The following is a 52,999-nucleotide window of genomic DNA, read 5'->3' on the forward strand; positions in this document are numbered from 1 at the left end:
GAAGCTGAGCTCGTCGAGCACTACGGAGTGTCCCGGATGACCGTCCGGAACTCCTTCTCCATCCTCCAGGGCGAGGGGCTCGTGCATGCCGAGCACGGGAAGGGTGTCTTCGTGCGACCGCGCCCGCCCGTGCGACGGCTCGCCTCCGACCGGTTCGCCCGGCGCCATCGCGAGCAGGGGAAGTCCGCGTTCATTGTCGAGGCCGACGCTGCTGGAAGTCACCCGCAGGTGGACAGTCTGGAAGTGAAGGAGGAGAAGGCCAGCCAGGACATCTCCACCCGGCTCGGGTCTGTACGGCGTGTGCTCGCTCGCCGGCGCCGGTATCTGCTCGACGGGCGTCCGGTCGAGTTCGCCACCTCGTACCTCCCGCTCGATATCGCCCGGGACACCCCGATCGCTGAGCCCAATCCCGGCCCCGGAGGCATCTATGCCCGTCTTGAGGAGCTCGGCCACCGCCTCGACCACTTCGAGGAGGAGATCCGGGCCCGGATGCCCTCGCCGTCCGAGGTCAAGACGCTCCGGCTGGCTTCCGGTGTGCCTGTGATCCACCTGATCCGCACCGCGTACGACACCGAGGGGCGGGCCGTGGAGGTCTGCGACACGGTCATGGCGGCGGACGCGTACGTCCTGTCGTACCAGCTCCCGGCGACGTGACCAGTGTGAGCGGGTGATCCGCGGTGGTGCGCGAGGCCGCTTCCCGGAACTCGTACACGCCAACAGGCATACTCGTATAGACGAGTGAGCAAGTTGTGTGGCAGGGTGGTCGTCGTTCCCGGAGATCGGGTTCGACGGCTGCATCTTGTATAGACGAGTAGATAGGAAGAGCTCTTGCGCACCATCCGTGTGGAGACCTCGGCCGCGACGATCCTGCTGACCGAGGCGCCCGAGCCCAAGGTCCGCGACCGCCAGACCGGCGAGATCGCCAAGGACATCAACACCGGTGAGGCCCTGATGACGATCGGCGTCGTCTACATCGAGGAAGGGGAGTCGTCCCTGATCAAGGTCACGGTTCCGGAGAGCGGTGTCTCTGAGGGGCTCGTGCTCGGTGCTCCGGTCTCGCTGCCGGGGCTCGTGGCCCGGCCGTGGGAGAGCGTGTTCAACGGGCAGCAGCGGCACGGCATCGCCTACCGCTCCGCCGCCGTCACTCCGGCCGCGTTCCCGGCCGCCATGGGGGCCACGGCCTGATGACCGATCTGGCAACGCTTCTGGAGGTGGGTGGTCCTGTCGCCGCGCTCGGCGGCGGGGCTGCCTACGCCCGGGGCCGATACCCCGGCGTCTACTGGTCTGCGGTCGGTCTGCCGATATCCACGGCCCGGCTGCTCAGCTCGTACAGCTCCGTCATGGAGGCCTGCGGCCTGACCGTCGCTCCGTCGCGGCTGCGGGTCCTGGCGGTCAAGACCACCACCCGACGCGAGATCCGCCCCGTTCCGCCGCGTCGGGGCATCATCCGTCCTACGTCCACCGGGCTGCGGCTACGTCTGCGGCTCGCCCCCGGGCAGGAACCCGCGGATGTCGCCGCCTCGGCCGAACGGCTGCGGCATGCCTGGGGAGTGCACGCCGTGTATGTCACGACCGTCAAGCCCGGTGTCGTTGAACTGCGGCTTGTCGGCTTCGACGTGCTGCGGCGGGTCCGGATGCCGCGCAAGGCCGATGCCGGGCCCCTCAAGGTGCCCGTGGCCCTGTGGGAGGACGCCACCCCGTTCGTACGGGACTACCGGACCGTTCCTCATCAACTGACCCTTGGCGCAACGCTGTCGGGCAAGTCCATGTACCTGCGGCATCTCGTCGCCGGACTCGCCCCGCAACCCGTCGCCCTGGTCGGCATCGACTGCAAGCGCGGTGTGGAGCTGGCGCCGTTCGCCGCCCGGCTCTCGGCGCTGGCCACCGACCCGGAGCAGGCGGCCGAGCTGCTGCCCGTGCTCGTCAAGGAGATGGAGGACCGATACGACCTGATCAAGGCCCGGCAGGGGGTCGCGCCGGACGCCCCCGGCGAGGAGATCACCTCCGACATCTGGGGCCTGCCCGAGCATGAACGCCCGGTACCTGTCGTGCTGTTCGTCGACGAGGTGGCCGAGCTCTTCCTCGTCGCCACGCGCAAGGACGAGGACCGGCGCGACGAGATGGTCACCCAGCTCATCCGCCTCGCCCAGCTCGGCCGTGCCGCCGGTATCTATCTGGAGGTGTGCGGGCAGCGGTTCGGTGCGGAACTGGGCAAGGGGGCGACCATGCTGCGAGCCCAGTTGACCGGCCGTGTGTGCCACCGCGTCAACGACGAAGCCTCAGCCAAGATGGCGCTCGGCGACATCGCCCCCGAAGCCGTCTCCGCCGCGTGCGCCATCGCGCCCGAACGGCCTGGCCTGGCCGTGGCCGGTGACACCTCCGGCGGCTGGTCCCGCATCCGCACCCCGTACCTCTCCCTCGGCGACGCCGCAGAGATCTGCCGCGAGTCGGCCCACCTGGTGCCCGACCTGCCCGCACTCAAGCGCTTCCGGCCCGACGTACCCGTACGACCCGCCGAGACTGCAACGGCCCCGGTACTCCAGCCGCGCCCCGTCACCGACTAACGCCCGCCCCTCCCCACCCCGGCCGGCGTGCCCGCCTCGCGCCAACTCCCTACCCCTCCCATGCCTGAATCCGGAAGGAGCCGCAGCATGCGCGCCCAACTGGCCCGCGTCGACGCGGTACTCGTCCAAGCGGTCATCGCCGCCGCGCTGTCCTTCGCCCACCTGCACGACGTCGCCTCGGCGGCCGGTCAGGACGGGTGGAAGGCGTGGGCGTATCCCATCTCCGTCGACCTGCTGCTCGTCGCTGCATGGCGCCGACTGCGGGCCGGTGAAGCGAAAGCGGCTGGGTGGTGCTGGTTCGTGATCGCGCTCACCGCGTCCCTCGGGGCGAACGTCGCCACCGCCGGGCTCCTCGACCTGGACCAGGTGCCGGCATGGCTGCGGATTCTTGTTGCGGGCTGGCCCGCGGTTGCCTTCCTCGGCGGAACACTCCTCGCCCACTCGGCCCCGGCATCGCGCGAGAACACCGAAGGTGCCGAGGACCAGGAGGACGCGCCCGATCCCACCCCAGAGCTCCCCGCGCAACCGACACCCGAGCCGACCCCCGCTCTACCTGCTGTAGCCGTTCCGGCTGCCCTCGTCGAACACGCCCGCAAGGTCGCCGCCGAACACCACACCCGCACCGGAACGGTCATCGACACCCCGACCCTGCGCGCCCGGCTCGGCGTCCCCGTCCCCATGGCCGATGCCATTGCCGCCCAACTCACCTGACAAGGAGGCCCAACCCATGCCGCTCTTCAGCTTCAACACAGCCGCCGACTACCTCGACGCTGCTCGCGAGATGGCCGACGCTGGCCGCTCCACGCTGGCCCGGCTCCTCGCCGAAGAGGCCGCCGACCGCACCGTCGACCCCGACGAGGCCGCCCGCATCTTGCGCGAGTTCTCCGGCGCCAGCCTCCGAGGGGAGGGCTGACGCATGACTCGTCAGAGCCGCTTCCGCAACGTGGTCCGCATCGGCCCCGTCCAGGTCGGCACGTCCTACGGCAACCGGGGCCGTGAGAAGCACACCGCCGCCTGCACCACCCCGCGCTGCGGCTTCTCCGCCGACTACGACAGCCGCGCCGCCGCCGAACTCGCCGCCCGCACCCACCGCTGCCCCGTCCGCTGAAAGGACCCGCACCACGTGACCGTCAGCCTCCCGCTCGTCCTCGTCCTCGGCCTCATCGCCTGGGGAGCGGTCAAGTTCCTCGGCGTCCGCACCTGGATCGTCCTCGTGATCGCCCTGTTCGGCTTCCTGCTCTCGCACACCTTCATGGCCCCCGCCATCGACTCCGGCACACGCTCCGGCGTGGACGTCATAAACGGCTCACATGACTAGACGAGTAGATAAGAAGGGCGCCGTGTTCCTGCCCAAGTACCCGGACAACCCCACACCGCCGCCCGCGCACACCCACGCCCCAATTGACCCGGTCCCGATCCGCCGCTCGCTCCCGTCGGTCTCCCCCGACCAGAAGACGGTTGCGGCCGTGCTCGTCGGCGGAGTCGTCCTCACCGCGCTCCTGGCCGCCGTCGCCGTCACGGCCATTTCAGTCGCCGTCGCCGCCGTGGTCCTGCGCGCCCTGCTCCGCGAACACCACCGCCGCTGAACCACGCCCGACCCCTGGGGCGGCCACGACACCGCCAAGCATCCGGCCGCCCCGGGGCCCGTCACTCCTGACCGAGCCAGCCAGAAGGAGACAGCCATCTTCACCCGCGCCACCCCGCCCCCGCTCCCGGATCTCACCAAGCTGGCCCAGCTCGGCACCCTGCCGGGTATCGTGCGGCAGCTCTCCGGGCTCGGCGGCTGCACCCACCCGATCCGCCTGGACGGGCACCGCACGGAATACGACGTCGACACCGTCACGGGCGAGATCGGCCGCATCCTCCACCACCTCGACTCGGGCGACCTCCCGGCCGGCCAACTCCTCGTCCGCTGCAACAACCGCCGCACGACTCGCTGCCCGGCCTGCTCGGAGGTCTACCGCCGCGACACCTTCCAACTGATCACCGCCGGACTGCGCGGCGGCAAGGGCACCCCGGAACACGTCGCCGCCCACCCCCGTGTCTTCGCCACCTTCACAGCCCCCGGCTTCGGCCCGGTCCACAACCGCCGCACCGACGGACGCCCCTGCCGCTGCGGCACCCACCACGACCAGGAGGACGACGGCCTCGGCACCCCGCTCAACCCGGACACCTACGACTACGAAGCCGCCATCCTCTGGAACGCGCATGCCGGTCCCCTCTGGCGGCGCTTCTCGATCTACCTGCGCCGGGAGGTCGCCAAGCGCGCAGGCCTGTCACAGCGCCGTCTCCGCGACTACGCCCGCGTGTCCTTCGCCAAGGTCGCCGAGTACCAGAAGCGCGGCGCAGTCCACTTTCACGCCGTCATCCGTATCGACGGCCCGACCGGCGGAGACACCCCTCCCCCGGCCTGGGCAACCGCCGAGCTGCTCACCGACGCCATCGACGCTGCCGCGTCCAAGGCCCGTGTCGACGGCCCGACGATCGACGGCCGCGCTCACACCTTCGCCTTCGGCCGCCAACTCGACGTCCGGACCATTCGCTCCGCTGACTTCAACGGCGGCCAGGAGCTGACCGAACGCGCCGTCGCCGCCTACATAGCCAAGTACGCCACCAAGGGCGCGGAGACCGCGACGGGAGCTCTCGACCGGCCGCTGAAGTTCGCCGCCGAACTCGCCCAGCTCGACATCAGCGAGCACGCCCTCCGCCTGATCCGAACCGCCTGGGCCCTCGGCGCACGCAAAGACCTCGAACACCTTCGCCTGCGCGCCTGGGCTCACATGCTCGGCTTCCGCGGCCACTTCTCCACCAAGTCCCGCCGCTACTCCACCACCCTCGGCGCCCTCCGCACCGCCCGCGCCGAATGGCGCCGCGCCCAAGCCACAACCACCACACCCGAGCGCGAGCCCGAGACGACATACGTCCTCGCCCACTGGGTCTTCGCCGGAACCGGCCTCTCAGACGCCGAAGCCTGGCTCGCCGCATCCCTCGAACCCGCCCCCGGAACCGAAGGAGAACCCACCCTTGGCTAGCCGACGCCTCGCCCTGGCCGACGTGGCCACCGAACCGCGCGCACTGCCCGCGCGGTACCTGACCCCCGAGGACCTGGTGGTGATGTTCGAGCTGCCCAGCGTCGAGACGGTCTACCAGTGGCGACGCAAGCGCACCGGACCCCGGGGCTTCCGCGTAGGCCGGCATCTCCGTTTCGACCCGGCCGACGTGCGGTCCTGGGTGGACTCCCGGCGTGAGGGGGCAGCTGCCTGATGGCCGGACACATCCAAGACCGGTGGTACAAGATCGACGTCGGTCCGGACGGCAAGACCCGCAAGTTGAAGAGCGAGCGCTATGGCTCGGGCCTGCGCTACCGCGCGCGGTATGTCGGCCCAGACGGTACGGAGAAGTCCAAGAGCTTCCCCGACAGACAGAAGCGGCTTGCTGACCAGTGGCTCGCTCACACCGAGGCGGACATGGCACGCGGGCAGTACATCGACCCGCGTGCCGCTCGGGTCACCTTCCAGCAGTACGCCGAGACATGGGTAGCCACCCAAGGGGCCGACCCGAACACCCAGGCTTCGATGGAGTCACAGCTTCGGCTGCACGCCTTCCCGTACTTGGGATCGCGACCGCTCGGCTCCTTCCAACCTGCGCACATCAGGGACTGGGTGCGGCAGCTGAGCGAGAACGGCATCCGGGGCTCGTACGCCCGAACCATCTACTCCAACGTGCGTGCCGCCCTTAGCGCGGCCATGGACGACGGACATCTTCCCCGGAATCCGTGTGCTGCTCGTTCCGTCCGGCCGCCGACCGTGGATGACAGGCGCGTTGTCCCCTGGACACCGGAACGCGTCTTCGCCGTCCAGGCCGGCATGCCCGAGCGGTTCCGGGCCATGGTCGACCTGGGTGGCGGCTGCGGCTTGCGACAGGGCGAGATCCTCGGCGTGGCCGTCGACGCGATCGACTTCGAGTCGGACACGCTCCACGTGGTCCAGCAACTCAAGCTGAGCCGCAGTAAGGCAGTGTTCGCACCGCCCAAGGGCGGCAAGCTGCGGGACGTTCCGCTCCCCGGGCCGGTGGCCGATGCCCTCCGGGCCCACATGAAGCGGTTCCCGCAGGTGGACATCACCTTGCCCTGGAAGGTGGCAGACGGGCCTCTGGTGACCAAGCGACTGATCTTCACCGGCCCGCGCGGCGGGCACGTCTGGCGGACGTCCCTCAACGAGGAGGTGTGGAAGCGGGCGCTGGCCTCGGCCGGCGTGATCCCCGAGCGTAAGTCTGGCGAGTCGTACGCCGAGTCTCGCGAGAACGGCATGCATGCCCTCCGCCACTTCTACGCCTCGGTGCTCTTGGACGCCGGAGAGAACATCAAGGCTCTCGCCGAGTACCTCGGCCACTCAGACCCAGGTCTGACGCTCCGCGTGTACGCACACCTCATGCCATCGAGTCAGGAGCGTACTCGCAACGCTGTTGCGCGGATCTTTAGCACGGTTAGGTCGATCGATAATCAGGCGGCGACTACTGGAGGGATTAAGGAAGGCGATTAGAAGACGCGATTAGCCATCTCGCTTAGAAGTCTCCGATAGGAGTACCGATTAACAGCCGAAGCCACCTATTCGGTCTCCAATCACCTAAAGATAATGGCGAGCCTAACTGCACCCACCTCCCCCAACTGCCTGTTGGGCGTGCATGCACGCACGTTGGACACGCACGCACACTCAAGATCAACTTGGCGAACGCAGGCGCTGCCGGGCACGCCAAAGACGCCTGCAAACTAGACCGGAAACACCGACCATTCAATGCCCGCCTCCCCTCACCTGGCGATTTGGTGAAGAGGCACTCACCTGAATAGGGTTCACACGAAATTCAGGGCCGCTCCCACGCGACGGGAACGGCCCTGTCTCCATCGATGTACCAGCATCATTAGGAGGAGATCCATGCTCCCACGCACAGGTGTCAGCGTCGACATCTGTCCCCGCGACCTGCCGATCGCACTCATCGGCACAGCCGGGGGCGCGCTCGCCCACTGGGCCCACGTTCCAGCCGAGATCATCGTCCCCGTGGCGCTGCTGATCATCTTCGACATCCGCGTCCGCCTCTGGCCTCGCCGCACCTGACGGCCCAGAGGCGGCCCGGGGCAACCCAAAAGCCCCCTACCAGCGGAGAACCCGCAGGTAGGGGGCTTACCGGTGTCGCGTTACTTCTTCTTGCCCTGGTTCTTGACCGCCTCGATCGCAGCCGCGGCCGCGTCCGGGTCGAGGTAAGTACCGCCGGGGTTGATCGGCTTGAAGTCGGCGTCCAGCTCGTAGGAGAGGGGGATGCCCGTCGGGATGTTCAGGCCCGCGATGTCCGCGTCGGAGATGCCGTCGAGGTGCTTGACGAGGGCGCGGAGGCTGTTGCCGTGGGCCGCGACCAGGACCGTACGGCCGGCCAGGAGGTCGGGGACGATGCCGTCGTACCAGTACGGGAGCATGCGGACGACGACGTCCTTCAGGCACTCCGTGCGGGGGCGGAGCTCCGGCGGGATCGACGCGTAGCGCGGGTCGTCGGACTGGGAGAACTCCGTGCCGTCCTCGAGGGGCGGGGGCGGCGTGTCGTACGAGCGGCGCCACAGCATGAACTGCTCCTCGCCGAACTCGGCGAGCGTCTGGGCCTTGTCCTTGCCCTGGAGGGCGCCGTAGTGCCGCTCGTTCAGGCGCCACGAGCGGTGGACCGGGATCCAGTGGCGGTCCGCGGACTCCAGCGCGAGCTGGGCGGTGCGGATCGCGCGCTTCTGGAGCGAGGTGTGGACCACGTCGGGCAGCAGGCCGGCGTCCTTGAGCAGCTCACCGCCGCGGACTGCCTCCTTCTCGCCCTTCTCGTTGAGATTGACGTCCACCCAACCGGTGAACAGGTTCTTCGCGTTCCATTCGCTCTCGCCGTGGCGGAGGAGGATCAGCTTGTACGGTGCGTCGGCCATGCCTTTGAGCGTAATCGACTCGGCTGACACGCCGCGCGTCCGGTCGACAGACGGACACCGGCCGTCCGCCGACCCGGACGCCGGTTGACGGCATCTGTTAATCGAGTGGCCCACCAGGACCGATCAATCGTAAGTTGCGATCACCGCCCGAGCTGCTTACGCATCCCGTCCGACCTGGGGGACCGCCATGCCACTGGCCGTCATGAGACGCGCCGTCCGAGAGACCGTCTCGGGACTCCCCCGCGAGTTCTGGTGGCTGTGGACCAGCACCCTCGTCAACCGACTTGGGGCTTTTGTCGCGACTTTCATGGCTTTGTATCTGACGCTCGACCGCGGGTACTCCGCCTCGTACGCAGGTCTCGTGGTGTCCTTGCACGGGCTCGGCGGCGTGGTCTCCTCGCTCGGCGCGGGGGTGATGGCCGACCGGCTCGGGCGGCGGCCCACGCTGCTCATCGCGCAGTCGTCGACGGCTGTCTCCGTCGCGCTGCTCGGCTTTGTGCACCACCCGGTCGCGATCGCCGCCGTGGCCTTCCTGGTGGGGATGGCGAGCAACGCCTCCCGGCCCGCCGTGCAGGCGATGATGGCCGACATCGTCCGGCCCGAGGACCGCGTCCGCGCGTTCTCCCTCAACTACTGGGCCATCAACCTCGGCTTCGCCGTCTCCTCCATGGCCGCCGGTTTCATCGCCGAGTCCAGCTATCTCGCGGGCTTCCTCATCGAGGCCGGCATGACCCTCGTCTGCGCGCTCGTCGTCTTCGCCAAGCTGCCGGAGTCCCGGCCCACGCAGGTCACCAAGGGCGCGGGACCCGAGATCGGCCTCGGGACCGTCCTGCGCGACGGGCGCTTCATGAGCGTCGTCGGGCTGTCCTTCCTCGTCGCCCTCGTCTTCCAGCAGGGGGCCGTCGGCCTTCCGGTCGCCATGGGCGAGGCGGGCTTCACCCCGGCCGACTACGGCATGGCGATTGCCGTCAACGGCGTACTGATCGTCGCGCTCCAGATCCCGGTCACCCGTTTCATCGAACACCGGGATCCCAGGCGGCTGCTCATCGTCTCGTCGCTTCTCGCGGGATACGGCTTCGGGCTCACCGCCTTCGCCGGGTCGGTCGGCGTCTTCGCGCTCACCGTGTGCGTGTGGACCCTGGCGGAGATCGTCAACGCGCCCACGCAGACGGGGCTCGTCGTCCGCCTCTCCCCGCTGCACGGCCGCGGCCGCTACCAGGGCATGTACACCCTGTCCTGGTCCCTCGCCGCCCTCGTCGCACCCCTGATGTCCGGCGTCGTCATCGACCGGTTCGGCGCCGAGTGGCTGTGGGGGCTGTGCGCGGTGGTGGGCACGGTGGCGGGGCTGGGGTACGGGATGCTGATGCGGCGACTTCCGGCGGAGGAGCCCTCGATGGAGGCGGGCACGGCGGCGGCGAAGTCTGCGGTCAACGCGGTGTGAGGGGGACGCCGCGCTCGGTGCGATGGGTCAATGGGGCGGAATCGCCCCGCGTGACGCATGGGTTCCGCGATGCTGAGCGATACGCGGCACAGCCGCGATACCCAGGCGCCCGCGCACAGCTCGCGGACGACCCCGCCAAGCCCGCTCCGTCCAAGCCGACGAACCCAGTAAGCCCACCAAGCCCACCAAGCCCAGCAACTCGGCCTCCAAGCCGAAGGTCGACCTGTCCCGTCTCGTCGGCGCCGCTAAGACCGACCCCGGCGCCAAGCAGGGCCACGTCAGTTACATGGCGGGGACTAACCTCACCGAAGCCGCCCTGGTCAAACTGGGCTACCTCGCCAAAACCTATGCGGGCGACGGCTCCTTCGGCTCCAAGACCATCGCCGGCTACGCCAAGTGGCAGCGCCACCTCGGCTACACCGGCGCCGACGCCAACGGCATCCCCGGCAAGACCTCCCTCACCAAACTCGGCTCCCAGAGCGGTCTGTTCACCGTCGTGGCGTGAGGTGACGCGGTTCCGTTCTCGGGGCGCGGATGCGCCCCTGGGCCCTGAGGGGACTCAGGGATGCATCCGCGCCCCCTTGAACACCTTGTCCACCCCGTTCTTCGGCCCGTACACCGCGAGCCCCACCAGATCCAGCTCCGCCGTCCGCACCGCTCGCACAGCCGCCCGGTTGTCCCGGTCGTTCCCGGTGGTGAACAGGTCCGACGTGAAGACCGCCCGCGGCAACGCGCGGGCGAGCACCCGCTCGTGGGCGGCGTTCAGGGTCTCCTTCGAACCCTCGAGGACGAGGACCGGCTGGCGGAACATCGGCAGATACGGGATGTCGTCCGCGTCGGCGTACGGCTCACCGACCACCTCGGGAACGGCCGTCCCGAGCCCGCTGACCAGAAAAGCGGTCACATTAAGTCGCTGCCAGGGCTCCAGGTCCTCCCTCAACAGGACGGCGATCTTGGTATCGAAACGGATGGGCTCTGTGTCCGAGAGGTGCTCGCTGTTCATGCCTCGAGACTGCCGACCGTCGTACGGCGTCGTCTTGTACGTTGTTTGCATGGTGGCCCGGCGGGAGATCTCCGCATGGCGCCCGCGGGTTCCGGGCGTCGTGGAGGTGTTCCACGCCCACTACACGGAGTACGCGTACCCGATGCACGTACACGAGGCGTGGACGCTTCTGATCGTCGACGACGGCGCCGTGCGGTACGACCTCGACCGGCACGAGCACGGGACCCCGCACGGCACGGTCTCACTGCTGCCGCCGCACGTCCCGCACAACGGGTCACCGGTCACCGAGCACGGCTTTCGCAAACGCGTCCTCTACCTCGACGGCACACATCTCACCGAGGACCTCATCGGGCCCGCGGTGGACGGACCCGACCTGGTCGACCCCGTACTGCGCCGCCGCGTAGGGCAGCTCCACACGGCCCTCACCCATCCCGGGGACGAACTGGAGGCGGAGAGCAGGCTGACGCTGATCGGTGAGCGGCTGCGCGGCCATCTGCGCTCCCGGCTGATCGAGGAGCCGTCGCGGCGCCCACGACCACAGCCGCTCGCCCACCGTCTGCGCGAACTCCTCGACGCACGGCTCGTGGAAGGCATCGCCCTGGACGAGGCCGCACGACTCGTGCACGCCCATCCCGCCCATCTCGTACGGGCGTTCAGCGGCACCTTCGGGATCGCCCCGCACCAGTACCTGATGTCCCGCCGCGTCGACCGAGCCCGCCGTCTGCTGCTCGACGGACAGCCACCCGGCGAGGTGGCCACCACGACCGGGTTCTACGACCAGTCCCATTTGACGCGCCACTTCAAGCGGCTGGTGGGGGTCGCCCCCGGGCGCTATCGCGTCAGTTCGCGCTGAACCTCGAGCCCGGCGCGATCAGCCGGCGGGGCGCTGAGTCAGATGGGTGAAGGCGTCCAGATTGCGGGTCGACTCGCCGCGGGACACCCGCCAGGCGTACTCCTTGCGGATCGCGGAAGCGAAACCGAGCTCAAGGAGGGTGTTGAAAGAGCCGTCGGCGGCCTCCAGGACCGAGCCGAGCAGCCGGTCCACCTCGTCCGGCGTGACCGCGGCGAGCGGCAGTTTGCCGACCAGATAGACGTCCCCGAGAGAGTCGACCGCGTAGCTCACTCCATAGAGCTTGAGATTGCGCTCCAGGAGCCAGCGGTGGACGCCTTCCTGGTTCTCGTCGGGGTGACGGATCACAAAGGCGTTCAGCGACAGGGAGTGCTTGCCGACGATCAGCGAGACGGTGGTCGAGAGCTTGCGGGTGCCGGGCAGCTTCACGACGTACGAGCCCGCCCTGGGGCTCTCCCACTCCAGCTCGGCCTCGGTGAGGACCCGCTCGATGATCGACGCTGCGTCAGACATGAGGGGAGCGTACGCGACGGGTCTCACCCATGATGCGCACGGCCCTCAGCCTGCCTCGATGTGCGTGGCCCTCAGTCTCGATGCACACCTCAGCTGTGATGTGCGTGGCCCTCAGTCTCGATGCACACAGCCCTCAGCCGTGATGTGCGCGGACCCGGCGTCGGTGTTCCTGCACGGCCGCGGTGTAGACGTCCGCCGTGGCCGCGGCCGCGGTGTCCCAGCCGAAGCGCTGCGCGTGCCGGGCGGCGGCGTCCCCCATCCGGGCGGAGAGCGTACGGTCGTCGGCGAAATCGCGCAGCACGCGCGCGTAGTCCACGGGATCGTGGCCGGGGACGAGGAACCCGGTCTCCTGGTCGCGCACGGCGACGGGGAGCCCACCGACCTCGGCCGCCAGTACCGGCGTACCGGCCGCCTGCGCCTCGACGGCGACCAGTCCGAAGGACTCGCTGTACGAGGGCATGACCAGCACCGACGCGGCCCGGAACCAGTCCGCGAGCTGGTCCTGCCCGACGGGCGGCCGAAAGCGCACGACGTCGGCGATGCCGAGCCGAGCGGCGAGCTTCTGCAGTCCTTCGGGCTTGGCGAGACCGCTGCCACTGGGACCGCCCACTACGGGGACCACGATGTCGCCGCGCAGCTCGGGGCGCTCGTCCAGCAGGACGGCGACCGCGCGCAGCAGGACGTCGGGAGCCTTCAGGGGTTGAATGCGGCCCGCGAAGAGCGGGATCAGGGCATCCTGCGGGAGACCCAGGCGGGCGCGGGCGGCGGCGCGGCCGTCGGCCGGGCGGAAGCGGTCGAGGTTGACGCCAGGGTGGACGACGGCGACCTTGCCACGGTCGGCCTCGTAGTGGCGGACGAGTTCGTCGGCCTCTTCGGCGGTGTTGGCGATGAGACGGTCGGCGGCGCGCACGATCTGGGTCTCGCCGATGACGCGGGCGGCCGGCTCGGGGGTGTCGCCCTCGGCGAGCGCGGCGTTCTTGACCTTGGCCATGGTGTGCATGGCGTGCACCAGGGGCGCGCCCCAGCGCTCGGCGGCGAGCCAGCCGACGTGGCCGGAGAGCCAGTAGTGGGAGTGCACCAGGTCGTAGTAGCCGGGGCGGTGACCGGCCCAGGCCTGCATGACACCGTGGGTGAACGCGCACAGCTGGGCCGGGAGGTCCTCCTTCGCGAGGCCCTCGTAGGGGCCGGCGTCGACGTGGCGGACGAGGACGCCGGGGGCGAGTTCGACCGTCGGCGGCAGGGCGGCCGTGGTCGCGCGCGTGAAGATCTCGACCTCGATGTTGATCGCGGCGAGACGCTGGGCGAGCTCCACGATGTAGACGTTCATGCCGCCGGCGTCGCCCGTGCCGGGCTGGTGCAGCGGCGAGGTGTGCACGGAGAGCATCGCGACGCGACGGGGCCTGCGGTGCAGCCTGAGCCTCGTGGACGCCGCCGGGGAGCGACGCCCGAGCCTGCTGACGTACTGGCTCACGTGGCGTTCCTCCTTGCTGCGGGCATGCCGTCGGAGGATGCGCCGCACCCTCCGAGAGAAGGAACGTCGGACTGAGCGACTCCATTTCCTCTTTGCCGAATGATTACCCTTTGTCGCTCAACCGTTCGATGGAGGGCCGCGTGGGGTAATGCTGGTTTATCCACAGGGGTGTACGGGGGAGGCGCACGGGTTGTCCACAGGTGTGGCCGCGGGCGGGAGGGTTGTCCACAGGTCCGCTCGCCCTTCCTCGTATCCGCCTACTCTCGTACGCATGACAACCCGCGCAGCGTCCCGCCCCGTGGGAACGGTGACGCGCGGGACCACGAACCCCAACCGCCTGCGCCGCATGGACCGCTGGATCGCGGCCGCCCACGGCGCCGAACTGCGCAGGACCGCCGACCCGGTGGCGGTCGACCTCGGATACGGGGCGGCTCCGTGGACAGCGGTCGAGCTACTGACCCGCCTGCGCACCGCCGCTCCGCGCTCGCGCGTGGTGGGAGTGGAGATCGAGCCGGCCCGGGTCGCGGCAGCGCGGCCCTATGAGCGCGAGGGCCTCGTCTTCCGGCACGGCGGCTTCGAGGTCCCGGTGCAGGGCAGGCCCTCCCTCATCCGGGCGGCGAACGTGCTGCGGCAGTATGACGAGGAGCAGGTCGCCGCCGTCTGGGAGCGCCTGTGCGCACGCCTCGCCCCGGCGGGGCCCGGATCCCGGGGCGGGCTGCTCGTCGAGGGCACCTGCGACGAGATCGGCCGCCGGCACGTCTGGGTCGCTCTCGGCCCGGAGGGCCCGCGCACGGTCACCTTCGCCACCCGCCTGGGCTCCCTGGACCGCCCGTCGGACCTTGCCGAGCGCCTGCCGAAGGCCCTGATCCACCGCAACATCCCGGGCGAGCCCGTGCACGCGTTCCTGCGCGACTTCGACCGCGCCTGGGCTGCCGCCGCGCCCTACGCCTCGTACGGCGTGCGGCAGCGCTGGATACGCACGGTCCGCGACCTGACGGCCGACTGGCCGATAGCGGACGGGCTGACGCGCTGGCGACAGGGCGAAGTCACGGTGCGCTGGGAGGCGTTGGCTCCGCGGGGGTGACTCTCGGCCGTGCCCCGCAGTCCTGCGGCGGGGACGTGTTCCGGAAGCGTGACGTACGTGGACCCCGGGCGTAACGCGCAGGCGTGAAGTACGTGAAGTGCGGGCGAGTTGCGCGGGCGCGATGCGCGGGCGTGCTCCACTGACGGTCGGTGACCACCGCGCGCCAGTGACCTGCGGGGGAACGAACTCCGTGACTGGTTCGTCACACTGGTGGGGAGATCGTCTTGCGGAAGGGGGCCCGGGGGGAAGGGAGTTCTTGCCCGCCTCTGTCGTATTGCGCGACGGCGTGGCACGATCCCGAGGCGTCCGTAAGTTACTGACGGTAAATCAGTTTGGGGGCGGAGCAATGGGATCCGGCAAGCGGAGCCTGACCACGGCGGCCATGGTCCTGGCCTGCGCCTGCGCGGTGCTGGCAGCACCGGGCGTGGCGTACGCGAGCCCGACACCGACACCCACAGGCGCCGGCGCGGGCACACCGACGCCCACCCCGACAACCCCCCAGAGAAGCAAGGACCTTGAGGCGGTCCGCAAGAAGCTGGACGCCCTCTATCACGACGCGGCGGTCGCCACGGACGCGTACAACGCGGCGGAGGAGAAAGCCACGCAGCAGTCCGCCGAGATCGTCGACCTGGCCCGCGAGATCGTCAAGGGACAGTCGGAGCTGGACAAGTTGAAGGACCTCGCGGGCGCCGCGGCCCGGTCGCAGTACCGGGGCGGCGGGTTGCCGCCAGAGGTGCAGCTGTGGCTGAGCGACAACCCCCAGGAGTACCTGGCCGGCGCGGACCGGGTGCGCCAGGGCGAGCACGCGACCAAGGGCTTGCTCGCCGAGATGACGCGTACGCAGCAGGACTTGGAGCAATACGCGAAGGACGCCTCCACGCAGTGGAAGAAGCTGGAAGCCAACCGCGAGGCCAAGGCCGAGGCCCAGAAGGAGATCACGAAGCAGATCTCCGCCGCCGAGAAACTGGAGTCCCAGCTGGAGAAGGCGGAGAGGGAGCGGCTGGCGAAGCTGCAGGAGGAGGCCGCGTACAAGGCGCAGACGGCCTGGCTGAGCTCCGGCGTTCTTTCGGAGATCAACGGCAAGGCGTCCGGGCTGGGCAAGGAGGCCGTGAAGTATGCGACCGAGCAGATCGGCAAACCGTACGAGTGGGGCGCCGAGGGCCCGAAGTCGTACGACTGCTCGGGGCTGACCTCACAGGCCTGGGTCACCGCCGGCCAAGGCATTCCGCGCACCTCGCAGGAGCAGTGGAAGCAGCTCACCCGGGTCGACATCGAGGACATGCGCCCCGGCGACCTGATCATCTACTTCGACGACGCCAGCCATGTCGCGATGTACGTAGGCGACGGCGCGATCGTGCACGCGCCACGGCCCGGGCGGACGGTGACGATCGCGGGGGCGGGTTCGATGCCGATATTGGGAGTCGTACGGCCGGACGCGTGAGGCGTGAGGCGTGGAGCCCGGGCCGGCCGAGGAGGTCGGGCCCACCCGGCGATTGAGGTCGAGTCGGTCCGGCGATTGAGGTCGAGCCCGTCCGGCAATTGAGGACATATCGGCGTCGCCGCACGTGACGCACGGCACGTGACCTACCCCACGGTTGCCGGCCCCCGTCAACCTCGGGGACGTGACGTTCGTCATTCCCGGCAAACCCGCATCCTGTCCAAGTGCGGTACAGGATGCGGCATATGACGGTGGCCGTTTGCCGGACGCCGTGCCGTACACCATTCCGCTGCGGCGTCCGCTACCGCTATGGTCCCCGTCGGTGGGTCGAGGACCTTCGACCCCACCACGCCCTCGGGGGGAGGGAAGGAACCCAGACGATGCCCGTACCCGTACCGCGGCAGAGAGCGATCCCGGCCGTGGAGAGTGGTCAGGGTCCAGCCGCGTTCTCACCCGTCGGCCCATCCGGAGCCCCAGCCGGAGCAGGATCGGCGCCCGTCGCCGCGGCCCCGGCCGACCACAGCTCCACCAACCTGACCCTGCTGGTCATCGAGGACGACCCGGCCGGTTCGCTGAGCGTGCCCGAAATGCTCGACGCGGCCGGTAAGCCGATCCGCATCCGTACCGCCCGCAACCTCACCGAGGCCGAGCGGCTGCTCACCGACGACGTCCACTGCCTCCTTCTCGACCTCGCGCTGCCGGCCCCGGGCCGAGCCGCCGAGAGCGACGACGAGCTGGCCACGCTCAAGCACGTGCTGCGGCTCGCCCCCCGGCACGCCGTCCTCGCGCTCACCGCGTCCGGGGACTCCGAGCGCGGCGCGGAGGCCGTGCGCGTCGGCGCCCAGGACTATCTGTTCCGCGACGAGCTGGACGGTCGGCTGCTGAGCCGCGCGATCCGGTACGCGGTGGAGCGGAAACGTTCCGACAGGGCCGAGCGACGGCTCACCGAGTCGAGGCTCCGCGCCCAGGAGAACGCGCGCCTGGAGCGCGGCCTGCTGCCGACCCCTCTCCTGGAGGGATCGACGCTGCGGTTCGCCGCGCGCTACCGCCCCGGGCGCTCCCGGGCCCTGCTCGGCGGCGACTTCTACGACACGGTCCGGACGGCCGACGGCACGGTGCACGCCATGATCGGCGACGTCTGCGGGCACGGGCCCGACGAGGCGGCGCTCGGCGTGGAGCTGCGTATCGCCTGGCGCGCGCTGACGTTCGCGGGGCTGTGCGGCGACGATCTGCTCTCGACGCTCCAGCAGGTCCTGGAGCACGAGCGTGAGAACGACGAGATCTTCGCGACGCTGTGCACGGTGGACATCGCGCCGGACGGCCGTCGCGCCGGGCTCTGCCTGGCCGGTCACCCGTCGCCGCTGATAGCGCGCCCCGGCCGCCCCGCCGAGCTCCTGCCGTACGAGAACGGCGGCCCGGCGCTCGGCCTGCTGTCCGGCGCCCGCTGGCCACGCCAGCAGGTGGAGCTGGGCGGCGAGTGGAGTCTGATGCTCTACACGGACGGCCTGATCGAGGGCCGCGTCGGCGAGGGCAACCAGCGGCTCGGCCAGGACGGCATGGTGGACATGATCCGCCGGCAGCTCTCTCAGGGCATGGAGGGCGAGCAGCTGCTGCGAGCCGCGGTGAACGAGGTGCGCGAGCTCAACGGTGGGGAGCTGACGGACGACGTGGCGGTACTGCTGCTGGACCGGGCGCCGTAACCGTCGTACGCCTGGGAGACCGGGACGGGACGGTGGGCGGTCGGCTGGGTCAGCGGCCGCCGTTGTAGGGGCCGTAAGGGCCGTCGCTGCTGCTTCCGCCGCGGCCGCGGCCACCGCCGGAGACCTGACGGAGCGCGGGGCGGACATCCACGAAGAAGACGATCGTGGCGACCAGGCCGGCGATCTGCAGGAAGATCATCGGGACCAGCAGGTTCACGGCGACCGTGACGCCCAGGATGATCAGCCAGAACATCTTGTTCTGCTTGTCGGCCGCGCGATACGCGTCGTCGCGCGCCACCGCGGCCATCACCAGTGCCACCACGGCGAGCACCAGCATGGCAAGGAAGATCACCGACATGAAGCCGCTGAATGCCGTCAACAGCACTATGCCCACCGCCCGGGTCGAGTCGTCTCTATGGCCACCGTACCCGGAGAACGGGCCGGGAACTCTGAGAGTGCCCGGCCCGTTCTCCTCCACCTAAGTGATCTTCTTGATGCGCGTCAGTTCGCGGGCGGCGTCGCCTTCTTGGCGACGGGCTTGCGGACCGGGACGGGCTTCTTCGCCACGGGCTTCTTGGCCGAGGTGGCTTCGGCGGCGGCCGCGGCCGGCTTCTCCTCGCCCTTGACCGCGACGGGCTCCGCCTTCGGCTCGACGGCCACCGCCAGTTCCTCGATCTCCTCGGCGGCCTCGCCGCGCCAGGTCTTCACGGTCTGCTCGCCGTGCTCGGCGACCTTCTCGTAGGTCTCCCGGGCCTTCACGGCGTACTCGGCGGCGACGCCGACACTGCGCAGGGCGATGTCCTGAGCGGACTCACCGAGCTTCTTCAGATCGGTGTCGAGGGTGCTGATGAACTCCGTCACCTTGGTCTGGATGGTCTCCTGCGCCTCCTTGGCACGGGCGGAGGCCTTCTCCTGGACGGTGTTCGGGTCGATGTTGCGTACGGTCTCGATGCGCGCCGGGGCCTCGGCGCGGATCTGCTCCACCAGGCCGGGGACCTTCTTGGCCTGCTGGACGGCCAGGTCGGCGGTGCCGGCCAGGAAGTACAGCGGGGTCGGGTCCGTGGCGGCCTTGCGGATGTCGTCGGTGATGGCCATGGCGAGGGTCCTCCCGGAGTCGCTTTCAACTGAGGGTTTTGGTGGTCCGCGGCGAGACCGGTCGGTCTGCGGCTGTTGCCGGCGGTACTGATGGTGCAGGCGGTGCAAGTGGTGCAGGCGGTGCAAGTGGTGCAGGTAGTGCTGTTGTTGCTCGTCTCATGCTGTTGTTGCTCGTCAACCGGCGGTCTGCTGCGGACCGGCATCGCTGCCGTCGGCCGTGCGGGGGCCCAGGACTGCGGTGTCCTGCGGGTGCCGGGTATCCGATATGCCCTGTGCCATGTCCTGCGCCGAGTCGTGCGCCATGTCCTGGGTGATCTCGAACCCGTTCTCCTTGCGGAAGGACTCGTAGATCTGGAGCAGCACCTGCTTCTGCCGCTCGTTCAGCGTGGGATCGGCGAGGAGGACGGCGCGCGTCTCCACCTCGTCCCGGTCCCGCTCGGCGTCGAGGATGCCGGCCCGCACATACAGCGTCTCGGCGGAGATCCGCAGCGCCTTGGCGACCTGCTGCAACACCTCCGCGCTCGGCTTGCGCAGCCCGCGCTCGATCTGGCTCAGATACGGATTGGACACCCCGGCGGCCTCGGCGAGCTGGCGCAACGACAGCTGCGCGTTGCGCCGCTGCTCACGCAGATACTCACCGAGATTCCCGACGTTGAGCGATGCCATGCCTCCACCTTGCCGCATCCCTGCTAACAATTGCAAGCACCCGCTTGCAAAAGTGCGCCGCGCCATGCGCACGCCCCTACGCACTCCGCAGGGCGGGATACCCGACAGGGGCGAGCCTGGGCCTTCGTCCGGGATTTCGCCGCAGCCTGGCAGCTCCCCTGTACGTCTGCGGGATCTCAGCCAGGACAGCCACTGACCTGGGAGTCGATCCGGGCGGCCGTCCCCGGACACTGGGCATGCGGATATCCCGAGCTTCCGGAAGCCGGTGACCTGGCGTTCTGAACCGCTCAGGGATCGGTGGAGGCTCCGGACCGGCCCGAGTCGGGCGGCAAACGGTGCGGGCGTCGAAAGCACCCGGGAGCGTGAACTACGTACCTCGTACGGGGAAAACGCTGGGCCCACCGCTTGGTGATCATCGATGCTGCCTGTGCCCGAGCCTTCCGGCTTCGGGCCTCGCGCACTCACAAGGAGATCGTCCATGAGCGTCCGCCGCTTCCTGTTCACCGCCATCGCCGCCGTGGTCCCCGCCACCAGCGCCATGGCACTCGTCCTCGGCGCGCCCGCCACGGCCGCCGCCAACCCTTGCGGGTTCTACGAGACGGGCAGCGACGCGTACTACAACCACTGCACGAGCGACGGCTCGCGCGTCGTCATCGAGGTAGAGGTCTGGGGCCCGAACTACGAGAAGTGCGTGGGCCCCGGCGTCACCTGGCTGGGCTCGGCCAGCAAGATCGACGGCGCGCGCTACGTCAATCGCACCTGCTGATATCCCATCCCTGTGCGGCCCACGGATGTAGGTGGCAGCACCCGACCTGCCCGCACGTCCGCGACGCCCAGGACCGGTTCGGCCGATCATGCCGCAGACGCGGGGCTACCGGCCGGCAAACTTCTCGGCGAGGCCGAGCGGGTCGTCGGCCGCGGCCGGACGGGCGAGGCGGGAACGCTGCTCGCCGAATCCGCGGCCTCCGTCGAGGGGCGCAGGGCGTCCGGCCGTACGGCGACGACGGCGCCTGCGTACACGCGGGCACCCAGAGCGACCAGGTCGCGGGCGGCGAGGATGCCGAAGCCCCGCGGTCTGGATGCGCGGCTCCGCCAGGCTGACGTGGACCTCCGTGAGCCCCGTCAGCTCGCCTCCCGTTCCGCCAGGAAGTCCTCCCAGGTGCGCTTGCCGATGTCGGCGCCGTCGAAGGAGAGGTTGTCGCCCGCCCGGTAGGCGCGGCCGGCCTTTCCGGGCATCCGGAGCGGCAGCAGCGGGCGGCGCTTGCCGCGGGCCTCGAGGTAGCCGTGCAGAAGGTCGCCAACGCCGTACACCTTGGGGCCGGTCAGGTCGGGCACCGCGCCGGCCGGATCGCCGAGCGTCAGTTCCACCAGCCGGGCCGCCACCTCGCGCGAGTCCACCGGCTGGAAGCGCAGACCGCCCGGGACCGGGACGACCGGCAGTTTCGTCATCTTCTCGGCCATCGTCAGGACCAGCTCATGGAACTGGGCCGCGCGCAGCATCGTCCACGGAATGCCGGATTCCGTCACTGCCTTCTCCGCGGCCAGCTGGGTCTTGAACCAGCCGAGCGGCAACGTGTCCGCCCCGATGACCGAGATGTACACGAGGTGCCGCACGCCGGCCTTCGCCGCGGCCCGCACCAGGTTCCGCGTCACCCGGTCGTCGCCCTTGGTGCCGCCCGCGAGGTGCAGGACCGTTTCGACGCCCGCCACCGCGGACTCGATCCCCTCGCCCGTGAGCAGGTCGACGGCGACGTACTCGATGCCGCTGTCCGGCGCGGATGCGGGACTGTGGCGGCTCAGAATCCGTACGTCGTGCCCGGCCGCCCGCAGCAGGGGGACGACGTGGCTCCCGAGCGTGCCCGTACCGCCGGTGACCAGGATGGGTGACGTCATGGCTGCTCCAAGTTCGCGGGGACCGGGGGTTCGAAGAGCCCTGAGGGTTCGAACTCCCCTGTCCCATCAGCGGGTTCTCGATGGTCTACTGCTCTGACACCCCGCGCGGAAGGAATGTGACACGGTGAGCGAGAGCGCGTTGACGGCGGAGCGTTTCGAGGAGCACCGGTCCCCTCTGCGGGCGGTGGCCTACCGCATGCTCGGCTCGGTGAGCGAGGCCGACGACGCCCTCCAGGAAGCCTGGTTGCGTGCCGGCCGCGCCGACACCCGCGACGTCGAGAACCTCGCCGCATGGCTGACCACGGTCGTGGCCCGGGTCTGCCTGAACCTGCTCCGCACACGCGAGCGCCGGCGCGAGGAGTCCCTCGACGTACGCCTCGACCTCCACCTCGACGTACCGTCGGCCGATGCGGCCGTCGGCCCGCAGGACGGCCGGGATCCCGAAGAGGAAGCGGTGCTGGCCGACTCGGTCGGGGTGGCCCTGCTGGTGGTACTCGACACGCTGGCGCCGGCCGAGCGGCTCGCCTTCGTGCTGCACGACATGTTCGCCGTGCCCTTCGACGAGATCGGCCCGATGCTCGAGCGTTCCCCGGCCGCCGTCCGCCAGCTCGCCAGCCGCGCCCGGCGCCGGGTCAAGGGCGCCCATCCGCTGCCCGGAGCCGATCCGGCCCGTCGGCGCCAGGTCGTCGACGCGTTCCTCGCCGCCACCCGCGGCGGGAACTTCGACGCGCTCGTCGCCCTGCTCCACCCCGACGTGGTGCTGCACGCCGACAAGGCCGTCGTTCCCACGTCCGAACCCGTCGTGGTCCGCGGTGCCCACACCGTGGCCAAGGGCGCGATGGCCGCCACCGGGCGCGCCCGGTTCACCGGGCTCGCCCTCATCGACGGAACGGTCGGGCTGGCGATGGCCCCGCACGGTCGGCTTTCCCTGGTGCTCGCCTTCACGATCGTGGACGGGCTCATCACCGAAATCGATGTGGTTGCGGAGCGGGAGCGGCTGCGCCGGCTCGATATCGCCGTTCTCGAAGACTGACGCAGTTCCCGGAGACGGAGGCCGTTCTCGAAGACCGACTCCATCCCCGAAGACTGACGCCGCCCCCGAAGAGCGACGCCGTTCCCGATAAAAGCGCCAAAGAAATACGGCATTGCCTCGGCGCCCGTGTGGCGTTACCGTTGCGCCCATGACTGCCGGGTCGGCCTTGTGCCGTGAGCGAGTTGGTTGCCCGGCCTCCGAGTGAGGCCGGAGCGGGGTAGATCCCCGCCCACCCTTTTCTTCTCTCATTCTTTGCGCGTTCCGCTTGCGGATTTTCGCGCCTCCCCCTCATTCCCCTCCCTCACGGACGCGTACGCGCCGCGTGGCGATTACCCCTGCCCAAAAACAAAAGAGCGAAGAAAACGGAGAAAGCAGAGAATGCCCAACGACTTCAACCAGCAAGTCATCGACGAGTTCCGCACCCACCACGGAAAAGTCGGCGGATACTTCGAGGGAGCCCGACTGCTCCTGCTCACCACCACCGGCGCACGGACGGGAACCCCACACACGACGCCCGTCGGCTACTACCCCGACGGCGACGAGCGGGTCCTCGTCATCGCCTCGGCCGGGGGCGCGCCGAAGCACCCGGACTGGTTCCTCAACCTCGTCGCCAACCCGCGCGTGAGTGTCGAGAGCGGTGTCTTCCTGTACGACGCGGAGGCCGTCGTACTCGAAGGCGCCGAGCGCGACCGTCTCTTCGCCCGCGCGGTGGAGGCCGACCCGGGATGGGCGGAGTACCAGGCGAAGACAGACCGCGTCATCCCCGTCGTGGCGCTGCACGCGATCGCGCACGACGGCCCGCCGAACGTGAACGCGGGCTCCATGGGCGAGGCCCTGAAGGTCATCCATGACGGCTTCCGGCGCGAACTCGCCCTGATTCGCACGGAGTTCATGACACCAGGTTCGGGCTCCGCCCTCGGCGCCCAGCTCCGCGTCAACTGCCTCACCCTCTGCCATGGCCTGCACAACCACCACACCGGGGAGGAGATCGGCATCTTCCGCGTCCTCGCCGACCGCGTCCCCGAACTCGCCCCGGCCCTGGACCGGCTGCGCGACGAGCACCAGCGGATCGCCGTACTGGCCGAAGAGCTGCGCCGGGTCGTGGGCGAGGAGTACGCGGACCCGGCCCGCGTACTCCCGGAGGTGGTGCGCCTCACGGACGAGCTCGAAGCCCATCTGACGTATGAGGAAGCGCAGTTGATTCCCATCCTGGACGCGGCGGCGACCACGACCGCCCGCTGAGGCGAGCGGCGAGCCGAGTGATCGGACCGCCCCCGTACGTCGCGGAGGGCGCCGCGAGCGTCGTCCGGGCGGCCACCGTCCCGGACGACGGTCCGACCGGCGGTTTCTTCCGCGACAGGCAGCCCCTTCCTTGATAGATCAGCAGATCACCAGGGCAGCGGGCGCGCGTGCACCACATCCAGCCGCGACACCGCCCTCGTCAGCACCACGTACAACCGGTGCAGCCCCCGCGCCTCCGCCTCCGCGACCGCCGCCGGCTCGACGGCCACGACATGGTCGTACTCGAGCCCCTTGGCCAGGGTGGCGGGCAGCACCGTGACCCGCGCGCCCAGTTCGTCGGGCTCTGCGGTCTCGATCCCCGCGGCATGGAGTGTCTCCCGCAGCCGTACGACCTCCGCGTCGGCCGCGATGACGCCGATGGACCCCTCGTGGGCGAGCGCGCGGCGCACCGCGTCGACGGTGGCGGGCAGTACGTCGGGGACCTCCGCGACCCGCAACTCGCCCTCTCCGCGCAGGGATCGCGGTGGCGGGACGCGCACGTCGAGCCGCGCCAGCAGCCGGTTGGCGAGCTCGACGACGGCGCCCGGTACCCGGAACCCGGTCGTCAGCGGCACGACGGCCGCGTCCGGCTTCCCCAGGTGTCCGAGCAGTTCGCTCCAGTCCCGAGCCGCCCACGGTGTGGTGCCCTGCGCGAGGTCCCCCAGTACCGTCAGCGACCCGAAGGACGCCCGGCGCGCGATCGCCCGGCACTCCATCGGTGACAGGTCCTGTGCCTCGTCGACGACCAAGTGGTCGTACCCTTCCGGGTGTTCGATCAGTCCGGCGACCTCGTCGAGGAGGACGAGGTCGGCGGCCGACCACCGCGCCGACTTGTACGAGCGCGGCGGCTTCGCCCACAGGATCGCCTTCTGCTCCTCGGCGTCCAGTACCCCGTCCGCGGCGGCGGCCAGCGCCTCGGCGTCGGTGAGGAGTTCGGCGACGACCTCCTCGGGTCGCACCCGGGGCCAGACCGCGTCGACGTACGCGCTGACCGGCCGGGCCCGGGAGATCTTCTGCACCCAGGCGTTGGTACAGGGCCCGGCACGCCATTCGGCCTGCTCCCGCACGTACCGCACGGCCCGCGTCCGCACGCGCTCACGCCCGACGGCGTACGGGAGCTCTTCGGCGCGTACGCCGTCCACGATGCGCCGGAGTTCGCCGGCCGGGACGCGCCAGCGGTACGAACCGTCCGGCACGGAGAGGGAGTCGACCTCGCCGCCGACCCTCCCGTACAGGGCCCGGCGCAGCACCTCCGCCATCCGCACGTCGTGCTTGACGACGGCGGCGCGCTCGTCGTCCTCGGCCGAGGCCTTGACGAGGTGGCGGGCGATCTCGTCCCCGATCGCCGACTGCCGTACGCCGGTCTCGCCCAGGGCGGGCAGCACCTCCGCGATGTAGGAGAGGAAGGTGCGGTTGGGGCCGAGGATCAGCAGTCCGCCGCGGCGGATGCGCTGCGGGTAGGTGTAGAGGAGGTACGCGGCCCGGTGCAGGCCGACGGCCGTCTTGCCGGTGCCGGGGGCGCCCTGCACGCAGACGGAGGCGGCGAGGTCTCCTCGTACGAGATCGTCCTGCTCGGGCTGGATGGTCGCCGCGATGTCGCGCATGGGTCCGACGCGAGGGCGTTCGATCTCGCCCGCGAGAATGCGGCTTTCCGCCGCTTGAGCGGTGCCGATGTGCTCGTCCTCGAGCGCCGTGAGGTCGGCGGAGTCGCCTCGGCTGCCGGGCGCCCAACCGAAGCGGCGGCGGACGGCGACGCCCTGGGGGTCGCGGGCGCTCGCCTGGTAGAAGGCGCGCGAGACGGGGGCTCGCCAGTCGACGACGAGGGGCGGGGCGGCGGGGTGCTCGGTGATGCGCAGGCGCCCGATGCGGTAGCTCTGGCCGGCGTGGTCACCGGCCGCACGGTCCGCGCGCTCGAAGTCGAGCTTGCCGAAGAACAGCGGGCCTTCGGGGAGTTCGCGCATCTCCTTGGCCTTGCTGCGCAGCCGGCGGCCGAGCACTTCGGCGTCGGCACCGGAGGCGGAGACGTCCTCGCCGGTGACGACCTGTTCCTCGGCGCCCTCGACCATGGCGGCGAGGGCGGCACGGCAGGTGTCGTGGTACGCGCGTTCCTGGGCGAGGGAGCGGGCGAGGGCAGGGTCCGGTGACGTCATTCCGTCAAGAATACCGGAATAACGTAACCGAGTTAATTTCCTTACCAAGTAACTGCCGGATGGCTCTCAGATGAGCGGCCACTGAACAACTTCCGGCTCGATGCTCACGCGAACCGCGGAAGCCCCGCCCCGAGCTGAGCGAACGCCCGCTCGGCCGCGACCACGGCATCCCGCCCGACCTCCGTCGCCCGCTCCCCCGCCGCGATCCGGCGCCAGTTCTCCTGGGCGAGGATGCGTCGTACGGCGGTGATCTGTCCGGCGGCGATCCGGGCGTCGAGGTTGCCGCCGAGGGCCTCGGCGAGCGCCGCCTCCGAGCGCTCCAAGTACGCGTAAGCGCGTGCCACCAGCGAGGGGGTCCCGTAGAGCAGCCGATGGAAGGCGAGGACTGCGGGGTGGTCGTTGAGTCCGGTGACGGGGTCGTACCGGCGCAGGCCGTCCAGGAAGTGCTCGCGGAGGGCCTCGATCACCGACTGCCCTTCCGCGCGGCCGGTGACGACGCGCGCGGCCTCCGTCTCGTGATCGGCGAACCGGTACAGGACCAGATCCTCCTTGGCCGGGAAGTACCGGAAGAGGGTCGGCTTGGAGATCTCGGCGGCGGCCGCCACCTCCGCGACGGACACGGCGTCGAACCCCTTCTCGAGGAAGAGTCCGATCGCGATGTCGGAGACAGCCTGGTACATCCGCTGCTTCTTGCGCTCGCGCAGCCCGATCTCACCCATGACCCCGAGCCTACGCATCGGGCGGGGCCGTCCGCGCTTGACCTCAATCGGGCTTGAGGTCGAAGACTGCTCGCGAGAGGTCTTCGCGGGTTCTTTAGGCAGGAGCATGGGATGCGAGCAGCACAGGTGAAGGAGTTCGGCGGCCCGGAGGTCCTGGCCCCCGTGGAGATCCCCGACCCCGTCCCGGGGCCGGGCGAGGTCGTCATCGAGGTGGCGTACGCGGACACGCTCTTCTTGGAGACCCAGCTGCGGGCGGGCTGGGGCGGCGACTACTTCCCGGTGGCGCCTCCGTACGTTCCCGGTGGGGGCGTGTCCGGTGTCGTCGGCGCCCTCGGAGCGGGCGTTCCCGCCGACTGGCGGGGGCGCAGGGTCACGTCCTTCGTGACGGGCAGTTACGCGCAGAGGGCCGTGGCCGCGGTGTCGGCGCTGACGGTCGTACCCGACTCACTGGACCTACTCCCGGCCGCGGCCCTGGTCCACGACGGCGTCACGGCGCTCGGCCTGCTCGAACTGACCGCCGTGGGCCCCACCGACCGCGTGCTGATCCTGGGCGCCTCCGGCGGCATGGGCACCCTGCTCGTCCAACTGGCCCACACGCGCGGGGCCCGGGTGGTCGCGGTGGCCCGGGGGGACGCGAAGCTGGCTCTGGTACGGGAGCTGGGGGCGGACGACGCGGTGGACGCCACCCGGGACGACTGGGTGCCCGCCGCCCGCCGGGCGCTCGGCGGGGCCGTCGAGGGCGCGGACGTCGTGCTGGACGGTGTCGGCGGTCACGTGGGTGCCGCCGCCCTGTCGCTGACAGCCGACGGCGGCCGCTTCTCGGCCCACGGCGCGCCCACGGGTGGCTTCGCCGCCCTCGACCCGGAGGAGGCCACCCGTCGGGGCATCAGGCTCTTCGGTATCGGGGACGTCCAGTTCACCCCCTCCGACCTGCACCGCCTCACCTCCGACGCCTTCACCGAGGCGGCGGCGGGACGACTGCGGCCGGTGATCGGGGAGGTGTTTCCGCTGGAGCGGGCGGGGGACGCGCATGCGGCGGTGGAGAAGCGGAGGTTGGTGGGGAAGGTGCTGTTGGAGGCGTGACGGTGATGCGCCGCCTATGAATGCCTGGTCCTGCGGGAAGTCTCCGAGCGGTGTGACGAGTCAGACGTCCGCGGAGACCCCGGCTGACCGTCGACCTCCATGGCCTCCGTGCGGCAGCGCACGGGCAAGATAGGGGTTCGCGGTCAATTTGCCCGAGAGCCCCAGCGCCGCTGTGGCTTCGGCCAGGGTCATCGCATAGGAGTCCACCGCCCGGCGGACGTTGGGGGCATCCAGGCTGTCGCCGGTCACGAGGCGGTCGAGGTCCACATAGGCCGAGCGGACTACCTCCATCCACCGGTACACACGCCAGTCCTCGCGCCAGCCCTTTGTGCAGTCTTCCGGCAGCCGACGATCCCAGCGGGAGAACAGCCGCTCGCGGATCTCCGGGCGCGTGGGGGTGAGATGCATGTGGCGGACCAGGTCGTACAGCGGGTCGCCGACGATCGCCATCTCCCAGTCGATGAGGATCAGGCCACCGTTCTCCCGGCGCACGAGGTTCCACGGATTGAGATCGCCATGCAGGAGCACGGGCCGGCGTGGGGCCAGGGTGTGGCGGTCGAGGATCTCGCCAAGACGGTAGCCGTTGGGGAGTCCCAGTTCTCGGGTCAAATCCCGGGTGGCCTTGGGGAGTTCGTTCACCATGCGGACCAGTTCGTCTCGAAGACCCCTGTAGAAGTCCCACCCGTCCAGATCGGGATCCAGCTGTTCGCAAGCGACGAAGGTCAGAGCCCGGAGCTGATCCACGAGATCGTCCGCCTCGTGCGGCCGCAGGCCGTCCGCGGGGTGATCCGGCGGGCGGAACTCGTCGGCCGGCCCTTCGTACGAGTGGATGGTGAACTGCTCCTGCAGGCCACTGGTCCCCAGGGCCAGCACTCTCGGGGCACGGACAGAAACGTTTGATCGCTCGATGGCGTCCAGGACGACGTGCTCGTTCAGGAACCGGCGCTCCCGAGCATTCGCCGAGCCGACCTTCCGGCGGACCATGACGGGAAACGGGACTCCCGACACACGGACCGCCGTGTTGAGATGGGCCGTTCCCTTGAACACGCGGTCCGCGGAGGCCGCCCCCTCCTCGAACAGTGCCTGGCTGACGGAGGATGCGGAGAACTCCGGATGCGGCGGGACTCGAGGGTCGCGTTTCCAGACGATCTGCGAGACCGACCTGTCCCGGTTGTGCCGGCCTCCGTGGGACTCGTTCCAGCGGAAGAGAATGCGCTCGATCCCGGCCTCGTCCGGCACGCTCATGAGCCGCAGCGGCTCCTCGGCCTCCAACAGGGCCCGATGTACCGCCCGTGTCGCCGCGTCCAGCTGCGGCTGGTCGATGGAGTCGCCGAGCGAGGTGGCGGCGCGCATCACATCCGGGTAGACGGATTGCGCGCGCTCGAAGGCCAGGTAGTGCCTCAGGTCCCGGTCGAGACCATGCACGGCCTTGGGGCGCCGCCGCCCCATGACCTCGCGCCACGTCTCGACCACCTCGGACCGCTGGTAATCGGGGTACTTCATCCGCACCAGGTGTGTGGCGAGGTCGTGCAGCGGATCACCGTACGTCGCCAGCTCCCAGTCGACGCAGATCAGTGGCGGATCGCCGTCATAGGAGACGATCACGTTGTCCCGGTGCAGATCCGTGTGGAGCAGGCTGAAGGGGCGGCTGATGAGCGCCGGCACCCGTTCCGCGAAGCGCACCAGCGCGTCTTCGGGGATGCCCAGCATCGCGAACAGTCCCCCGAAGTCGGCCCAGTTGCGCTGCCGGATCTGCTCCTCCGCCGCGAACGCCAACGCCCGCAGAAAGGCTCTGCTGTCCCGGCTGGAGCGGGGCCAGGACGTCGGCAGCGGAGGCAGATGCTGCCTGCGCACCTGCGTCATGTCCGCGAGAAGACCCGCCAGAGCGGCGATCAGACCGCTGTCCACATGGTTGCCGTCGGGGCAGACGCGTGACAGCGGCACGCCTTCCACGTAGCTGAGAATGGTCAGGTCCCCATGCTTGACCAGGCACCGCGGCACGTGCGGCAGCACTCCGCTGATCGTGTTGAGGATCTCCGCCTCGTCCTGCCAGGTCCTGATGACCACGGGCAGCGCCGAGGGAATCCGCTCCCGCACCGTCACCGGTGCCCCGCCCTCGCAGGCCACCAGACGGGAGGCCTCCTTCGTGAGCGGCCGCACCATGTAGTTCCGGTTGTGGTGTCCTCGGCCGAACGAGCCGAGCGCCCTGGCATAGCGCACAAAGGCCTCGTACGCCGTGTCCGCCGCGCTTTCCAGAGCGGGCGGGCCAGGCGGGCCCGGCATCGGCGGAACGCCCACGGGTCACTCCTGAATAACTGTGCGATATCGCTGATGTTCATGCACCACAACTAGGGTGAGCACACCCTAGTGCCCACCCGAGCGCGTGGCCGAGCCGACTCCGGAATCTGTGCTTACTTGAGAGAGAGTTGTACCTCTCGGAAACATCGCGCCGTTGGAGGCTCGATCGACCCCGAGTCGCTCAGGGCTCCGCGAGCAGGTTCCAGCAGGAGTCGAACCAGGCCTGCATGTTCTCCATGAACACAGACCCGGAGGAGTCCGGGTCGCCCTCGTCGTTGACGTGGCGGGTCAGTGTCGAGCCCAGGCCGAGCACATCGATGGCGTCGATCTCCGTGCCGTCGTCCAGCAGGATGGCCCGCTCCACTATTTCGTACGCCCCGAACAACGCCTCGGCCCGCGGGCGCAGATACAGCTTGAACGCCGGAACCAGCGGTACGTGCCGAATCTCCACCCTCGCGGATGCCACCAGGCCTTCGCCCTGGAGATCACGCAGGGCGGCACGCAGCGACATCGTGTGCCGCCGGGTGATGGCCCGCAACCGCTCCTGGACCTGCTCATGCAGCCGGTCCAATTGGCCGGGTTCCTGCGGCTCCGCGCCTTCGTCCGCCTTCTTGGCGCGAGGATAGGGAAGCTCGAGTGACTCCGAAGGCAGCAGTATGCGCAGCTCGATGCGGTCGGGCCGCACCTCCCCGAGGCGGATGTTCTCGGCCTGCAATCGGATATGAGCGTCCAGGGACTCGGACGTGAGGGTGAAAACATCCAGTTGTACGACGGGTCGGGCGAAGGCACGGGCGACGAAGGTGCCCAGGGCCGCGCGCACCCGGGGAGCCTCCGTCTTCGGCGCCACCAGGTGTATCGGGCTCTTCACCACCCGCGTCCCGCTGCCTTGACGGGACTTGATCCAGCCTTCGCTGATCAGCTCCCGCACCACCCGCTGCACCGTGTCGCGCGAGACCCCGAACGCCTCGGCGAGTTCCCGTTGAGGGGGCAACTGGGAGCCCACCGCGTACGTGCCGTCGGCGATACCCCCACGCAGCATCTCCAGGACACGCTCGAACTCCGTGCCGCCTGTCTCGCCGCGTTCTTCCGTCACACCGCGACGGTACCTCGCCCCACCCAGGAGCAAACCGCTTCCAGTCACATTGGCGGCTGGGTTCGGCCGCCGTAAAGCTGGAAGTGGACCGACCGTTAAGGGATCAACCAGACAGGGCAGACCAGAGCCAAGGCAATCAGTCCAATTGGACGACTAGTTGATCGGTTCACTGAAGCGGACGGGGTGGGGTACGTGGTCTTCTTCCAACTGGTAGGCACGGGGATCGAGTTCTGGATATCCCAACTGGTGCGGACGCACCTCGGGTTCGCAGGTCTGGTCCTGTTCACGGTGGCCCTGTTGGGCGTACAGGCGGAGCATCCCCGCCTGGCCCGCTGGTCGGCCGGGGTGCTGGCGGGCCTCTTCTTCCTGCTGACCCTTCAGCTTCAGGCCTGACGCCTTCAGGACCAGCACCTTCAGGAACGGCTCCTTCGGGCCCGCCCCTCAGGCCTGCCCCCGAAGGACCCGCAAGACCGGCTCCAGTGAGCCCACCACGTCCTCGGCCCCCGCCTCTCGGAGGAGCTTCTCCTTGTAGGCGTTACGCGCGTAGCCGAGGAACGGGACGTGGGCCTGTCGGGCGGCGAGGAGGTCCGAGGGGGCGTCGCCGATCATGAGGGCGGTGGCGGGGGCGGCGCCCAGGGCGTTCAGGGCGCGGTTGAGGCAGTGCGGGTCCGGCTTGAGGTGGTGCAGGTTCTCGGTGCGGCCGTAGACGTTGGGGGCGAAGCATTCGGTGAGATCACGGCTCGCGAGATAGCTGAATGCGGTGCGGGCCGAGTTGTTCGTCGCGATCGCCAGCCGCGCGCCGATGGCACTCCAGGTCCGGATCAGCGGATCCGCGTACGGGGTGGGCCAGGCGGAGGGCACCGCCTTGAGTTCCTGCTGGGTGAGCCGTTCCTCCAGTTCGGCCACCAGATCGCTGTGCGGGTGGCGCCGGTGGACGGCGTACAGGACGACCATCGGGTCCGGGTGGACCTGCTCCTCCTCCGTCAGCAGCCCTCGCAGCCCCTGCCGCTCCAGCCACTCCACCAGGTCCTTCGCCACATCCTCCGCGGAGTGCCCCGCGAACAACCGGCAGATCGGTCCGTCGAAGTCGAAGAGCACGAAGCGGGCGCGTTCGATCACTCCCCGCAGATTCTCGGTCTGCGCTGTCACCCGTTCGGTTGTCACCAGTTCGGTCTGCGCCGTATCAGAAGTCACTAGGAGAGTGTCAGGTCCGTGGTGATGGTTTCCCAGAGGGCGTCGAACCACTTCTGGGATTGCTCCACGAACGCGGCGTCCCGCTGGCCGGCCCGCTTCTCGAAGGAGAAGAGGAGGGACTCGGACCCCACGGCGTCGTACATGTCCAGCGTTCCACTGGCCACCTCCTCCTCGCGCCGCATGACCATGTAGTAGGCGATTAAAGCCTCGACACCGTTGAGCAGGTACAGCTTCACGGGCGGGGTGAAGGGCAGCGCCCGGAACGTCACCCGTACGTCGATGCCGTGCGAGGAGCGCAGGGCGCGGAGGTTGTGCTGGAGGACGTGGACCTGGGCGTTGCGCTGGGCCAGCCAGCGTTCGTGGACCGGGTCGCCGTCGCCGTCGTCGTCACGGCGGCCGTCGACGGGAACCGGGAAGGCCAGGTTGATCTCCCGGGACGGGAGCAGGATGCGGACGTCGATCGACTCCGGGCGGATGCGGCCCTCATGGATCTGGCGAACGGGTTCGCCGACCGCCAGCATCAGCGTCTCCGCGGTCAGGCAGGCGGCGTCGACACGGACATGAGGCGCCGAGAACGCCTCCGCCAGACGGGGGGCCAGACCGACCATCGTCGTCTGCGGCTCGTCGCGTGTCGGCGTCGTCGAGGCGATCCGCGGCGGGCTTCCCTTGCTGACATTGCTGAGCAGGCCGTCGTCCTGGAGGGCGCGGAGAGCCTGCCGTACGGTGCTCCGCTCGACGCCGAACTCCTCCGCCAACTCGGCCTGCGTCGGCAGGCGGTCTCCCGCCTTGAGGTCCCCGACGCGTATCCGCTCCCTCAGGACGTCGGCGATCCCCTGGGGCGAGATCCTTCTGCTGCCGTTCACTGCAACGTTCTCCTGGGTCACGACCAAACGCTACAACTCCCCTCCATCTACAGGGAGTTGTTTGAAAGTTGTTTATGACTCCTAGCCAAGTGGGGACAACTTAATCAGAGTTGGTCGCCAACTTGGCCAAGTTGGCGGAAGCTTTACCTCCCACCCCCGAGTCCCACCCGCGCCCCACCCCAGAGGAACCACCACGCCACAGTAGAAGCAGGAGTACCCACCATGCCCGCCATCGCCCTCCTCTCCGCCCTCTTCGTCGTCGGCTTCAACCAGTTCGTGGAATGGCAGTACGGCCCGGCAGGCATCGTCGGCCTGCTGCTCCTCAGCATCGGAATCAAGGCGAAGAGCCCCACCTGCAGCTCCATCGGGGCGGTCGTCCTCGCCCTGATGGTCGCGGGCCCCGCCCTGTGAGCCGCATCCCGCCCGGCCGGGAGGCCTCAGCCTGAGAGCAGCAGCTCCGAGCTGATGGTCTCCCACAGTGCGTTGAACCACAGGTGGGACTGCTCCACGAACGTGGTGTCCCGCAGCCCGGCCCCCTGCGCGAAGGGGAACAGCATGGACTGGGTGCCCTGGACGTCGTACATCTCCAGGTACTCGTGGTCGATCTCCTCCTCGCGCCTGGTCAGGGTGTAGTACGCGAAGAGCGCCTCAGCCCCGTTGAGCAGGTACAACTTCACGGGCGGGGTGAAGGGCAGCGCACGGAAGGAGACGTTGACGTCGATGCCGTGCGTGGCACGCAGGGCGAGCAGGTTGTGCCGCAGCACCTGGCCCTGGGCATTACGGTTGGCCAGCCAGTTGCGCTGGAGCCGGCCGTCGGCCGACGCGTCCACCAGGGCGGGAAAGGCGAGGTCGATGTCGCTGCTGGGGAGCAGCAAGCGGACGTCGACCCTGGCCGGTTTTATACGCCCCGCATGAATTTGCCGGAGGGGCTCGCCCATGGAAAGGGTCAGTGATATCGACGTCAGGCACAGCGCGTCGATCTCCACATGGGGGGCCGCGAAGGCTGCCGTTATCCGCCCACCGAGGGCCACCGTGGTGGGCTGCGGCGAGGCTTCGGGGCCGGTCAGAGCCCGTTCCACGGTGTCGGCGACGGTCGCCGGGCTCCCCTTGGACACGTTGACGAGCAGACGTTCGGACTGCAGGATGCGCAGCGCCTGACGGACCGCCCCGCGCTCGACCCCGAACTCATCGGCCAGCTTGGCCTGCGTGGGCATGCGCTGTCCCGGCCGCAGCTGACCGGACCTGATCCGGCTGCGCAGCTCGTCGGCCACCTCGCGATGTGACCACTGTGGCCGTGGTGACCTGTTCCGCCCATTGACGGCGGCGTGTTCCGGTTCCACGACCAAACACTACAACTTCCCGCCATCTTTGGGCAGTTGCCGGATAGGTGGTTATGAGTCGACCCAACGCGGAGATAAGTATGAGTGAGTTGGTCGCCAACTTGAGCAACATGGTCAAACTTCCCGGGGGTTGGCCGCCTGAGTCGCATCAGTCGACCAGGTGGACGGTCCCAGCGGGGGTCCACCTCCCCGTCCCCAAGAAGGGACCGTCATGCCGCTCATCGCCTTCGCCATCGCCGCCCTCGCCATCGGATTCGAACAACTCGTCCAGTGGAAGTACGGCCCGATGGGCCTCATCGCATTCGCCGTGCTGACCATTGGCCTCAAGGCCAAGAACACCACCCTCAGCGGCATCGGGGCCGTGATCCTCGTGGTGCTGCTCGCCCAGTCCGGCTGATCGGACGCCGTCCGGCAGTCCGGCTGACCGGGCTCCCTTCCGGAGGGGAGCCGGGAGCTCGGTCAGTCCGCGTCACCGAAAACAACTGCATAACTACGGATGACCGACCCCACCACGAGAAGAAGAAGGAGGCGAAAGAAAAGACAGGAGTACGACTCGGAAGTGCTCCGGGCACCACGGTGGCCCGGACGTGCGGAGCAGGGCGCCGACAACGGAGGCGGCGCTCTCCCGCCCTTCCCCCTCGCCACCCGGCCACAGGGTCGCCAACTCACCTGTTTCCACAGTGAGTTCGGCGCCCTTCGTGGCACGAGGCCTTCAGGCCCGCTCAGAACGCCGCCCGAACCTCCCCCACCTCACGCGCTCCCCCCAGCAGCGGAGCCCGCCCGATGCGCGACGCCACCGGCGCGTCCACCCCCAGCAGAGCCAGCGCACGCCCCAGCACGGGCCCCAGCGCCCGCCCGCCACCGTCGTCGATCTTGAAGGCAAGCGCCCGGCCGTCGGGAAGGGCCACCGCCTGGACAGCCTCCGCGCCCATCTTGGAGAGCGACCCCGGCACCTCGCGCATCAGCCAGGTGTCAGGACGCCGGGTACCGGCGACGTACTCCGGGTGAGCCCGCATCGCGTCGGCGACCCGGCGCTCTGCGGAACCGGGAGCCGCGAGGACGAAGGAGCGGAAGGCCCGGGCCAGGCCCGTGAGGGTGATCGCCATCAGCGGAGCCCCACAACCGTCCGTACCCACCGCCGCGACCGGCTCCCCGGCAGCCTCCTCGACCACGGTGTGGATGAGCTGCTGGAGCGGGTGCCCGGGGTCGAGGTACGAGTCCAGCGGCCAGCCCCGCAGCGCGCACACCGCGAGCATCGCCGCGTGCTTGCCGGAGCAGTTCATGGTGACCCGGTCGCGCACGGCGCCCGCGGCGAGATACGTCTCCGCCTCCGTCGGGTCCAGCGGCAGATCCGGCGGGCACTGCAGCTGCGTCGCGCTCAGCCCGTGATCGGCCAGCATCTTCCGTACGAGATCAAGGTGGAAGGTTTCTCCGGAGTGGCTGGCGGCGGCGAGGGCCAGACGTTCGCCGGTCAGCTCCAGGCCGGCCCGCAGCACACCCGCCGCCTGCATCGGCTTGTTCGACGAGCGCGGGAAGATCGGCGCCGTCACGTCACCCACCGCCCGCTCGACCGCCCCGTCCGCGGCCAGCAGCACCAGGCTGCCCCGATGGTGCCCCTCGACGAACCCGGACCGGACGACCTCTGCGAGTACCGGAGAAACAGGGGCCGGAGAAACAGGGACCGAGGAAACAGAGGGTATGGAGGGGTTTGCGCGGGGGGCGGACATCGGCGGTGGCCTTCCGGGACGGGGACCCGCCCCGGCGGCACCGGGCTTTCCCGGTCGCGGCCGCACGCGACCACGGAACAGGGCGGAGTCAGTCGTGCGGCCCGGCGCCGGATGTCCCGGGCACCGGCGCCGCCACAACCACCGCGTGCGCCCTCCGGGGTCGCCGGGGGCCACCGCGTCACATGAGCAGGTCGTCTACTTGTGCTTCACCTTCACGGTACCTGCGGGCGATCTCGGCACTGCAATCGTCGGCCGTGCGCTGGAGCTGCTGGCGCCGCCGGGAGACCTGCTGCTCGTAGCGCACCAGCCGCCCCATTCCCGCGGCGAGCTCGTCGTCCGTACGGGCTTCCAGGTCCGACAGCTCCACCTCGGAGAGCATGTCCGAGGCCAGCCGCCGGTACTCCTCGCCGTGCGGCGTGCCCACCGTCACATGGCGGGCCGACGAACGGTGCCGGGCGGGCGCGTCCGTGAGGATCTCCGGGAGCCGTTCGACGACGGAGGGCGCGCCTCCGGACTCGACGACCGCCGCCCCCCGTGAACCCGAGCCCGACCCAGAGGCCGTACCCGAACCCGACCCCGAACCCGCGCCCGAAGCCTGCGCCCGCAGGCCCCCGCGCCGCGCCAGCTCCGCCCGCAGGATGTCGATACGTCCCTGGAGCAGCCGCCGCACATAGCTGAGGTCGGCCTCGTCCCGCTGCGCGTCACGCCGCAGGGTCCGCAGCTCGGGCAGCCGCAGCAGGGCCAGATCGTGCGCGGGCGGATCCAGGGGCAGCGCGCTGTCGATGCGCTGCGTCGGAGGGCGATGGGCTCCGGCGCGACCGCCTCCCGCCCGCGGACTCGTACGGGTCAATGACACCCCGGACGGCTGCCCGGTACTCGGTGTGCTCATGTGCCTCTACCGTCCCCTCGACCGGTGCGGTCCACCCCACGGTTGCACCGCAACACACGCATCGTGCCACCCCAAGTGGCCGCTATGTGACCGAGTGCTCCCGATAGGCCCCAGATGGGGGGGTAAGGAGCAAAAAGAAACCCCCCTAAAGGACCCTATCGAGGCCCGAAAGGACCCCCTGAAGCAGTTCTTCGACCGCACGGCATGATGGTCCCCATGCGTGCGGTGGTGCAGAGGGTGGACGGCGCGAGCGTCGTCGTGGACGGCGAGACGGTCGGCGAGATCAGTGGCGAGGGGCTGTGCGTCCTGGTGGGCGTCACGCACGACGACACCAAGGAGAAGGCGGCCCAACTCGCCCGCAAACTCTGGTCGATCCGGATGCTGAGCGACGAGAAGTCGTGCAGTGACATCGCCGCGCCACTGCTCGTGATCAGCCAGTTCACCCTGTACGGAGACGCCCGCAAGGGACGCCGTCCCACCTGGAACACGGCCGCCCCCGGCGACGTCGCCGAGCCCCTCGTCGACGAGGTGGTCTCTCAACTCCGCGCGCTGGGCGCGACGGTGGCGACGGGCCGTTTCGGCGCGCAGATGCGCGTCTCGCTGACGAACGACGGCCCGTTCACGGTCATCGTCGAGATGTAGCCCGTACGGCGGCTACGGCTCGACCACGACCTCCTGCGCCGCGGCGGTCGTGTCGGCCAGCAGCCGCGCGTCCACCGGCACGTTCCGCTTCACCAGGCCCAGGGCGATCGGGCCGAGCTCGTGATGGCGTACGGAGGTGGTGATGAAACCGATCTTCCGGCCTTCGGGCCCGTCGTCCGCGAGCCGGAGCTCGGTGCCGTGCGGCGGCAGATGCACCTCGCTGCCGTCCAGGTGCAGGAAGACCAGCCGGCGCGGGGGCTTGCCCAGGTTCTGGACCCGGGCGACGGTCTCCTGGCCCCGGTAGCAGCCCTTCTGCAGATGCACCGCACTGCCGATCCAGCCCAGCTCGTGCGGGATGGTGCGGTGATCGGTCTCGAAGCCGAGCCGCGGCCGGTGGTGTTCGACGCGCAGCGCCTCGTACGCGAGCAGCCCGGCCGCCGGGCCGGTCTTCGCGGCGTACGACTCCAGGTCCGTGCGCGGAAGGAAGAGGTCACGCCCGTACGGCGTCTCGCGTACGACGACGCCCTCGGGGACCTCGGCGATGGAGCCGGCCGGCAGATGCACGACCGCGAAGTCGGCGGTGCGGTCGGCGACTTCGACGCGGTAGAAGAACTTCATGGACTCCAGGTACGCGATCAGCGCGTCCTGGGTGCCGGGTTCCACGTGGGCCCAGGTCGTGGCGCCGTCGTCGACGAGGTACAGCGCGTGCTCGACGTGGCCGTGCGCGGAGAGGATCAGCGCCTCGGTGGCGCGGCCCACCGGGAGGTCGCTGACGTGCTGGGTGAGCAGCAGGTGCAGCCAGCTGAGCCGGTCGTCGCCGGTGACGGTGACGACGCCGCGGTGCGACAGGTCCACGAAACCGGTGCCGTCGGCGAGGGCGCGCTGCTCGCGGAACAGGTCGCCGTAGTGTGCGGCGACCTCTTCGTCCACACCCTCGGCGGGAACGGCGCCGGGCAGGGACAGGAGGGGGCTCTTCATATCCACACAGCCTACGACCGAGTAATCGCCGATTTTATTTCTTGGTGCCGAGATCGGTATCGAGCTCGGCACCCGGCTCGGTACCGAGCTTGGCCGCGCACTCCTTGCAGCGGCCGAAGATCGCGAAGTGCTTCATGTCCGTCTGGAAGCCGAACGTGTCACGGAGCTTCGCGGTGAACTCCGCAGCGACCGAGAGGTCGGCCTCGATGACGTTCGTACAGTCCCGGCACACCAGGTGTATGTGGTGGTGCCGGTCCGCGAGATGGTACGTCGGCGCCCCGTGCCCCAGATGCGCATGGCTGACCAGGCCGAGCTCCTCCAGGAGCTCCAGGGTCCGGTAGACGGTGGAAATGTTGACCCCCGACGCCGTTCTCCTCACTTCGATGAGGATGTCGTCGGGGGTCGCGTGCTCCAGGGTGTCCACGGCTTCGAGGACAAGCTGGCGCTGCGGCGTCAGCCGGTAGCCGCGCTGCCTCAGGTCGCTCTTCCAGTCGGTGCTCACCACACTGGAAAGTCTAGGGCTACTTGAAGAAAGCGATCCCGTCGTCCGGCATGTCGTCGGGGAGGGCCTTGGCCCAGCGCTCGACGTCCTCCGGGGTGACGACCTTCTTCAGCTGCGCGGACATGTAGGGGCGCAGCTCGACCTCGGGGGTCTGCTTCTCGCCGACCCACATGAGGTCGCTCTTCACATAGCCGTAAAGGCGCTTGCCACCGGTGTACGGGCCGGACGCGGCGGTGCGCGCCACGGCATCGGTGGTCAGGTCGATCTGCGGCTGCTTGGCGGCCAGGTCGCCGTACCAGACTTCGACGACACCGTCGTCGCGGGTCATGACGACCTCGACCTTGCGGTCGGAGTCGATACGCCAGAAGCCGGACTCGGTCTCCAGCGGCCGGACCTTGTTCCCGTCGGCGTCGAGCACCCAGGTGTGCGAGTGGTACTCCAGGAAGTCCCGCCCGTCGTGGGTGAAGGTGACCTCCTGGCCGAAGTTGCACTTCTCGGAGCCGGGGAAGTCGTGGACGCCCGCACCGGCCCAGTTGCCGAGCAGGAAGGCAAGCGGAAGCAGGTCCTTGTGCAGGTCGGACGGGATCTCGATCATGAGGTCGGAAATTCCTTGATGGGGGTCAGCGCTGGCCCTGGTACAGCTTCTTCACGGCCAGCCCGGCGAAGGCGAGAACGCCGACGCAGACCAGGACCAGCAGGGTTTCGAAGAAGATCTCCACGGGGTGCTCCTCGGATGAGCGTGGTGGGCGGTACTAGAGCCGGGTCCCACTCTAGTCGGGTGGGACCCGGCGCTCTCTGCGAGGTGGGCCCTGACGGCTCAGCCGAGCAGTTGGCTCTGCAGGACCACCCTCCAGCACACGATGCTGTCGACGAGTTGATCACGATGCGGACTCCCCGGACTACGATGCGACCATGGCGAAGAAGCTCGTGATCAAGGTGACGGCGGGGGCCGATGCCCCCGAGCGCTGCTCGCAGGCGTTCACGGTCGCGGCGGTGGCCGTGGCCAGTGGAGTCGAGGTCTCCCTCTGGCTGACCGGCGAGTCCTCGTGGTTCGCGCTCCCGGGCCGGGCCGCCGAGTTCGAGCTCCCGCACGCCGCCCCGCTGCCCGACCTGCTCGACTCGGTCCTGGCCGCCGGGCGCATCACGCTGTGCACGCAGTGCGCGGCCCGGCGCGACATCACGGAGAAGGACGTCCTGGACGGCGTACGCATCGCGGGCGCCCAGGTCTTCGTCCAGGAGGCGATGGCGGACGAGACGCAGGCGCTCGTCTACTGAGCCGACCCCACCCACAGACAGAACGGGTGCCCTGCCGGGTCGAGGAAGACCCGTACGTCGTCCTGCGGCTGGTAGGCGGCGAGCCTGGCTCCCTCGGCGAGGGCGCGGGCCGTCTCCGCCGGCAGGTCGTCCACCTCGATGTCGAGGTGGAACATCGCGCGCTGGTCGCCGGGGGCACTGGGCCAGACCGGTGGGACGTACGTGCGTTCGGTCTGGAAGGAGAGCGCGGTGCCGCCGCCCGGGGGACCGATCAGCACCCAGTCCGGCTCCTGCGCGCGCACCACGTACCCGAGCAGCCGCTGGTAGAAGTCGGCGAGCACATGGGCATCCTGCGCTTCGAAGGCAACGGTCGACAGCCTCGCACTCACACGCACTCCCGGGTGTCAGGGCCTGAAGATGACGGGGCCTGGAGACGACAGGGCCCGCAGATGACAGGGCACGGGCCGCTAGGGCCGCCGCTTCTTGCCGTCCAGTTCGTCCCACCACTCGTCGGACTTCGGATCCCCGGACGGGTCGTCCCACCAGCGGTCATCGGGCCCACGTCGGTTGGCCACCATCGCGGCGAGCGGCGGAATCACCATCGCCACCACGCACATCCCGACAGCCACGGGAATCGACCAGAGCCGCACGACTCCCCAGGCCAGGACGAAGAGACCGATGCACGTCCCCATCATGACGAAGTAGACGTGGCGCCGCCGTACGTACATGCGTCCAGCGTAGGCCTGACAACGCCGTCCGGCGCGGGTCCGGAAGCCGTCCGGCGCCACTCGGGCATGCTGAAGGGCCGCACCCCGATCCGGTAAGCGTCCAACCCCCGGGGGTGCGGCCCTTCAGCCGTTCGAGCGGTGCCGTCAGACGGCGATGGCGACCTCGGCGAGGCCGCCCGTCTGGGCGACGACCGTGCGGTCCGCGGTGCCGCCGGGGACCAGGGCCCGTACGGTCCACGTGCCCTCGGCCGCGTAGAAGCGGAACTGGCCCGTCGCGGAGGTGGGGACCTCCGCCGTGAACTCGCCGGTCGAGTCCAGGAGACGGACGTAGCCCGTCACCGGCTCGCCGTCGCGGGTCACCTGGCCCTGGATCGTGGTCTCACCGGGCTTGATCGTCGAGGCGTCGGGGCCGCCGGCCTTCGCTCCACACATATTTCGATTCCGTCCTTCAGTCCTTCAGGCCTTGAGAGTTACTTGTTGGCGCCGAGCTCGATCGGGACGCCGACGAGGGAGCCGTACTCGGTCCAGGAGCCGTCGTAGTTCTTGACGTTCTCCACACCGAGCAGCTCGTGCAGCACGAACCAGGTGAGCGCGGAACGCTCACCGATACGGCAGTACGCGATGGTGTCCTTCGCCAGGTCCACCTGCTCGTCGGCGTAGAGCTCCTTGAGCTCGTCGTCCGACTTGAAGGTACCGTCGTCGTTGGCGTTCTTCGACCACGGGATGTTGCGCGCGGACGGGACGTGACCCGGGCGCTGCGACTGCTCCTGCGGCAGGTGGGCCGGGGCCAGCAGCTTGCCGCTGAACTCGTCGGGCGAGCGGACGTCGACCAGGTTCTGCGAACCGATGGCCGCCACGACGTCGTCACGGAAGGCGCGGATCGCGGTGTTCTGGGCCTTGGCCTTGTAGTCGGTCGCGGCGCGCTCGGGCACCTGCGAGCCGTCGACCAGGTCGCGGGAGTCGAGCTCCCACTTCTTGCGGCCGCCGTCGAGGAGCTTCACGTTCTCGTGGCCGTACAGCTTGAAGTACCAGTAGGCGTACGAGGCGAACCAGTTGTTGTTGCCGCCGTAGAGCACGACCAGCGTGTCGTTGGCGATGCCCTTCGACGACAGGAGCTTCTCGAAGCCCTCCTGGTCGATGAAGTCACGGCGGACCGGGTCCTGGAGGTCCTTGGTCCAGTCGATCCGGATCGCGTTCTTGATGTGGTTCTTCTCGTACGCGGACGTGTCCTCGTCGACCTCGACGATGGCCACGCTCGGGTCGTCCAGGTGGTCCTGGACCCAGTCGGCGTCTACCAGGACGTCGCTGCGGCTCATGCTCGTTCTCCTCCGGGGCAGTTGCGGCGGGGCGGTGCGTTAGAGAGGGGGTGCGCGGTCATGCCGGTCCGGCCTGCGCGGCGCACGAGGGCCCTGACAAGGAGGGCCGGGGAAGTCGGAAGGTCGAACGAAGAACGAACGCTTCCGCTCAGAAGGTGCGACAGAGCATGGCGGCGACGCGGCACAGGTCTACTGCCCGCCGCTTCGTGAGGTCCGCCTGTCGCTTCATGTGTCCGATCGTAGGGACGGACAGCCGGACATGTCACCGGTGTGTCGGATGCTGAGATGCGATCGTCCGGGATGTGGGATGAGATGACCGCCCCGGCCGCACCCGCCCCGATTCCGGGCGCCCGCGGCCGTCACCACCTCGACAGCGCATCTACTGGGCGGACGGGGCTGTCTCGTCCTTCGGACGGCGCCCTCCGTACGGTCCGTCCTACCCGACCAGCCGGACGTCCGAACCCTTCACCGAGATGTCCACGCCGTCCGCCGCCGCCTCGACCTTGTCGAGCTGGATGCCGCCCGGCAGCTGGTCGATCTTCTGCTCGAAGTCGATGCCCGCGCGCACCTGGTCCTCCGCGAGGTCGACGCCCAGCTCGGGCAGCGAGTCGGCGTGCACCCGGACCGTGTCGCCCCCGACGACGGTGACCGAGCTGAGTACGGAGACCGACTGGGGTACCTCGGCGCCGCCGACGCTGACCTTGAGCGAAACCTTGATCTTGCCGTCGCCGCCGTCGGAGAGGCTGACGACCTCGACGGTGACACCGGGCGCGACCTGCGTGGCATCGGACTTGGCTACCTCGAGGAGCTCGGCGTACGCGATGGTCGCGGTGCCGGTGGCGCTGCCGGCGGTGGCGGAGCTGTAGTCGCCGCTGAACTCGACGCCGTGCATCTCGGCGTTCAGGTCGTCGATGCGGATGCTGCCGTCGGAGGCGTTGGTGCCGCCCGTCGCCGCCTCGTAGTCCTTGATGCCGATCTTCACGTCGTCGAGCTCGCCGCCGACGACCTGGGTGAGGAAGGGGAAGCCCTCGATGGACACGTCGGGGGTGCCGGCCAGGCCCTCGTTGGCCTTGATCCGGTCCGCCGCCTCGTCCTCCGCGAAGCCGACCGCCACCCGGTCCGCGATCACGAACAGGCCGCCCAGGATGACGGCGACGATCAGGAATATTCGCAGTGCGCGCATGCTCGGTGTTCCCCCAGCTCGACCGGATCCGGCGACCCGAGTGGCCGTCCAGCGCGAAACCTAACCTCGAAGGGCCCCACGAGGGGGCCCTTCGGGGTGGTTGTCGATCAGCTGTGACGAACGGTACGGCCGGGCGGACGACGGGAATTCGACGACAGGACCTAGGACAGGTCCTAGCCGAGCGCGCGTCCCAGCAGATACACCGCCGGCGCCGCGGCGGCCAGCGGCAGGGCCACGCCCGCGGTGAAGTGGACGAAACGGGACGGGTAGTCGTAGCTGGCGACCCGGTGGCCGATCAGCGCGCAGACACCGGCGCCGAGGCCGAGGAAGGCGCCCTGACTGCCCAGGTCCGTCATCCCGCCGACCGCGATTCCGGCGCCCGCGGCGGCCAGCAGCGCCACCACCACGGAGGCCGCGGTGGGCAGCGGCAGCGCGCGGGCCAGGATCGCCGCGGCGACCGCGGCGGCGCCCACCGTGACGGCGTCCGGCTCGGCCGCGAGGTGCCCGGCCGCGACGATCGACAGGGCCGCCGAGGCCACGGTCGCCATCAGGCCGTACATCCGCGTGTCCGCGTCGGCATGGCTGCGCAGTTGCAGGACGAGGGTGAGCAGGACCCACACACCGAGGGTGCCGAGGATCGCCGCGGGCGCGTTCTCCCGGCCCGCGACGAGCAGGGCCACGTCTGCGGTCACCGCGCCCAGGAACGCCAGTGCGATGCCCTGCCGGGCCGGCCACATCCCGTTCAGCCGGAACCATCCCGCCGCGGTGACGGCCTGCAGCAGGACGAGGGGTACGACGAGGGCGTACTCCCCGAGCGCGGCCGTACCCGAGAGCAGCAGCCCGAGCACCGCGGTGAGCGCGGCGGGCTGGATCCCGGGTTCGATGATCGGCGAACGGCCCTCGGCACGGGCGCGCTGGGCGTCGGTGACACGGGCGTTGCCGGTGACGGTCGGGGGGCCGTAGCCGGGGGCGTCCCCGGTCACGGGGGCAGGAACGGGTGCGGGTGCGGGCGCGGGCGCCTCGGGTCGCTGCGGCTGCGGGGTCCGGTCCCAGCCCTGCACCGCGGTCTCCTGCGGGAGGGACTGGGGCGTGACGCCGTACCCGTACGCCTGCGGCTGCCCGTATCCCTGCCCCTGCCCCTGGTACCCCTGAGGCGGCAGATACGCCGTCTCCGCCGCCGACACGGGAGGCTGCACCTGGGTCTCCCAGGTCTGCCCCTCCCACTGCTGGGTGTGCTGCTGCCAGTCGGGGTGTTGCTGTTGTTGTTGCTGGGGCTGCTGCTGAGGCTGCTGCTGAGGCTGCTGCTGAGGCTGCTGCTGAGGCTGCTGATACGGGTCGTACCCCTCGTACCGGCCCTCGTACGGCTGGTTGCTCATCGTCTCGCTCACCCTCCTGCGAACGGCGGGAGCACCTCGACCGTGCCGCCCTCGGCCAGCCGTACCGTCTCATGTCCGCGGGTGCCCACGGGGTCACCGTCGATGAGGAACGAGCATCGCCGCAGGACGCGGACGAGTTCGCCGGGGTGTCGCTCGCGTGCCGCGTCGAGTGCCTCGGCGAGCGTGCCCGCGTCGTACGGCTCCTCGGCGACGCCTGCCGCGGCCTTGGCGGCGGCCCAGTAACGCACCGTGCCCTTTGCCATCTCGTTCCTCATTGCGTGGTTAATGAGCAGTTGCTGTGAACACGGTCAGGCTAGCTCGCGTGTGCGGCGGCCCATTCCCCGATACGGGCCAGCAGCTCGTCGTCCGCCGCGTGCTCGGCGTGTCCCATGCCGTGCTCCAGCCAGAGTTCGGCGTGGTCGCCGGAGGCGGCGGCGAGCATCCGGGGGTGGTCGACCGGGAAGTAGCCGTCCTGGTCGCCGTGGACGATCAGCAGCGGGGTGGGCGCGATGAGAGGGACCGACTCGACCGGGGAGGCCGGCACCGGATCCCACCCGCGGTGGTGGATACGGGTGCGCAGACCGTAGCGGCCCACGACCCGCCCCACCGGCCGGGTTACCAGCCAGTGCACCCGCCGCATAGGGGCCGTACCCCGGTAATACCAACGGGCCGGTGCGCTCACCGAAACCACGGCGTCGGTACGCGCCCCCGTGCGCCCCGCGTGCTCCTCCGCGCTCAGCGCCGCGTGCCGCAGCACCACCGACCCTCCCATCGAGAAGCCGACGGTGACCACGCGCGTGTGCCCGAGTTCACGCGCCCAGGCCACCGCGGCCGCCAGGTCGTGGACCTCTCGGTCACCGACGGTGGAGCTGCCACCGGAGGCGCCGTGACCACGGAAGGAGAAGGTGACCACCGCCGCGCCGCACGCGAAGACGTCGGCGACGCGGCGCACGTGCGGGCGGTCCACACCGCCCGTGAACCCGTGCGCGACCACGATCGCCAAGTCATCAGAAGGCAGCGTTCCAGGGTCGTACGCCGCATCGATCGTCACCCCGTCGACCGTGTGCAGAAACCTCCGCAAAGGGGTGCGCCGGGGCGTCTCAAGGGGTGGACGAAGGGAAGATCCCGTCATTTGACCTGCCGGACCTGAGCTCATGTGGGCTATTCTGCTGGGCATGAGGACTCGGGCAGCGTAGCCCCCGGGTCCTTTTGTGCTTTGTGAAGCGTTGTATACGAAGCGGGAAACCGCAGGTGTACGGGCCCACACAGGCACAGCGGTTCCCAGGGGCGCGGGAGCCGCAGCTACACAGCAGTGCCGCAAACGTCCTCGCAGGGACCGAGGAGGAACCAGACGTTATGGGCGAGCGAACCGTGCACGAACGTAAGACGACCCAGGCAGGTGGGGCGCGATGAGTTCTCTGCTGCTCCTGACCAATGCCCTTCAGCCGTCGACGGAGGTGCTTCCCGCTCTCGGCCTGCTCCTGCACAACGTGCGAGTGGCTCCGGCGGAAGGCCCCGCTCTCGTCGACACCCCCGGTGCCGACGTCATCCTGATCGACGGCCGCCGCGACCTTCCGCAGGTGCGCAGCCTGTGCCAGCTGCTCCGCTCCACGGGACCCGGCTGTCCGCTGATCCTCGTGGTGACGGAGGGCGGCCTCGCGGCCGTCACCGCCGACTGGGGCATCGATGACGTGTTGCTCGACACCGCCGGTCCGGCCGAGGTCGAAGCACGCCTGCGCCTGGCCATGGGCCGGCAGCAGATCGTCAACGACGACTCCCCGATGGAGATCCGCAACGGCGATCTGTCGGTGGACGAGGCGACGTACAGCGCCAAGCTCAAGGGCCGGGTCCTCGACCTGACCTTCAAGGAGTTCGAGCTCCTGAAGTACCTCGCGCAGCACCCGGGCCGCGTCTTCACCCGCGCCCAGCTGCTCCAGGAGGTCTGGGGCTACGACTACTTCGGCGGTACGCGCACGGTCGACGTCCACGTACGACGGCTGCGCGCGAAGCTCGGACCCGAGCACGAGTCGCTGATCGGAACCGTCCGGAACGTCGGTTATCGATTCGTTACACCCGAGAAGGTGGACCGCGCCGCGGACGAGGCGAAGGCCAAGGCGGCCCAGCCAAAGGCGGAGGATGCGGACGAGACGGCGCACCTGGACGCCGTCGACACCGCCACGGTGACGACAGAGGCGTGACCGCGGCATGAGGGAGGCATGACGGCGGCGCAGGAAGCCGCCGTATGACCTGCCCAGAGGCGGGTCCATCCGCGTAGACTCCGCGCGTGGCCAAGGTGACGAGGGACGATGTAGCGCGACTGGCGGGTACGTCCACCGCCGTCGTCAGCTATGTCATCAACAACGGACCGAGGCCGGTTGCCCCGGCCACGCGCGAGCGTGTTCTCGCCGCGATCAAGGAACTGGGGTACCGGCCCGACCGGGTCGCCCAGGCCATGGCGTCGCGGCGGACCGAGCTCATAGGCCTGATCGTGCCGGACGCACGTCAGCCCTTCTTCGGGGAGATGGCGCACGCCGTCGAACAGGCCGCGGCCGAGCGCGGGAAAATGGTCCTCGTCGGCAACTCCGACTACATCGCCGAGCGCGAGGTCCACTATCTGCGGGCCTTCCTCGGTATGCGGGTCTCCGGCCTGATCCTCGTCAGCCACGCCCTGAACGACCACGCGGCCGCCGAGATCGAGGCCTGGGACGCCCGCGTCGTGCTGCTGCACGAGCGCCCCGAGGCGATCGACGACGTGGCCGTCGTCACCGACGACATCGGCGGCGCCCAGCTCGCCACCCGCCATCTGCTCGAGCACGGGTACGACTACGTCGCCTGTCTCGGCGGCCTCGCGGACACCCCCACCGTCGGCGACCCGGTCTCCGACCACGTCGAGGGCTGGCGGCGCGCGATGCAGGAGGCCGGGATCTCGACCGAGGGCCGCCTCTTCGAGGCGCCGTACAACCGCTACGACGCCTATCAGGTCGGCCTTCAGCTGCTCGGCGGCCCGAACCGGCCGCCCGCCATCTTCTGCTCCACCGACGACCAGGCGATCGGCGTGCTGCGCGCTGCCCGCGAGCTGCGCATCGACGTGCCGGGGCAGCTGGCCGTGGCCGGCTTCGACGACGTCAAGGAAGCGGCGCTGACGGACCCGCCGATGACGACGATCGCTTCGGACCGGTCGGCGATGGCCCGCGCGGCCGTCGACCTCGTGCTGGACGACGGGCTGCGGGTCGCGGGGTCACGGCGGGAGCGGTTGAAGGTGTTTCCGTCGCGGTTGGTGGTGCGGCGGTCTTGTGGGTGTGAGTAGACGGGGCACCCTCTGAACCCCTGATTTACGGGCCCCGGCGTCTTTATATGGGGCAAACGAGGTTCTGGCGGGCTTCTCAGCGGGGACTCAGGGAGCTCTCATGATCGGGCGCGAACCTGTTTCACATGACCGAGAGCTTCCGCCGCAGCGGCGAGTACCCCCAGGGCGACGACCACCAGTCCCCGTACCCCCAGCAGCAGCCCGTCTCTTCCACCCCCGTGAACCCCGAGTGGCCTCCCCCGCCGGCGTACGTACCGGCCGCGCCGGTCGCCGTCGAGCCGGGCACCACCGTGTGGCCGGGCTCCGGTCAGGGCGGTAACGGTCAGGGCGGTTCCGGCCACGGCTCGTACGGGGGTTACCCCGAGCCGGACAGCCTCTCCTCCACGGCGGTGCTGACCGCCGAGCCCATCGCCCCCACCCCCACCCCCGCTCCCGCCTCGCCGAAGAAGCGCGCGAAGGGCCCGCTGGCTCTCCTCGCCGCCGTCGCGATAGTCGCCGCCGCCATCGGAGGCGGCACCGCGTACGGCATCCAGGAGCTGACCGGCAAGGACGCCACGTCGAGCAGCACCAGCACCACCGTGGTGCCCACCGCCAAGAAGGGCACCGTCGCCGGTGTCGCCCAGGCGGTCACTCCGAGCATCGTCGAGATCAGCGCGACCTCGAACGCCGGTTCGTCGACCGGCTCGGGCGTGATCATCACGTCCAGCGGCGAGATCATCACCAACAACCACGTCATCTCGGGCGCCTCCGAGATCAAGGTGCAGCTGAGCAACGGCAAGTCGTACACCGCGACGGTCGTCGGCACCGACAGCAAGAAGGACCTGGCGCTCATCAAGCTGGAGAACACTCCCTCCGGCCTGACGGTCGCCACGCTCGGCAACTCCGACGGCGTCCAGGTCGGCGACGACGTCGTCGCGATCGGCTCCCCCGAAGGCCTGACCGGCACCGTCACCAGCGGCATCGTCTCCGCGCTGGACCGTGACGTGACCGTCTCCACCGACGAGAGCCAGGGCCAGCAGCAACAGCAGGGCGACGGCAGCGGCCAGTGGCCGTTCTCCTTCGGTGGCCAGGAGTTCAACGGCGACACGGGCACGTCCACGACGACGTACAAGGCCCTTCAGACCGACGCCTCGCTCAACCCCGGCAACTCCGGCGGCGCACTGATCGACATGAACGGCAACATCATCGGCATCAACTCCGCGATGTACTCGGCCGCGGACTCCACGTCCAGCTCGAGCGCGGGCAGTGTCGGCCTCGGCTTCGCCATCCCGATCAACACCGTCAAGTCCGACCTCGCCAGCCTGCGGGCCGGCGGTTCCGACAGCTGACTTTCCGGTCGGCCGACTCTGGAGGTTCACATGATCACGCGTATCTCCCACACCATGACCGGCGACGACCCGGCCGGGCTCGGCCTGGCCCTCGAAGTGGCGTACGAGCTGCACGCGCCGGGGAGCCGGGCACCGGAAGTGGTCCTTCCGGTCCGGGCTCCGGAGATGATGGGCCTGCGTACCTCCGCCGGGCACCCGCACCGCCGCAAGGTTCCGCTGGGCCGGCTCAGCACGCTGCGGGGCTGACGCACCGGACGGTCGGACAGCACGTCCCGGCCGATCTCCGCCTCCACCCCGGAACCATGCGAGGCTGAAGGCGTCAGAACCACCGTCCACGTCCCACCGCACCCGAGGATCCCCAGCCCATGAGCCCCGCCGAAGGCGACCGTGAAACCCAGCGCATCCTGATCGTCGACGACGAGCCGGCGGTGCGCGAAGCACTCCAGCGCAGCCTCGCCTTCGAGGGGTACGACACCCAGGTCGCGGTCGACGGCGCGGACGCGCTGGAGAAGGCGACCGCGTACCAGCCCGACCTGGTCGTCCTGGACATCCAGATGCCGAGGATGGACGGCCTGACCGCCGCCCGCCGGATGCGCGGCGCGGGCACCACCACCCCCATCCTCATGCTGACCGCCCGCGACACCGTGGGCGACCGCGTCACCGGCCTCGACGCGGGCGCCGACGACTACCTGGTCAAGCCCTTCGAACTCGACGAACTCTTCGCCCGCATCCGGGCGTTGCTGCGCCGCAGCTCGTACGCGGCGACGGCGACCGGCATCGACGAGGACGACGCGCTCACCTTCGGCGACCTCCGCATGGACCTCGCGACCCGCGAGGTCACCCGGGCGGGCCGCCCCGTGGAACTCACCCGCACCGAGTTCACCCTCCTGGAGATGTTCCTGGCCCACCCACGCCAGGTCCTCACCCGCGAGCAGATCCTCAAGGCGGTCTGGGGCTTCGACTTCGAGCCCTCCTCCAACTCCCTCGACGTCTACGTCATGTACCTGCGCCGCAAGACCGAGGCGGGCGGCGAGCCGCGCCTCGTGCACACGGTGCGGGGCGTGGGGTATGTGCTGCGGTCGGGCGGCGCGGAGTGATCAAGGTGATGCGTCACTTCCGCTCCCTGCCGATCCGCTCCCGACTGGCCCTGCTGGTCTCGGCGGCGGTGGCGTTCGCAGTGGCGGCGGTATCGGTGACGTGCTGGTTCATCGTGCGGGGGAAGTTGTACGACGAGATCAACAACGATCTGAGCTCGCAGAAGGGCCCCGTCCCGTACTTGGTGGTCAACGACGCCCTCACCACGTGCGGCGAAGAGCCGACGGGCCCCACCGACTTCCGCAGACGCACCGAGTACTACATGGAGGTGGTCAAGGCGGACGGCAGCGCCTGTGCCCTTGACTCCTCCGCAGGCCTTGTGAAGGTAACCGACAGCGACAAGGAACTGGCCAAGAATCCGGAGCTCGGCGTCAGCAAGTTCCGGAACGGGACCGACAGCAAGGGCAACGCCGTACGAGTGGTGACCCTGCCGCTCGTCCTCAACGACGTTCCCAATAGTGGCGGCGGGCAGTCCCTGCTTCAGGGCGCCGCGCTGATCGTCGCCTACCCCCTCGAGGGCACCCAGTCCACCCTCAACGACCTGGCCCTGCTCCTCCTCCTCGTCGGCGGCATCGGAGTGGTCGGCGCCGGAGCCGCGGGCCTCGCCGTGGCCCGCGCGGGCCTTCGCCCCGTCGACAAGCTCACCGAGGCCGTGGAACACGTCGCCCGTACCGAGGACCTGACGATCCGCATCCCGGTGGAGGAAGACAGCGAGGACGAGATCGCCCGCCTCTCCCGTTCCTTCAACTCGATGACGTCCGCACTGGCCAACTCCCGCGAGCTGCAACAGCAGCTCATCGCGGACGCGGGCCACGAGCTCCGTACGCCCCTGACCTCCCTCCGTACGAACATCGAACTCCTCACCCGCAGCGAGGAGACGGGCCGCCCGATCCCCCCGGCGGACCGCAAGGCGCTCCTCTCCTCGGTGACGGCACAGATGACGGAACTGGCGGCCCTGATCGGCGACTTGCAGACCCTGTCGCGCTCGGACGCGGGCCAGCCGGCGGACCGTATCCAGGTGGTGGACCTCCAGGACACGGTGGAGGCGGCCCTGCACCGCGCCCGCCTGCGCGGCCCCGAACTGACGATCACGGCGGACCTCCAGCCCTGGTTCGTCCGGGCGGAGCCCTCGGCGCTGGAGCGGGCGATCGTCAACATCCTGGACAACGCGGTGAAGTTCAGCCCGGCAGGCGAGTCGGTGAACGTCATCCTCAAGGCTGGCGAACTGACCGTACGCGACCACGGCCCCGGCATCCCCGCCGAGGAACTCCCCCACGTCTTCGACCGCTTCTGGCGCTCCCCGAGCGCCAGGGCCCTCCCGGGATCGGGCCTGGGCCTGTCCATCGTGGCCCGTACGGTGCAGCAGTCGGGCGGCGAGGTATCACTGCAACCGGCGGAGGGCGGCGGCACGGTGGCGACGGTACGCCTGCCGGGCGCACCGACACCGCCGCCGGGCCAGGGTCCGGATGATGCCGAGGCTCAGTAGAAACCGAGCATTCCTGGCGAGCCGATGTCCACAGCAAGGAAGCCCGGCGGATAGTCGTCCTCGCGCTCCGTCAGGATGATGGACATGCCGCCGGTCTCCTGGTGCGGAGTGGCGACGTAGATCGTGTGGCAGGTATCCGCACCGCCCCACCCGTCACGCACCATCCCGCCGACCGCGGTGGCCGCCGTCTGCCCGAGGGGGTCAACGAGGATTCCCGGGAGAGCAAGCAGCTTGCTCGCGGCTCCCTTGTCGGCTTCCTCCGCCCGCATGAGGCAAAGCGCCGGGATATGGAGCCAGTCGCCCGGCGTATGCGCGACGTTGTCCACAAGACGGTGCAGGGATACATGGCCCTGCGTAAGGGCGGTGGCCGCGCTGGTGTCCAGGATGATCACGCAGCGTGCCCTCGACGGGCATGGGCCTTCTCCGCCGCCATGGCGTACACGTTGGCCAGGACGTCCGGCCC

Annotated in this window: 64 protein-coding genes (1 of these 64 cut by a window edge); 33 read left to right on the plus strand and 31 right to left on the minus strand. The window is 69.7% G+C overall.

From position 1 onward, the window contains the following. From ACX28W_RS28230 to ACX28W_RS28285, 12 genes are all read left to right on the plus strand, one after another. Window positions 1-654: GntR family transcriptional regulator (locus tag ACX28W_RS28230; protein WP_459002447.1), on the plus strand; the 654-nt coding region annotated here is incomplete at its 5' end. 174 nt (window positions 655-828) lie between these two features. After that, complete coding sequence (locus ACX28W_RS28235) at window positions 829-1,185, plus strand: SCO3933 family regulatory protein (RefSeq protein ID WP_459002449.1); 357 nt, start codon at window positions 829-831, stop codon at window positions 1,183-1,185. Continuing rightward, window positions 1,185-2,564 (plus strand): FtsK/SpoIIIE domain-containing protein, encoded by a 1,380-nt coding sequence (locus ACX28W_RS28240; RefSeq protein WP_459002451.1) that lies wholly within the window; start codon window positions 1,185-1,187, stop codon window positions 2,562-2,564. Before ACX28W_RS28235 ends, ACX28W_RS28240 begins: the two co-directional genes overlap by 1 nt. Before the next feature lie 87 nt (window positions 2,565-2,651). Then, window positions 2,652-3,275, plus strand: a complete 624-nt coding sequence (locus ACX28W_RS28245; RefSeq protein WP_459002453.1) for a DUF2637 domain-containing protein — start codon at window positions 2,652-2,654, stop codon at window positions 3,273-3,275. A gap of 16 nt (window positions 3,276-3,291) precedes the next feature. Next, window positions 3,292-3,477, plus strand: coding sequence for a hypothetical protein (locus ACX28W_RS28250; RefSeq protein WP_459002455.1), 186 nt, complete (start codon window positions 3,292-3,294; stop codon window positions 3,475-3,477). A 3-nt stretch (window positions 3,478-3,480) separates the two neighbouring features. After that, complete coding sequence (locus ACX28W_RS28255; protein WP_459002456.1) at window positions 3,481-3,672, plus strand: mobile element transfer protein; 192 nt, start codon at window positions 3,481-3,483, stop codon at window positions 3,670-3,672. A gap of 15 nt (window positions 3,673-3,687) precedes the next feature. Continuing rightward, window positions 3,688-3,882, plus strand: coding sequence for a hypothetical protein (locus ACX28W_RS28260; protein ID WP_459002457.1), 195 nt, complete (start codon window positions 3,688-3,690; stop codon window positions 3,880-3,882). A gap of 22 nt (window positions 3,883-3,904) precedes the next feature. Further along, window positions 3,905-4,150, plus strand: coding sequence for a SpdD protein (locus ACX28W_RS28265; protein ID WP_459002566.1), 246 nt, complete (start codon window positions 3,905-3,907; stop codon window positions 4,148-4,150). A gap of 141 nt (window positions 4,151-4,291) precedes the next feature. After that, window positions 4,292-5,596 (plus strand): replication initiator, encoded by a 1,305-nt coding sequence (locus tag ACX28W_RS28270; RefSeq protein WP_459002568.1) that lies wholly within the window; start codon window positions 4,292-4,294, stop codon window positions 5,594-5,596. Next, entirely contained in the window at window positions 5,589-5,828 is a 240-nt protein-coding gene (locus ACX28W_RS28275) for a helix-turn-helix transcriptional regulator (protein WP_459002459.1), read from the plus strand. Before ACX28W_RS28270 ends, ACX28W_RS28275 begins: the two co-directional genes overlap by 8 nt. Next, window positions 5,828-7,105, plus strand: a complete 1,278-nt coding sequence (locus tag ACX28W_RS28280; protein WP_459002461.1) for a tyrosine-type recombinase/integrase — start codon at window positions 5,828-5,830, stop codon at window positions 7,103-7,105. The genes ACX28W_RS28275 and ACX28W_RS28280 overlap by 1 nt, the downstream gene beginning before the upstream one ends. Before the next feature lie 390 nt (window positions 7,106-7,495). Beyond that, window positions 7,496-7,675: a hypothetical protein gene (locus ACX28W_RS28285; RefSeq protein ID WP_459002462.1), complete on the plus strand. Its 180-nt coding sequence runs from the start codon at window positions 7,496-7,498 to the stop codon at window positions 7,673-7,675. Window positions 7,676-7,755: 80 nt separating this feature from the next. Here ACX28W_RS28285 and ACX28W_RS28290 read toward each other — a convergent pair whose 3' ends face one another. Beyond that, window positions 7,756-8,517, minus strand: coding sequence for a phosphoglyceromutase (locus ACX28W_RS28290; protein WP_459002463.1), 762 nt, complete (start codon window positions 8,515-8,517; stop codon window positions 7,756-7,758). 187 nt (window positions 8,518-8,704) lie between these two features. Between ACX28W_RS28290 and ACX28W_RS28295 the strand changes: the two genes are divergently transcribed. Continuing rightward, window positions 8,705-9,958, plus strand: coding sequence for an MDR family MFS transporter (locus ACX28W_RS28295; RefSeq protein WP_459002464.1), 1,254 nt, complete (start codon window positions 8,705-8,707; stop codon window positions 9,956-9,958). A gap of 286 nt (window positions 9,959-10,244) precedes the next feature. After that, complete coding sequence (locus ACX28W_RS28300) at window positions 10,245-10,463, plus strand: hypothetical protein (RefSeq protein WP_459002465.1); 219 nt, start codon at window positions 10,245-10,247, stop codon at window positions 10,461-10,463. 54 nt (window positions 10,464-10,517) lie between these two features. Here ACX28W_RS28300 and ACX28W_RS28305 read toward each other — a convergent pair whose 3' ends face one another. Beyond that, entirely contained in the window at window positions 10,518-10,961 is a 444-nt protein-coding gene (locus ACX28W_RS28305; RefSeq protein WP_459002467.1) for a DUF2000 family protein, read from the minus strand. Between the two features lie 49 nt (window positions 10,962-11,010). On the opposite strand from ACX28W_RS28305, the gene ACX28W_RS28310 reads away from it, so the two are divergent. After that, window positions 11,011-11,814, plus strand: a complete 804-nt coding sequence (locus ACX28W_RS28310; protein ID WP_459002469.1) for a helix-turn-helix transcriptional regulator — start codon at window positions 11,011-11,013, stop codon at window positions 11,812-11,814. A gap of 18 nt (window positions 11,815-11,832) precedes the next feature. Here the strand turns inward: ACX28W_RS28310 and ACX28W_RS28315 are convergent, their stop codons facing one another. Together ACX28W_RS28315 and mshA are read right to left on the minus strand one after the other, a co-directional pair. Next, window positions 11,833-12,324, minus strand: coding sequence for a type III secretion system chaperone family protein (locus tag ACX28W_RS28315; RefSeq protein WP_459002470.1), 492 nt, complete (start codon window positions 12,322-12,324; stop codon window positions 11,833-11,835). A gap of 133 nt (window positions 12,325-12,457) precedes the next feature. Next, window positions 12,458-13,795 (minus strand): D-inositol-3-phosphate glycosyltransferase, encoded by a 1,338-nt coding sequence (gene mshA, locus ACX28W_RS28320; protein ID WP_459002472.1) that lies wholly within the window; start codon window positions 13,793-13,795, stop codon window positions 12,458-12,460. A gap of 271 nt (window positions 13,796-14,066) precedes the next feature. Between mshA and ACX28W_RS28325 the strand changes: the two genes are divergently transcribed. From ACX28W_RS28325 to ACX28W_RS28335, 3 genes are all read left to right on the plus strand, one after another. Then, a complete protein-coding gene (locus ACX28W_RS28325; protein ID WP_459002473.1) occupies window positions 14,067-14,879 on the plus strand; it encodes a class I SAM-dependent methyltransferase in 813 nt (270 codons plus the stop codon). A 346-nt stretch (window positions 14,880-15,225) separates the two neighbouring features. Beyond that, window positions 15,226-16,320, plus strand: a complete 1,095-nt coding sequence (locus ACX28W_RS28330) for a C40 family peptidase (RefSeq protein WP_459002474.1) — start codon at window positions 15,226-15,228, stop codon at window positions 16,318-16,320. Window positions 16,321-16,697: 377 nt separating this feature from the next. Continuing rightward, window positions 16,698-18,017 (plus strand): PP2C family protein-serine/threonine phosphatase, encoded by a 1,320-nt coding sequence (locus ACX28W_RS28335; RefSeq protein WP_459002475.1) that lies wholly within the window; start codon window positions 16,698-16,700, stop codon window positions 18,015-18,017. 49 nt (window positions 18,018-18,066) lie between these two features. On the opposite strand, the gene ACX28W_RS28340 is transcribed toward ACX28W_RS28335, so the two are convergent. The 3 genes from ACX28W_RS28340 to ACX28W_RS28350 all read right to left on the minus strand — a co-directional run bounded on the left by ACX28W_RS28340 (window position 18,067) and on the right by ACX28W_RS28350 (window position 19,778). Continuing rightward, complete coding sequence (locus tag ACX28W_RS28340; RefSeq protein WP_362067280.1) at window positions 18,067-18,402, minus strand: DUF2516 family protein; 336 nt, start codon at window positions 18,400-18,402, stop codon at window positions 18,067-18,069. 116 nt (window positions 18,403-18,518) lie between these two features. Further along, the gene (locus tag ACX28W_RS28345; protein WP_459002477.1) at window positions 18,519-19,112 is read right to left on the minus strand and encodes a hypothetical protein; all 594 of its coding nucleotides are present in this window, start codon (window positions 19,110-19,112) and stop codon (window positions 18,519-18,521) included. 174 nt (window positions 19,113-19,286) lie between these two features. Continuing rightward, window positions 19,287-19,778, minus strand: a complete 492-nt coding sequence (locus tag ACX28W_RS28350; RefSeq protein ID WP_459002478.1) for a helix-turn-helix domain-containing protein — start codon at window positions 19,776-19,778, stop codon at window positions 19,287-19,289. 538 nt (window positions 19,779-20,316) lie between these two features. Between ACX28W_RS28350 and ACX28W_RS28355 the strand changes: the two genes are divergently transcribed. Next, window positions 20,317-20,544, plus strand: a complete 228-nt coding sequence (locus ACX28W_RS28355) for a DUF6355 family natural product biosynthesis protein (protein ID WP_459002569.1) — start codon at window positions 20,317-20,319, stop codon at window positions 20,542-20,544. A 356-nt stretch (window positions 20,545-20,900) separates the two neighbouring features. Here ACX28W_RS28355 and ACX28W_RS28360 read toward each other — a convergent pair whose 3' ends face one another. Continuing rightward, the gene (locus ACX28W_RS28360) at window positions 20,901-21,671 is read right to left on the minus strand and encodes an SDR family oxidoreductase (protein WP_459002479.1); all 771 of its coding nucleotides are present in this window, start codon (window positions 21,669-21,671) and stop codon (window positions 20,901-20,903) included. Window positions 21,672-21,795: 124 nt separating this feature from the next. On the opposite strand from ACX28W_RS28360, the gene ACX28W_RS28365 reads away from it, so the two are divergent. Further along, entirely contained in the window at window positions 21,796-22,704 is a 909-nt protein-coding gene (locus ACX28W_RS28365; RefSeq protein ID WP_459002480.1) for a sigma-70 family RNA polymerase sigma factor, read from the plus strand. Window positions 22,705-23,082: 378 nt separating this feature from the next. Next, on the plus strand, window positions 23,083-23,946 hold the full coding sequence (locus ACX28W_RS28370; protein ID WP_459002481.1) for a nitroreductase/quinone reductase family protein: 864 nt from the start codon (window positions 23,083-23,085) through the stop codon (window positions 23,944-23,946). A 146-nt stretch (window positions 23,947-24,092) separates the two neighbouring features. Here the strand turns inward: ACX28W_RS28370 and ACX28W_RS28375 are convergent, their stop codons facing one another. Then, the gene (locus tag ACX28W_RS28375; RefSeq protein WP_459002482.1) at window positions 24,093-26,135 is read right to left on the minus strand and encodes a HelD family protein; all 2,043 of its coding nucleotides are present in this window, start codon (window positions 26,133-26,135) and stop codon (window positions 24,093-24,095) included. Window positions 26,136-26,239: 104 nt separating this feature from the next. Continuing rightward, entirely contained in the window at window positions 26,240-26,854 is a 615-nt protein-coding gene (locus ACX28W_RS28380) for a TetR family transcriptional regulator (RefSeq protein ID WP_459002483.1), read from the minus strand. 111 nt (window positions 26,855-26,965) lie between these two features. Here ACX28W_RS28380 and ACX28W_RS28385 point away from each other — a divergent pair, with 111 nt between their 5' ends. Further along, complete coding sequence (locus tag ACX28W_RS28385) at window positions 26,966-27,937, plus strand: zinc-binding dehydrogenase (protein WP_459002484.1); 972 nt, start codon at window positions 26,966-26,968, stop codon at window positions 27,935-27,937. A gap of 60 nt (window positions 27,938-27,997) precedes the next feature. On the opposite strand, the gene ACX28W_RS28390 is transcribed toward ACX28W_RS28385, so the two are convergent. Together ACX28W_RS28390 and ACX28W_RS28395 are read right to left on the minus strand one after the other, a co-directional pair. Then, on the minus strand, window positions 27,998-30,235 hold the full coding sequence (locus ACX28W_RS28390; RefSeq protein WP_459002485.1) for a phosphotransferase: 2,238 nt from the start codon (window positions 30,233-30,235) through the stop codon (window positions 27,998-28,000). A 181-nt stretch (window positions 30,236-30,416) separates the two neighbouring features. After that, on the minus strand, window positions 30,417-31,328 hold the full coding sequence (locus tag ACX28W_RS28395) for a GntR family transcriptional regulator (RefSeq protein ID WP_459002487.1): 912 nt from the start codon (window positions 31,326-31,328) through the stop codon (window positions 30,417-30,419). 192 nt (window positions 31,329-31,520) lie between these two features. Here ACX28W_RS28395 and ACX28W_RS28400 point away from each other — a divergent pair, with 192 nt between their 5' ends. Continuing rightward, window positions 31,521-31,721, plus strand: a complete 201-nt coding sequence (locus ACX28W_RS28400) for a hypothetical protein (protein WP_459002488.1) — start codon at window positions 31,521-31,523, stop codon at window positions 31,719-31,721. 48 nt (window positions 31,722-31,769) lie between these two features. Here ACX28W_RS28400 and ACX28W_RS28405 read toward each other — a convergent pair whose 3' ends face one another. Together ACX28W_RS28405 and ACX28W_RS28410 are read right to left on the minus strand one after the other, a co-directional pair. Next, window positions 31,770-32,522: an HAD family hydrolase gene (locus tag ACX28W_RS28405; RefSeq protein ID WP_459002489.1), complete on the minus strand. Its 753-nt coding sequence runs from the start codon at window positions 32,520-32,522 to the stop codon at window positions 31,770-31,772. Then, complete coding sequence (locus ACX28W_RS28410) at window positions 32,522-33,412, minus strand: GntR family transcriptional regulator (RefSeq protein ID WP_459002490.1); 891 nt, start codon at window positions 33,410-33,412, stop codon at window positions 32,522-32,524. Before ACX28W_RS28410 ends, ACX28W_RS28405 begins: the two co-directional genes overlap by 1 nt. Window positions 33,413-33,607: 195 nt before the next feature. Here ACX28W_RS28410 and ACX28W_RS28415 point away from each other — a divergent pair, with 195 nt between their 5' ends. After that, a complete protein-coding gene (locus ACX28W_RS28415; protein ID WP_459002492.1) occupies window positions 33,608-33,796 on the plus strand; it encodes a hypothetical protein in 189 nt (62 codons plus the stop codon). Between the two features lie 26 nt (window positions 33,797-33,822). Here the strand turns inward: ACX28W_RS28415 and ACX28W_RS28420 are convergent, their stop codons facing one another. Beyond that, entirely contained in the window at window positions 33,823-34,731 is a 909-nt protein-coding gene (locus ACX28W_RS28420) for a winged helix-turn-helix domain-containing protein (protein WP_459002493.1), read from the minus strand. A gap of 205 nt (window positions 34,732-34,936) precedes the next feature. Between ACX28W_RS28420 and ACX28W_RS28425 the strand changes: the two genes are divergently transcribed. Further along, a complete protein-coding gene (locus tag ACX28W_RS28425; protein WP_459002494.1) occupies window positions 34,937-35,122 on the plus strand; it encodes a hypothetical protein in 186 nt (61 codons plus the stop codon). Window positions 35,123-35,447: 325 nt separating this feature from the next. On the opposite strand, the gene ACX28W_RS28430 is transcribed toward ACX28W_RS28425, so the two are convergent. Continuing rightward, window positions 35,448-36,452 carry an asparaginase gene (locus ACX28W_RS28430; RefSeq protein ID WP_459002495.1) on the minus strand — a complete coding sequence of 335 codons (1,005 nt, stop codon included), beginning with the start codon at window positions 36,450-36,452 and terminating at the stop codon, window positions 35,448-35,450. A gap of 178 nt (window positions 36,453-36,630) precedes the next feature. Continuing rightward, window positions 36,631-37,341, minus strand: a complete 711-nt coding sequence (locus tag ACX28W_RS28435; RefSeq protein ID WP_459002496.1) for an RsiG family protein — start codon at window positions 37,339-37,341, stop codon at window positions 36,631-36,633. A 216-nt stretch (window positions 37,342-37,557) separates the two neighbouring features. Between ACX28W_RS28435 and dtd the strand changes: the two genes are divergently transcribed. Then, window positions 37,558-37,983, plus strand: a complete 426-nt coding sequence (gene dtd / locus ACX28W_RS28440) for a D-aminoacyl-tRNA deacylase (protein WP_459002497.1) — start codon at window positions 37,558-37,560, stop codon at window positions 37,981-37,983. Between the two features lie 12 nt (window positions 37,984-37,995). Here dtd and ygfZ read toward each other — a convergent pair whose 3' ends face one another. Genes ygfZ through ACX28W_RS28455 form a run of 3 tightly spaced genes read right to left on the minus strand, consistent with a single transcriptional unit; the run spans window position 37,996 to window position 40,058 of the window. Continuing rightward, on the minus strand, window positions 37,996-38,961 hold the full coding sequence (ygfZ, locus tag ACX28W_RS28445; protein WP_459002498.1) for a CAF17-like 4Fe-4S cluster assembly/insertion protein YgfZ: 966 nt from the start codon (window positions 38,959-38,961) through the stop codon (window positions 37,996-37,998). A gap of 34 nt (window positions 38,962-38,995) precedes the next feature. Further along, on the minus strand, window positions 38,996-39,466 hold the full coding sequence (locus tag ACX28W_RS28450) for a Fur family transcriptional regulator (protein WP_459002499.1): 471 nt from the start codon (window positions 39,464-39,466) through the stop codon (window positions 38,996-38,998). A 16-nt stretch (window positions 39,467-39,482) separates the two neighbouring features. Continuing rightward, window positions 39,483-40,058 (minus strand): heme-binding beta-barrel domain-containing protein, encoded by a 576-nt coding sequence (locus ACX28W_RS28455; RefSeq protein WP_362067319.1) that lies wholly within the window; start codon window positions 40,056-40,058, stop codon window positions 39,483-39,485. 317 nt (window positions 40,059-40,375) lie between these two features. Here ACX28W_RS28455 and ACX28W_RS28460 point away from each other — a divergent pair, with 317 nt between their 5' ends. Then, window positions 40,376-40,738 (plus strand): DsrE family protein, encoded by a 363-nt coding sequence (locus tag ACX28W_RS28460; protein WP_459002500.1) that lies wholly within the window; start codon window positions 40,376-40,378, stop codon window positions 40,736-40,738. Here the strand turns inward: ACX28W_RS28460 and ACX28W_RS28465 are convergent. From ACX28W_RS28465 to ACX28W_RS28505, 9 genes are all read right to left on the minus strand, one after another. Continuing rightward, window positions 40,732-41,106: a VOC family protein gene (locus tag ACX28W_RS28465; RefSeq protein WP_459002502.1), complete on the minus strand. Its 375-nt coding sequence runs from the start codon at window positions 41,104-41,106 to the stop codon at window positions 40,732-40,734. The genes ACX28W_RS28460 and ACX28W_RS28465 overlap by 7 nt on opposite strands. Before the next feature lie 78 nt (window positions 41,107-41,184). Next, entirely contained in the window at window positions 41,185-41,445 is a 261-nt protein-coding gene (locus ACX28W_RS28470; protein WP_459002503.1) for a DUF3099 domain-containing protein, read from the minus strand. Between the two features lie 144 nt (window positions 41,446-41,589). Continuing rightward, window positions 41,590-41,877, minus strand: a complete 288-nt coding sequence (locus ACX28W_RS28475; protein WP_054232391.1) for a DUF1416 domain-containing protein — start codon at window positions 41,875-41,877, stop codon at window positions 41,590-41,592. Between the two features lie 38 nt (window positions 41,878-41,915). Continuing rightward, on the minus strand, window positions 41,916-42,761 hold the full coding sequence (locus tag ACX28W_RS28480; RefSeq protein ID WP_459002504.1) for a sulfurtransferase: 846 nt from the start codon (window positions 42,759-42,761) through the stop codon (window positions 41,916-41,918). Between the two features lie 148 nt (window positions 42,762-42,909). Further along, window positions 42,910-42,990, minus strand: coding sequence for a putative leader peptide (locus ACX28W_RS28485; protein WP_350310325.1), 81 nt, complete (start codon window positions 42,988-42,990; stop codon window positions 42,910-42,912). A 207-nt stretch (window positions 42,991-43,197) separates the two neighbouring features. After that, window positions 43,198-43,944 (minus strand): LmeA family phospholipid-binding protein, encoded by a 747-nt coding sequence (locus ACX28W_RS28490; protein WP_459002505.1) that lies wholly within the window; start codon window positions 43,942-43,944, stop codon window positions 43,198-43,200. Window positions 43,945-44,117: 173 nt separating this feature from the next. After that, complete coding sequence (locus ACX28W_RS28495) at window positions 44,118-45,320, minus strand: hypothetical protein (RefSeq protein WP_459002506.1); 1,203 nt, start codon at window positions 45,318-45,320, stop codon at window positions 44,118-44,120. Window positions 45,321-45,328: 8 nt separating this feature from the next. Then, window positions 45,329-45,583, minus strand: a complete 255-nt coding sequence (locus ACX28W_RS28500) for a MoaD/ThiS family protein (protein WP_362067333.1) — start codon at window positions 45,581-45,583, stop codon at window positions 45,329-45,331. 50 nt (window positions 45,584-45,633) lie between these two features. Continuing rightward, window positions 45,634-46,476, minus strand: a complete 843-nt coding sequence (locus ACX28W_RS28505; RefSeq protein ID WP_459002507.1) for an alpha/beta hydrolase — start codon at window positions 46,474-46,476, stop codon at window positions 45,634-45,636. A gap of 253 nt (window positions 46,477-46,729) precedes the next feature. Between ACX28W_RS28505 and ACX28W_RS28510 the strand changes: the two genes are divergently transcribed. From ACX28W_RS28510 to ACX28W_RS28535, 6 genes are all read left to right on the plus strand, one after another. Next, window positions 46,730-47,518 carry a response regulator transcription factor gene (locus ACX28W_RS28510; RefSeq protein WP_459002508.1) on the plus strand — a complete coding sequence of 263 codons (789 nt, stop codon included), beginning with the start codon at window positions 46,730-46,732 and terminating at the stop codon, window positions 47,516-47,518. A gap of 86 nt (window positions 47,519-47,604) precedes the next feature. Further along, the gene (locus tag ACX28W_RS28515; RefSeq protein WP_459002509.1) at window positions 47,605-48,627 is read left to right on the plus strand and encodes a LacI family DNA-binding transcriptional regulator; all 1,023 of its coding nucleotides are present in this window, start codon (window positions 47,605-47,607) and stop codon (window positions 48,625-48,627) included. Window positions 48,628-48,752: 125 nt separating this feature from the next. After that, window positions 48,753-49,955, plus strand: coding sequence for a S1C family serine protease (locus ACX28W_RS28520; RefSeq protein WP_459002510.1), 1,203 nt, complete (start codon window positions 48,753-48,755; stop codon window positions 49,953-49,955). A gap of 30 nt (window positions 49,956-49,985) precedes the next feature. Beyond that, window positions 49,986-50,201 (plus strand): hypothetical protein, encoded by a 216-nt coding sequence (locus ACX28W_RS28525; RefSeq protein ID WP_459002511.1) that lies wholly within the window; start codon window positions 49,986-49,988, stop codon window positions 50,199-50,201. 119 nt (window positions 50,202-50,320) lie between these two features. Further along, entirely contained in the window at window positions 50,321-51,052 is a 732-nt protein-coding gene (locus ACX28W_RS28530) for a response regulator transcription factor (protein WP_362067345.1), read from the plus strand. Between the two features lie 8 nt (window positions 51,053-51,060). Beyond that, a complete protein-coding gene (locus tag ACX28W_RS28535; RefSeq protein WP_459002571.1) occupies window positions 51,061-52,536 on the plus strand; it encodes a sensor histidine kinase in 1,476 nt (491 codons plus the stop codon). On the opposite strand, the gene ACX28W_RS28540 is transcribed toward ACX28W_RS28535, so the two are convergent. After that, the gene (locus ACX28W_RS28540) at window positions 52,530-52,928 is read right to left on the minus strand and encodes a hypothetical protein (RefSeq protein WP_459002512.1); all 399 of its coding nucleotides are present in this window, start codon (window positions 52,926-52,928) and stop codon (window positions 52,530-52,532) included. The genes ACX28W_RS28535 and ACX28W_RS28540 overlap by 7 nt on opposite strands. Next, window positions 52,925-52,999, minus strand: the end of a protein-coding gene (locus tag ACX28W_RS28545; RefSeq protein ID WP_362067351.1) for a hypothetical protein. The gene runs 213 nt beyond the window's last position; the window shows 75 of its 288 coding nt (coding positions 214-288); its start codon lies beyond the right edge, outside the window — the gene reads right to left on this strand; it ends in the stop codon at window positions 52,925-52,927. Before ACX28W_RS28545 ends, ACX28W_RS28540 begins: the two co-directional genes overlap by 4 nt.

This window comes from Streptomyces sp. SD15 (assembly GCF_054462255.1).

Excerpts from the sequence above, each read along its gene's own strand:
- ACX28W_RS28285 (WP_459002462.1), top strand. The coding sequence starts at position 7,496 with ATGCTCCCACGCACAGGTGTCAGCGTCGACATCTGTCCCCGCGACCTG.
- ACX28W_RS28240 (WP_459002451.1), top strand. The coding sequence starts at position 1,185 with ATGACCGATCTGGCAACGCTTCTGGAGGTGGGTGGTCCTGTCGCCGCG.
- ACX28W_RS28305 (WP_459002467.1), bottom strand. The coding sequence starts at position 10,961 with ATGAACAGCGAGCACCTCTCGGACACAGAGCCCATCCGTTTCGATACC.
- ACX28W_RS28435 (WP_459002496.1), bottom strand. The coding sequence starts at position 37,341 with ATGAGCACACCGAGTACCGGGCAGCCGTCCGGGGTGTCATTGACCCGT.
- dtd (WP_459002497.1), top strand. The coding sequence starts at position 37,558 with ATGCGTGCGGTGGTGCAGAGGGTGGACGGCGCGAGCGTCGTCGTGGAC.
- ACX28W_RS28355 (WP_459002569.1), top strand. The coding sequence starts at position 20,317 with ATGGCACTCGTCCTCGGCGCGCCCGCCACGGCCGCCGCCAACCCTTGC.
- ACX28W_RS28325 (WP_459002473.1), top strand. The coding sequence starts at position 14,067 with ATGACAACCCGCGCAGCGTCCCGCCCCGTGGGAACGGTGACGCGCGGG.
- ACX28W_RS28475 (WP_054232391.1), bottom strand. The coding sequence starts at position 41,877 with ATGTGTGGAGCGAAGGCCGGCGGCCCCGACGCCTCGACGATCAAGCCC.
- ACX28W_RS28505 (WP_459002507.1), bottom strand. The coding sequence starts at position 46,476 with ATGAGCTCAGGTCCGGCAGGTCAAATGACGGGATCTTCCCTTCGTCCA.
- ACX28W_RS28350 (WP_459002478.1), bottom strand. The coding sequence starts at position 19,778 with ATGGCATCGCTCAACGTCGGGAATCTCGGTGAGTATCTGCGTGAGCAG.
- ACX28W_RS28375 (WP_459002482.1), bottom strand. The coding sequence starts at position 26,135 with ATGACGTCACCGGACCCTGCCCTCGCCCGCTCCCTCGCCCAGGAACGC.
- ACX28W_RS28300 (WP_459002465.1), top strand. The coding sequence starts at position 10,245 with ATGGCGGGGACTAACCTCACCGAAGCCGCCCTGGTCAAACTGGGCTAC.
- ACX28W_RS28495 (WP_459002506.1), bottom strand. The coding sequence starts at position 45,320 with ATGAGCAACCAGCCGTACGAGGGCCGGTACGAGGGGTACGACCCGTAT.
- ACX28W_RS28295 (WP_459002464.1), top strand. The coding sequence starts at position 8,705 with ATGCCACTGGCCGTCATGAGACGCGCCGTCCGAGAGACCGTCTCGGGA.
- ACX28W_RS28370 (WP_459002481.1), top strand. The coding sequence starts at position 23,083 with ATGCCCAACGACTTCAACCAGCAAGTCATCGACGAGTTCCGCACCCAC.
- ACX28W_RS28415 (WP_459002492.1), top strand. The coding sequence starts at position 33,608 with ATGCCCGCCATCGCCCTCCTCTCCGCCCTCTTCGTCGTCGGCTTCAAC.
- ACX28W_RS28490 (WP_459002505.1), bottom strand. The coding sequence starts at position 43,944 with ATGCGCGCACTGCGAATATTCCTGATCGTCGCCGTCATCCTGGGCGGC.
- ACX28W_RS28290 (WP_459002463.1), bottom strand. The coding sequence starts at position 8,517 with ATGGCCGACGCACCGTACAAGCTGATCCTCCTCCGCCACGGCGAGAGC.
- ACX28W_RS28500 (WP_362067333.1), bottom strand. The coding sequence starts at position 45,583 with ATGGCAAAGGGCACGGTGCGTTACTGGGCCGCCGCCAAGGCCGCGGCA.
- ACX28W_RS28480 (WP_459002504.1), bottom strand. The coding sequence starts at position 42,761 with ATGAGCCGCAGCGACGTCCTGGTAGACGCCGACTGGGTCCAGGACCAC.
- ACX28W_RS28530 (WP_362067345.1), top strand. The coding sequence starts at position 50,321 with ATGAGCCCCGCCGAAGGCGACCGTGAAACCCAGCGCATCCTGATCGTC.
- ACX28W_RS28345 (WP_459002477.1), bottom strand. The coding sequence starts at position 19,112 with ATGGCCATCACCGACGACATCCGCAAGGCCGCCACGGACCCGACCCCG.
- ACX28W_RS28430 (WP_459002495.1), bottom strand. The coding sequence starts at position 36,452 with ATGTCCGCCCCCCGCGCAAACCCCTCCATACCCTCTGTTTCCTCGGTC.
- ACX28W_RS28380 (WP_459002483.1), bottom strand. The coding sequence starts at position 26,854 with ATGGGTGAGATCGGGCTGCGCGAGCGCAAGAAGCAGCGGATGTACCAG.
- ACX28W_RS28255 (WP_459002456.1), top strand. The coding sequence starts at position 3,481 with ATGACTCGTCAGAGCCGCTTCCGCAACGTGGTCCGCATCGGCCCCGTC.
- ACX28W_RS28335 (WP_459002475.1), top strand. The coding sequence starts at position 16,698 with ATGCCCGTACCCGTACCGCGGCAGAGAGCGATCCCGGCCGTGGAGAGT.
- ACX28W_RS28385 (WP_459002484.1), top strand. The coding sequence starts at position 26,966 with ATGCGAGCAGCACAGGTGAAGGAGTTCGGCGGCCCGGAGGTCCTGGCC.
- ACX28W_RS28250 (WP_459002455.1), top strand. The coding sequence starts at position 3,292 with ATGCCGCTCTTCAGCTTCAACACAGCCGCCGACTACCTCGACGCTGCT.
- ygfZ (WP_459002498.1), bottom strand. The coding sequence starts at position 38,961 with ATGAAGAGCCCCCTCCTGTCCCTGCCCGGCGCCGTTCCCGCCGAGGGT.
- ACX28W_RS28510 (WP_459002508.1), top strand. The coding sequence starts at position 46,730 with ATGAGTTCTCTGCTGCTCCTGACCAATGCCCTTCAGCCGTCGACGGAG.
- ACX28W_RS28330 (WP_459002474.1), top strand. The coding sequence starts at position 15,226 with ATGGGATCCGGCAAGCGGAGCCTGACCACGGCGGCCATGGTCCTGGCC.
- ACX28W_RS28535 (WP_459002571.1), top strand. The coding sequence starts at position 51,061 with ATGCGTCACTTCCGCTCCCTGCCGATCCGCTCCCGACTGGCCCTGCTG.
- ACX28W_RS28485 (WP_350310325.1), bottom strand. The coding sequence starts at position 42,990 with ATGAAGCGACAGGCGGACCTCACGAAGCGGCGGGCAGTAGACCTGTGC.
- ACX28W_RS28470 (WP_459002503.1), bottom strand. The coding sequence starts at position 41,445 with ATGTACGTACGGCGGCGCCACGTCTACTTCGTCATGATGGGGACGTGC.
- ACX28W_RS28520 (WP_459002510.1), top strand. The coding sequence starts at position 48,753 with ATGACCGAGAGCTTCCGCCGCAGCGGCGAGTACCCCCAGGGCGACGAC.
- ACX28W_RS28315 (WP_459002470.1), bottom strand. The coding sequence starts at position 12,324 with ATGTCTGACGCAGCGTCGATCATCGAGCGGGTCCTCACCGAGGCCGAG.
- ACX28W_RS28310 (WP_459002469.1), top strand. The coding sequence starts at position 11,011 with ATGGTGGCCCGGCGGGAGATCTCCGCATGGCGCCCGCGGGTTCCGGGC.
- ACX28W_RS28460 (WP_459002500.1), top strand. The coding sequence starts at position 40,376 with ATGGCGAAGAAGCTCGTGATCAAGGTGACGGCGGGGGCCGATGCCCCC.
- ACX28W_RS28425 (WP_459002494.1), top strand. The coding sequence starts at position 34,937 with ATGCCGCTCATCGCCTTCGCCATCGCCGCCCTCGCCATCGGATTCGAA.
- ACX28W_RS28280 (WP_459002461.1), top strand. The coding sequence starts at position 5,828 with ATGGCCGGACACATCCAAGACCGGTGGTACAAGATCGACGTCGGTCCG.
- ACX28W_RS28245 (WP_459002453.1), top strand. The coding sequence starts at position 2,652 with ATGCGCGCCCAACTGGCCCGCGTCGACGCGGTACTCGTCCAAGCGGTC.
- ACX28W_RS28360 (WP_459002479.1), bottom strand. The coding sequence starts at position 21,671 with ATGACGTCACCCATCCTGGTCACCGGCGGTACGGGCACGCTCGGGAGC.
- ACX28W_RS28455 (WP_362067319.1), bottom strand. The coding sequence starts at position 40,058 with ATGATCGAGATCCCGTCCGACCTGCACAAGGACCTGCTTCCGCTTGCC.
- ACX28W_RS28525 (WP_459002511.1), top strand. The coding sequence starts at position 49,986 with ATGATCACGCGTATCTCCCACACCATGACCGGCGACGACCCGGCCGGG.